General features: G+C 31.5%; 55 protein-coding genes and 1 tRNA gene (2 of these 56 only partly in view). 28 read left to right on the forward strand and 28 right to left on the reverse strand.

Going from position 1 to position 57,671, the window contains the following annotated elements; translation table 11 throughout:
- Both ftsH and rsfS read right to left on the reverse strand, forming a co-directional pair.
- Positions 1-894 carry the 5' end (the start) of an ATP-dependent zinc metalloprotease FtsH gene (ftsH, locus tag BUC09_RS10065; RefSeq protein ID WP_073311150.1) on the reverse strand. The gene continues 1,029 nt to the left of window position 1, outside the view, so only the first 894 of its 1,923 coding nucleotides appear in the window; it begins with the start codon at positions 892-894; its stop codon lies off the left edge, out of view.
- A gap of 10 nt (positions 895-904) precedes the next feature.
- On the reverse strand, positions 905-1,276 hold the full coding sequence (gene rsfS, locus BUC09_RS10070; protein ID WP_073311152.1) for a ribosome silencing factor: 372 nt from the start codon (positions 1,274-1,276) through the stop codon (positions 905-907).
- Between the two features lie 101 nt (positions 1,277-1,377).
- Here rsfS and BUC09_RS10075 point away from each other — a divergent pair, with 101 nt between their 5' ends.
- On the forward strand, positions 1,378-2,109 hold the full coding sequence (locus tag BUC09_RS10075; protein ID WP_073311154.1) for a biotin--[acetyl-CoA-carboxylase] ligase: 732 nt from the start codon (positions 1,378-1,380) through the stop codon (positions 2,107-2,109).
- Between the two features lie 47 nt (positions 2,110-2,156).
- On the opposite strand, the gene BUC09_RS10080 is transcribed toward BUC09_RS10075, so the two are convergent.
- A complete protein-coding gene (locus BUC09_RS10080; RefSeq protein ID WP_073311156.1) occupies positions 2,157-2,549 on the reverse strand; it encodes an orotate phosphoribosyltransferase in 393 nt (130 codons plus the stop codon).
- A 45-nt stretch (positions 2,550-2,594) separates the two neighbouring features.
- The gene (pyrE, locus tag BUC09_RS10085) at positions 2,595-3,242 is read right to left on the reverse strand and encodes an orotate phosphoribosyltransferase (protein WP_073311158.1); all 648 of its coding nucleotides are present in this window, start codon (positions 3,240-3,242) and stop codon (positions 2,595-2,597) included.
- A gap of 7 nt (positions 3,243-3,249) precedes the next feature.
- Between pyrE and BUC09_RS10090 the strand changes: the two genes are divergently transcribed.
- Positions 3,250-3,855: an NUDIX hydrolase gene (locus BUC09_RS10090; RefSeq protein WP_073311160.1), complete on the forward strand. Its 606-nt coding sequence runs from the start codon at positions 3,250-3,252 to the stop codon at positions 3,853-3,855.
- Between the two features lie 9 nt (positions 3,856-3,864).
- On the opposite strand, the gene BUC09_RS10095 is transcribed toward BUC09_RS10090, so the two are convergent.
- Genes BUC09_RS10095 through BUC09_RS10110 form a run of 4 tightly spaced genes read right to left on the reverse strand, consistent with a single transcriptional unit; the run spans position 3,865 to position 7,639 of the window.
- Complete coding sequence (locus BUC09_RS10095) at positions 3,865-5,589, reverse strand: M14 family metallopeptidase (RefSeq protein WP_073311162.1); 1,725 nt, start codon at positions 5,587-5,589, stop codon at positions 3,865-3,867.
- Entirely contained in the window at positions 5,589-6,044 is a 456-nt protein-coding gene (gene coaD, locus BUC09_RS10100; RefSeq protein WP_073311164.1) for a pantetheine-phosphate adenylyltransferase, read from the reverse strand. Before coaD ends, BUC09_RS10095 begins: the two co-directional genes overlap by 1 nt.
- Positions 6,044-6,661 (reverse strand): zinc-ribbon domain-containing protein, encoded by a 618-nt coding sequence (locus BUC09_RS10105; protein WP_073311166.1) that lies wholly within the window; start codon positions 6,659-6,661, stop codon positions 6,044-6,046. The genes coaD and BUC09_RS10105 overlap by 1 nt, the downstream gene beginning before the upstream one ends.
- 6 nt (positions 6,662-6,667) lie before the next feature.
- A complete protein-coding gene (locus tag BUC09_RS10110; protein ID WP_073311168.1) occupies positions 6,668-7,639 on the reverse strand; it encodes a D-alanine--D-alanine ligase in 972 nt (323 codons plus the stop codon).
- Positions 7,640-7,729: 90 nt separating this feature from the next.
- On the opposite strand from BUC09_RS10110, the gene BUC09_RS10115 reads away from it, so the two are divergent.
- The 4 genes from BUC09_RS10115 to BUC09_RS10130 are packed head-to-tail and all read left to right on the forward strand — an operon-like array spanning position 7,730 to position 11,460.
- Positions 7,730-8,335: a PASTA domain-containing protein gene (locus BUC09_RS10115; RefSeq protein WP_073311170.1), complete on the forward strand. Its 606-nt coding sequence runs from the start codon at positions 7,730-7,732 to the stop codon at positions 8,333-8,335.
- Positions 8,335-9,381, forward strand: a complete 1,047-nt coding sequence (locus tag BUC09_RS10120) for an RluA family pseudouridine synthase (protein WP_073311172.1) — start codon at positions 8,335-8,337, stop codon at positions 9,379-9,381. The genes BUC09_RS10115 and BUC09_RS10120 overlap by 1 nt, the downstream gene beginning before the upstream one ends.
- A gap of 6 nt (positions 9,382-9,387) precedes the next feature.
- Positions 9,388-10,341: a DUF3667 domain-containing protein gene (locus BUC09_RS10125; RefSeq protein ID WP_073311174.1), complete on the forward strand. Its 954-nt coding sequence runs from the start codon at positions 9,388-9,390 to the stop codon at positions 10,339-10,341.
- Positions 10,342-10,401: 60 nt separating this feature from the next.
- Positions 10,402-11,460: a M28 family metallopeptidase gene (locus BUC09_RS10130; protein WP_073311176.1), complete on the forward strand. Its 1,059-nt coding sequence runs from the start codon at positions 10,402-10,404 to the stop codon at positions 11,458-11,460.
- A gap of 128 nt (positions 11,461-11,588) precedes the next feature.
- Here BUC09_RS10130 and BUC09_RS10135 read toward each other — a convergent pair.
- The 4 genes from BUC09_RS10135 to BUC09_RS10150 form a co-directional block, all read right to left on the reverse strand.
- Positions 11,589-11,665 (reverse strand) — tRNA-His (locus tag BUC09_RS10135).
- 67 nt (positions 11,666-11,732) lie between these two features.
- Positions 11,733-12,449: a bacillithiol biosynthesis deacetylase BshB1 gene (bshB1, locus tag BUC09_RS10140; RefSeq protein WP_073311178.1), complete on the reverse strand. Its 717-nt coding sequence runs from the start codon at positions 12,447-12,449 to the stop codon at positions 11,733-11,735.
- A gap of 28 nt (positions 12,450-12,477) precedes the next feature.
- Positions 12,478-13,536, reverse strand: a complete 1,059-nt coding sequence (locus BUC09_RS10145; protein ID WP_073311180.1) for an isochorismate synthase — start codon at positions 13,534-13,536, stop codon at positions 12,478-12,480.
- 1 nt (position 13,537) lies between these two features.
- Positions 13,538-13,963, reverse strand: coding sequence for a PaaI family thioesterase (locus BUC09_RS10150; RefSeq protein ID WP_073311181.1), 426 nt, complete (start codon positions 13,961-13,963; stop codon positions 13,538-13,540).
- Between the two features lie 118 nt (positions 13,964-14,081).
- On the opposite strand from BUC09_RS10150, the gene BUC09_RS10155 reads away from it, so the two are divergent.
- A complete protein-coding gene (locus BUC09_RS10155; RefSeq protein WP_073311183.1) occupies positions 14,082-15,626 on the forward strand; it encodes a choice-of-anchor Q domain-containing protein in 1,545 nt (514 codons plus the stop codon).
- A gap of 54 nt (positions 15,627-15,680) precedes the next feature.
- Here the strand turns inward: BUC09_RS10155 and glyA are convergent, their stop codons facing one another.
- Positions 15,681-16,955: a serine hydroxymethyltransferase gene (gene glyA, locus BUC09_RS10160; RefSeq protein ID WP_073311185.1), complete on the reverse strand. Its 1,275-nt coding sequence runs from the start codon at positions 16,953-16,955 to the stop codon at positions 15,681-15,683.
- Between the two features lie 113 nt (positions 16,956-17,068).
- On the opposite strand from glyA, the gene fahA reads away from it, so the two are divergent.
- The 5 genes from fahA (at position 17,069) to BUC09_RS10185 (ending at position 22,677) form a co-directional block, all read left to right on the forward strand.
- Entirely contained in the window at positions 17,069-18,352 is a 1,284-nt protein-coding gene (gene fahA, locus BUC09_RS10165) for a fumarylacetoacetase (protein ID WP_073311349.1), read from the forward strand.
- A gap of 71 nt (positions 18,353-18,423) precedes the next feature.
- Positions 18,424-18,939 carry a hypothetical protein gene (locus BUC09_RS10170; RefSeq protein WP_073311187.1) on the forward strand — a complete coding sequence of 172 codons (516 nt, stop codon included), beginning with the start codon at positions 18,424-18,426 and terminating at the stop codon, positions 18,937-18,939.
- Between the two features lie 133 nt (positions 18,940-19,072).
- Positions 19,073-20,257, forward strand: a complete 1,185-nt coding sequence (locus tag BUC09_RS10175; protein WP_073311188.1) for a hypothetical protein — start codon at positions 19,073-19,075, stop codon at positions 20,255-20,257.
- Positions 20,258-20,355: 98 nt separating this feature from the next.
- The gene (locus BUC09_RS10180; protein WP_073311190.1) at positions 20,356-21,198 is read left to right on the forward strand and encodes a TolB family protein; all 843 of its coding nucleotides are present in this window, start codon (positions 20,356-20,358) and stop codon (positions 21,196-21,198) included.
- Positions 21,199-21,201: 3 nt separating this feature from the next.
- Complete coding sequence (locus tag BUC09_RS10185) at positions 21,202-22,677, forward strand: N-acetylmuramoyl-L-alanine amidase (protein WP_073311192.1); 1,476 nt, start codon at positions 21,202-21,204, stop codon at positions 22,675-22,677.
- Between the two features lie 42 nt (positions 22,678-22,719).
- On the opposite strand, the gene BUC09_RS10190 is transcribed toward BUC09_RS10185, so the two are convergent.
- From BUC09_RS10190 to BUC09_RS10210, 5 genes are all read right to left on the reverse strand, one after another.
- Entirely contained in the window at positions 22,720-23,109 is a 390-nt protein-coding gene (locus BUC09_RS10190) for a DUF1398 domain-containing protein (RefSeq protein WP_073311194.1), read from the reverse strand.
- Positions 23,110-23,175: 66 nt separating this feature from the next.
- Positions 23,176-23,724: a DinB family protein gene (locus BUC09_RS10195; RefSeq protein WP_073311196.1), complete on the reverse strand. Its 549-nt coding sequence runs from the start codon at positions 23,722-23,724 to the stop codon at positions 23,176-23,178.
- Between the two features lie 55 nt (positions 23,725-23,779).
- Positions 23,780-24,319 (reverse strand): Crp/Fnr family transcriptional regulator, encoded by a 540-nt coding sequence (locus tag BUC09_RS10200; protein ID WP_073311198.1) that lies wholly within the window; start codon positions 24,317-24,319, stop codon positions 23,780-23,782.
- A gap of 3 nt (positions 24,320-24,322) precedes the next feature.
- The gene (ytxJ, locus tag BUC09_RS10205) at positions 24,323-24,709 is read right to left on the reverse strand and encodes a bacillithiol system redox-active protein YtxJ (protein WP_073311200.1); all 387 of its coding nucleotides are present in this window, start codon (positions 24,707-24,709) and stop codon (positions 24,323-24,325) included.
- A 1-nt stretch (position 24,710) separates the two neighbouring features.
- Complete coding sequence (locus tag BUC09_RS10210; RefSeq protein WP_073311202.1) at positions 24,711-25,571, reverse strand: archaemetzincin; 861 nt, start codon at positions 25,569-25,571, stop codon at positions 24,711-24,713.
- A gap of 159 nt (positions 25,572-25,730) precedes the next feature.
- On the opposite strand from BUC09_RS10210, the gene clpB reads away from it, so the two are divergent.
- The 3 genes from clpB (at position 25,731) to BUC09_RS10225 (ending at position 31,115) form a co-directional block, all read left to right on the forward strand.
- Positions 25,731-28,328: an ATP-dependent chaperone ClpB gene (clpB, locus tag BUC09_RS10215; RefSeq protein WP_073311204.1), complete on the forward strand. Its 2,598-nt coding sequence runs from the start codon at positions 25,731-25,733 to the stop codon at positions 28,326-28,328.
- A 145-nt stretch (positions 28,329-28,473) separates the two neighbouring features.
- Positions 28,474-29,613, forward strand: coding sequence for an ABC transporter ATP-binding protein (locus BUC09_RS10220; protein ID WP_073311205.1), 1,140 nt, complete (start codon positions 28,474-28,476; stop codon positions 29,611-29,613).
- A gap of 8 nt (positions 29,614-29,621) precedes the next feature.
- Positions 29,622-31,115: a hypothetical protein gene (locus BUC09_RS10225; RefSeq protein WP_073311207.1), complete on the forward strand. Its 1,494-nt coding sequence runs from the start codon at positions 29,622-29,624 to the stop codon at positions 31,113-31,115.
- Between the two features lie 110 nt (positions 31,116-31,225).
- On the opposite strand, the gene BUC09_RS10230 is transcribed toward BUC09_RS10225, so the two are convergent.
- The gene (locus BUC09_RS10230) at positions 31,226-31,747 is read right to left on the reverse strand and encodes a hypothetical protein (RefSeq protein WP_073311351.1); all 522 of its coding nucleotides are present in this window, start codon (positions 31,745-31,747) and stop codon (positions 31,226-31,228) included.
- Between the two features lie 277 nt (positions 31,748-32,024).
- On the opposite strand from BUC09_RS10230, the gene BUC09_RS10235 reads away from it, so the two are divergent.
- From BUC09_RS10235 to BUC09_RS10245, 3 genes are read left to right on the forward strand one after another with little or no spacing between them, the layout of a single operon-like run.
- Positions 32,025-32,873 carry an aldose 1-epimerase family protein gene (locus BUC09_RS10235; protein ID WP_073311209.1) on the forward strand — a complete coding sequence of 283 codons (849 nt, stop codon included), beginning with the start codon at positions 32,025-32,027 and terminating at the stop codon, positions 32,871-32,873.
- A gap of 3 nt (positions 32,874-32,876) precedes the next feature.
- A complete protein-coding gene (locus BUC09_RS10240) occupies positions 32,877-33,428 on the forward strand; it encodes a GNAT family N-acetyltransferase (protein WP_073311211.1) in 552 nt (183 codons plus the stop codon).
- A complete protein-coding gene (locus BUC09_RS10245; RefSeq protein ID WP_073311213.1) occupies positions 33,428-33,985 on the forward strand; it encodes a DUF3575 domain-containing protein in 558 nt (185 codons plus the stop codon). The genes BUC09_RS10240 and BUC09_RS10245 overlap by 1 nt, the downstream gene beginning before the upstream one ends.
- Positions 33,986-34,036: 51 nt before the next feature.
- On the opposite strand, the gene BUC09_RS10250 is transcribed toward BUC09_RS10245, so the two are convergent.
- Complete coding sequence (locus tag BUC09_RS10250; protein ID WP_073311215.1) at positions 34,037-35,545, reverse strand: S8 family peptidase; 1,509 nt, start codon at positions 35,543-35,545, stop codon at positions 34,037-34,039.
- Positions 35,546-35,721: 176 nt separating this feature from the next.
- On the opposite strand from BUC09_RS10250, the gene smpB reads away from it, so the two are divergent.
- On the forward strand, positions 35,722-36,177 hold the full coding sequence (smpB, locus tag BUC09_RS10255) for an SsrA-binding protein SmpB (protein ID WP_073311217.1): 456 nt from the start codon (positions 35,722-35,724) through the stop codon (positions 36,175-36,177).
- 30 nt (positions 36,178-36,207) lie between these two features.
- Here the strand turns inward: smpB and BUC09_RS10260 are convergent, their stop codons facing one another.
- Both BUC09_RS10260 and BUC09_RS10265 read right to left on the reverse strand, forming a co-directional pair.
- Positions 36,208-39,957, reverse strand: a complete 3,750-nt coding sequence (locus BUC09_RS10260) for a transglutaminase domain-containing protein (RefSeq protein ID WP_073311219.1) — start codon at positions 39,955-39,957, stop codon at positions 36,208-36,210.
- Positions 39,958-39,982: 25 nt separating this feature from the next.
- Complete coding sequence (locus BUC09_RS10265; protein ID WP_073311221.1) at positions 39,983-40,624, reverse strand: protein-L-isoaspartate(D-aspartate) O-methyltransferase; 642 nt, start codon at positions 40,622-40,624, stop codon at positions 39,983-39,985.
- A 139-nt stretch (positions 40,625-40,763) separates the two neighbouring features.
- On the opposite strand from BUC09_RS10265, the gene BUC09_RS10270 reads away from it, so the two are divergent.
- The 9 genes from BUC09_RS10270 to BUC09_RS10310 all read left to right on the forward strand — a co-directional run bounded on the left by BUC09_RS10270 (position 40,764) and on the right by BUC09_RS10310 (position 48,610).
- The gene (locus BUC09_RS10270) at positions 40,764-41,729 is read left to right on the forward strand and encodes a Gfo/Idh/MocA family protein (protein WP_073311224.1); all 966 of its coding nucleotides are present in this window, start codon (positions 40,764-40,766) and stop codon (positions 41,727-41,729) included.
- 2 nt (positions 41,730-41,731) lie between these two features.
- On the forward strand, positions 41,732-42,061 hold the full coding sequence (locus BUC09_RS10275) for a toxin-antitoxin system YwqK family antitoxin (protein ID WP_073311226.1): 330 nt from the start codon (positions 41,732-41,734) through the stop codon (positions 42,059-42,061).
- A gap of 6 nt (positions 42,062-42,067) precedes the next feature.
- The gene (locus BUC09_RS10280; RefSeq protein ID WP_073311228.1) at positions 42,068-42,961 is read left to right on the forward strand and encodes a 3-hydroxyacyl-CoA dehydrogenase family protein; all 894 of its coding nucleotides are present in this window, start codon (positions 42,068-42,070) and stop codon (positions 42,959-42,961) included.
- A 67-nt stretch (positions 42,962-43,028) separates the two neighbouring features.
- Entirely contained in the window at positions 43,029-44,252 is a 1,224-nt protein-coding gene (locus BUC09_RS10285; protein WP_073311230.1) for a DUF1015 domain-containing protein, read from the forward strand.
- Positions 44,253-44,312: 60 nt separating this feature from the next.
- The gene (locus BUC09_RS10290) at positions 44,313-44,972 is read left to right on the forward strand and encodes a YggS family pyridoxal phosphate-dependent enzyme (RefSeq protein WP_073311232.1); all 660 of its coding nucleotides are present in this window, start codon (positions 44,313-44,315) and stop codon (positions 44,970-44,972) included.
- Between the two features lie 36 nt (positions 44,973-45,008).
- Positions 45,009-45,377, forward strand: coding sequence for a four helix bundle protein (locus BUC09_RS10295; RefSeq protein ID WP_073311234.1), 369 nt, complete (start codon positions 45,009-45,011; stop codon positions 45,375-45,377).
- A 91-nt stretch (positions 45,378-45,468) separates the two neighbouring features.
- Entirely contained in the window at positions 45,469-46,830 is a 1,362-nt protein-coding gene (locus tag BUC09_RS10300) for an exonuclease domain-containing protein (RefSeq protein ID WP_073311236.1), read from the forward strand.
- 116 nt (positions 46,831-46,946) lie between these two features.
- Entirely contained in the window at positions 46,947-47,873 is a 927-nt protein-coding gene (gene miaA, locus BUC09_RS10305) for a tRNA (adenosine(37)-N6)-dimethylallyltransferase MiaA (RefSeq protein ID WP_073311353.1), read from the forward strand.
- 8 nt (positions 47,874-47,881) lie between these two features.
- Entirely contained in the window at positions 47,882-48,610 is a 729-nt protein-coding gene (locus BUC09_RS10310; protein ID WP_073311238.1) for an acyl-[acyl-carrier-protein] thioesterase, read from the forward strand.
- Between the two features lie 45 nt (positions 48,611-48,655).
- On the opposite strand, the gene BUC09_RS10315 is transcribed toward BUC09_RS10310, so the two are convergent.
- The 6 genes from BUC09_RS10315 to BUC09_RS10340 form a co-directional block, all read right to left on the reverse strand.
- Positions 48,656-49,357 carry a response regulator transcription factor gene (locus BUC09_RS10315; RefSeq protein ID WP_073311239.1) on the reverse strand — a complete coding sequence of 234 codons (702 nt, stop codon included), beginning with the start codon at positions 49,355-49,357 and terminating at the stop codon, positions 48,656-48,658.
- Positions 49,358-49,360: 3 nt separating this feature from the next.
- Positions 49,361-50,941, reverse strand: a complete 1,581-nt coding sequence (locus BUC09_RS10320; protein WP_073311241.1) for a sensor histidine kinase — start codon at positions 50,939-50,941, stop codon at positions 49,361-49,363.
- Positions 50,942-51,009: 68 nt separating this feature from the next.
- Positions 51,010-51,597, reverse strand: a complete 588-nt coding sequence (coaE, locus tag BUC09_RS10325; RefSeq protein WP_073311243.1) for a dephospho-CoA kinase — start codon at positions 51,595-51,597, stop codon at positions 51,010-51,012.
- On the reverse strand, positions 51,598-52,596 hold the full coding sequence (locus tag BUC09_RS10330) for a glycosyltransferase family 2 protein (RefSeq protein ID WP_073311355.1): 999 nt from the start codon (positions 52,594-52,596) through the stop codon (positions 51,598-51,600).
- An 83-nt stretch (positions 52,597-52,679) separates the two neighbouring features.
- Positions 52,680-55,259 carry a GEVED domain-containing protein gene (locus tag BUC09_RS10335; protein ID WP_073311245.1) on the reverse strand — a complete coding sequence of 860 codons (2,580 nt, stop codon included), beginning with the start codon at positions 55,257-55,259 and terminating at the stop codon, positions 52,680-52,682.
- A 134-nt stretch (positions 55,260-55,393) separates the two neighbouring features.
- On the reverse strand, positions 55,394-57,671 hold the 3' portion of the coding sequence (locus BUC09_RS10340; protein ID WP_073311247.1) for a T9SS type A sorting domain-containing protein. It continues 176 nt past the right edge of the window; the window shows 2,278 of its 2,454 coding nt (coding positions 177-2,454); its start codon lies beyond the right edge, outside the window — the gene reads right to left on this strand; it ends in the stop codon at positions 55,394-55,396.

A 57,671-nucleotide genomic window follows, 5' to 3' on the forward strand; every position in this document is an offset into this window, starting at 1 on the left:
AGCACGACCTACCGCATCAATTTCATCAATAAAAATAATTGCAGGAGATTTCTCTTTAGCTTGTTTAAATAAGTCACGTACACGAGATGCACCAACTCCAACGAACATTTCCACAAAATCTGATCCTGAAAGTGAAAAGAATGGAACTTTTGCCTCTCCAGCTACAGCTTTAGCCAATAATGTTTTTCCTGTTCCCGGAGGCCCAACAAGTAATGCTCCTTTAGGAATTTTACCTCCTAAGTCAGTATATTTTTTAGGATTTTTCAAAAACTCAACTATTTCTTGAATTTCTTCTTTTGCTCCCTCAAGACCTGCAACATCTTTAAATGTTGTTTTTACATCATTCTTTTCGTCAAATAATTTAGCTTTAGACTTACCAATGCTAAATATTTGGCCACCGCCACCTCCAGCTCCTCCACCAGACATTCTGCGCATCATAAAAATCCAAAAACCTAATAATAAGATTATTGGCAATAAATTGATCAATAAATCTGTAAAATCACTTGATGTTTTGTAATCGTATGAAGTTAGTTTTTTTGCAGTTTGAGCTTCTTCCAATTTCTTTTGAAAAAGTTCATCATTACCAATTTCTAGAGTATAATGAGGCCCTGTATTTGGATTTCCTAAAATATCTTTTTTAGGTAAATCCTTATGCATTGTTTGCTTAAGAGCTTCAGGCTTCAGAAAAACCTCAGCAGAACTCTTATTATATACAACAACCTTATCGACTTGTCCAAGATTTAAAAACTCATTAAATTTTGATACAGAAGTTTTTGATGGTTCAACCCAACGCGATTGACCAGAAATCCACATGGCAACAAAAATGGCAGCTATAATACCGTAAATCCACCAAGGATTAAACTTAAAATTATTTTGTTTTGTTTCGTTAGACATAGATATTTAATTAATATTTATTTTCAATAGATGTGATTTTTGCGTCACCCCAAAGACTTTCTATGTTGTAGTACTCACGAATGTGTTTTTGAAACACATGAACAACAATGTGAATGTAATCCATTAAAACCCATTCTCCATTGTCTGTACCTTCTACATGCCAAGGTTTGTCTTTAAGTTCTTTTGAAACTACTTTTTGAATTGAATTTACTATTGCATTTACCTGAGTATTCGAATTACCATTACAAATTACAAAATAATCACAAACAGTATTATCCAATTCTCTTAAATCAAGAATATCTATATCGTTACCTTTAACTTCTTCAATTCCTTTAATGATATTTGCTAATAAAATATCGTTACTTACTTCTTTTTTCGTCATTTAAATCTTAAAAATATTTTGCACAAAGTTATTGATTTTTGTCTTTATTTTGAACTTAATATTAAAGTAACTTTTCAGATAGTGTTTCAAATTCTGACATTATGAAATTAATCAAACTCGATGCCATAGATTCTACAAATGATTTTTTAAAGAAAATGGCACAAGATCAAGCATTAGAAAATTTTACAGTTATACTTGCTAAAACTCAAAATAAAGGCAGAGGGCAACAAGGATCAGTGTGGCTATCTGAACCAGGAAAGAATCTAATAACCAGCATTTTAATATCAAAAACTTTAAGTAATATTAAAGATGTTTTTTTGTTAAACATTTCGGTTGCTTTAAGCATTACAAATGTCTTAGAAGAACTAAAAATTTCTTCGATATCAATCAAATGGCCTAACGACATTATGGCAGGAAAGAACAAAATAGCTGGCGTTTTAATAGAAAATCTCATAAAAGAAAATGGAAAAATAGAGTCAATTGTCGGGATAGGACTCAATGTTAATCAAAAAAACTTTGAAGATTTAACAAAAGCTAGTTCATTAAGGTGCATTACTGACAAAGAATTTGACATAGAAGATATCTTAAATAGAATTATTCAGAAACTTAAATTCTATGTTCAAAAAATAATTAATAAAGACGAAACTTTTTTATGGAAAAATTACCATGAAAAACTTTTCAAAAATGGGGTTCCAATGGCATTTGAAAATGAATTAAATGAGCGATTCATGGGAATTATACAAGGAGTAAATCAAGAAGGCAAGCTAGAAGTACTGCTTGAAGATGACACAATCAAAAAATATGGAATAAAAGAAATTAAGATGTTGTATTAAAAAAGCCATTCTAAAAGAATGGCTTTTTTAATTATTTAAATTGAGAATTATAATTTACCCATGTTTCCTGCTAAAGTCTCGATAAATTTTGTGATTGGTCCTTTTATCATCATTGCCATCATAGCATTAAATTCACCTTCAAAAAACAACTGAACACTAGTTGACTCTGCTCCTTCTTCAATCAAATTTGCAGTTAAAGTAAATGGTAATTTACTTGAAGCCGCACCTAAAACAATTTTAGAGTTTGGTGTAGCTTCTTTTTTAAGCAATTTAATTTCTGGCATTCCTTTTAAACCAAATTCGAAACAATTTTCATCAATTACTTCAAACTTAGCAATATTATCTGGCATTAACTTTTCAAAATTCTTAACTTGACTTAATTCATTAAATAAATATTCTGCAGATTTTTGAACAGTTACTTTTGGGCTTTCTAAATTCATTATTTTTAGATTTTTATAAATTAATTTTTCTTTGATTAACAAAAACTATACCTCAACACTCCATTGAGATGGATTTTTACGCCATTCTTTTAAAGTATCCTGTTCTGCTTCTTTTATATATTCTTTAGCAACAGCCAAACTTAACAAACTGTCATAATTACTTAAAGTGTATAAATTGACATTTGCTTGCTTGAAATTATCCTCAGCCACTTGAAAACCATATGAAAAAATAGCTGCCATTCCTTTGACATTTGCTCCTTCATTACGTAATGCTTCAACTGCTAAAAGACTGCTGTTTCCTGTACTAATTAAATCTTCAACCACAACAACATTTTGTCCTTTTTGCAAAAAGCCTTCTACCTGATTCATTCTACCATGTTTTTTGGGCTCTGGTCTTACATAAACAAAAGGCAAACCCATTTCTTGAGCTACCAATACTCCTACTCCAATTGCGCCTGTAGCAACACCTGCAATAACATCTGGTTTACCAAATTGCTTTTCGATGTTCTTCGCAAATTCGTCTCGAACATAATTTCTTATCGCCGGAAAAGATAAAATTACCCTATTATCACAGTAGATTGGAGATTTCCAACCTGAAGCCCATGTAAAAGGATTTTTAGAATTCAATTTAATTGCATTTATTTGTAAAAGCAATTCGGCAGTTTTACTAGCTGTATCTTTATTAAAAATCATAGTACAAATGTATAAAGTTTTTGTAAACGACAAGCCACTTTTCCTGACAAATGAGATCAAAAAAGAGACTGATTTCAAGTTTTTTTTATTGGAAAGTGTCGATATAGAACAACTAATCATTGGTTTTTTTCAAAACAAATTTCAGAAGGTTTATTTGTATCATCCTGACGAAAAAGAAATTATGAAAACCTTAAGGGCTAAAATCCCTGTTTGTAAAGCTGGTGGAGGATTAGTTTACAATGATAAAGGAGAAGTCTTATTCATATTTAGAAATGGAAAATGGGATTTACCTAAAGGAGGAATGGATCGTGGTGAAGAATATGAAGAAACCGCAGTTCGTGAAGTAAAAGAAGAAACTGGTGTAGGCAAACTAAAGATAACCAACAAACTTCAAAAAACATATCACATTTTTAAACGCAACGGTAAATACAAACTTAAAATAACACAATGGTTTGAAATGTATTCCTCTTTTGAAGGTGTACCTGTTGGCCAAATTGAAGAAGGTATCGAAAAAGTAGCTTGGCTAAAACCACATGAAGTAGAAGAGGCGCTTAAAAACTCGTATGAAAATATAAAACTTTTGTTCGCAGAAGAAAAAAAGCTCCATGAATAGGAGCTTTTTTTATTTTATGATTCGGTAAACAGGATATTGCAAATGTGCTTTTTCATAATGAACAGAATTTTTATACACCCAGTCCAATTGAGCTTCGGGTCTTTCTGCAAATGTCTTATCTGAATTTCTTTTTTCTTCAAGTTGCTTTCTTAAATCAGGGTTTTGTTTCATAATTTCATTGGCCAAATCTTCAAAAACATATTCAGAATAACCTTCTTTTTGCTGCAAAATCGTATCAAAGAAATTCCAGTTAAAGAAAGAATCCATCGCTTCTGGTTCTAAAGTTTCCAGTAAGTATTTAAAAGAAGCTTGATTTACTAAAAACAAATAATCTCCTTTACTAAATTTAATTTTCTGAACAGAAGAAGTAACCTTTGTATTACGATGATTATAATGTCCTTCATAAGCCGAAGTTGATGTTTTATAATCTGCAATCTTATAACTTTCAACTTCTATTACAGTATCTTTTTTTAGAATACTATATTGACAATTATTTTGTTTAAGCAAATCAATAACATTCCACCAAGATTTTGGAATAATGTATCCTTTAGGAATAACGACTTCTTTTATTGATTTATAGTTTGGATAAAAATCAATTTCTTTATCAAAAGGTTTAGCTCTGTCATAAAACAACCTGTTTCCTGTGGTTACATCACTTTTTTTATAACTTCCTTCATATCCCAAGAAATTCATTTTTTCAACCTTTGTAGAATCTAGTTTCCATTGCACTGGATATTTACCTCCAACAAAATATTGTTCAGAATTCTTCTTTCTTATCGATTTAAGCTTTTCTGAATTATTATCTACAAATTGCAAAAGCGATTCCATAAAACGATAGGTTGCCTCTACCCTTTTTGAATATTCTTTTAACATATGAGTTTCTACAACATATCCAATCATATTAAATAAAGATGTGTAACCTGTAGTATATCTTGGAGAATCAAAAAACTGAACATAACCTTTATCTGGCGTTCCTCCCCAAACATTTACATATGGAATCGATTCAACACCCTTACCTTTTAGATTTTGCACAATGGAAGGTGTCATTACACTTTTTTGAAAATCACCCAATTCCTTTCCTAACTTGTCTGGTTGAGTTTGTATGTATGTCAATGAATACTGGTAATCGGCACCATTACTCACGTGGTTATCAATAAAAACATCAGGATTGAGTTTGTGCAAAATATCAACAAGTGCTTTTGTGTTTTTTGCATCCGATTTAATCATATCACGATTTAAATCGAAATTTCTTCCGTTTCCGCGAAAACCATATTCCTCAGGACCATTTTGATTAACTCTCGAAGTTGAATTCCTATTTAGTAAACCTTCAATATTATAAACAGGAATGACAGCTACAACTGTATTCTTAGGAATAGTTATTTTCCCGGTAGCTAAATCTCTAAAAAACAGCATTGAGGCATCAATTCCGTCTGGTTCCCCAGCATGAATTCCGTTATTAACTAAAATAATAGATTTCTTCTCGAAAGATTTTTTATCAAATTTTTTATCCGCATTAAAAAAAACAAGATGCAGTGGTTCACCACAATCTGTGAGTCCCATTTCATCCATTTTTATAGTTGCAAAATCTTTATCAAGCTTTTTGTAAAACTCAATTACTTGCTCATAAGTGGCTGATTGATTTCCGTTACCTTTTTCGAAAACAGTCAAATATTTTTCTTGAGAAAATACGATTGATACAAAAAGAAGAAAATAAAATTTTAAGAAACGCTTCATTACTTTACAGTTACTGCATCTGGCACAAGTACTTTATAATTACCTCCGTTTCTAATAACATCACGGACAATACTAGAACTTATGTAAGAGGTATCTGCAGCTGTTAAAAGAAAAATAGTTTCTATTTTGGATAATTTTCGATTCGTGTGTGCGATTGCTTTCTCAAATTCAAAATCTGCAGGGTTGCGCAAACCTCTCAGAATAAAATCGGCTTCATACTTTTTACAAAGTTCTATGGTTAGCCCTTCATAGGTTATTACTGAAACTGTATCTTCATGCTTAAATGTTTCTTCAATAAAACGTTTACGGTCTTCTAGAGAAAACATATATTTTTTTTCGGCATTAACTCCTATAGCGATAATAATCTCATCAAATAAAGGAATACTTCGCTTAATTATATCTAAATGGCCTAAGGTTATAGGATCAAATGATCCTGGAAATATTGCTCTTCTCATTATTTTTTTCTTTCAATTGTATAAATTGTATCTTGTTGATATAAACTGTAGAGTCTTAATGGAGATATATTAATTTTTTGATTGGTGAAGTTTTCAGAGATATTAATTTCATCTACACTAGACATTAAGTCTGTTTCATAATCATTTAAAGTTATATCTAAATTGTCCCTCTGCACTTTATCTATTCTAAATGAACTAAAATGTCCATTAAATAAACGTACATGATATATATCTCCTATTTTGGGATCTTTAATAAGCTTATCTTCTTCATTATCAACTAAAATATCATTTAAATATGAATATCCTATAAGCCCAGCTATTATAATTACTCCGGAAAACATCCAAAATGGGTATCTTGAATTACCATTTTTTTCATTTTCTCTTTTTATTTTTGATTTTATCTCATCTGTAAAAGTATATTTATCGAATGTCTTTTTACAATTTGAACATTCTACAAAAGTCTTTTTTTTATAAGGAAAAAGTGGAATCCAGTAAATATGTGCATATTGTCCATATATGCTATAAATCATAGAAGTATTTGTCTCACATTGAGTACAATTTGTATTTATTATTTGGCCACTTTTTATGTGTGAACCTTTCCAACCGTAAACTATCATTTAATACTATTTTAATCCTAATTCTATGGCGTTAGAAAATAAGTCAGATAATGATATTCCTGCTTCTCGTGCTTGTTGAGGAATCAAACTTTCATTTGTAAGCCCAGGAATCGTGTTCATTTCAAGCATATGTGGTTCGCCATTCACTAAAATATATTCACTGCGTGAAAAACCACTCATTTTTAGCACTTCGTAAGCTTTTTTTGCCACTTCACGAACTCTTGATTCAACATCTGGCGTTAATCTAGCAGGAGTTATTTCTTGAGATTTGCCCAAATATTTTGCCTCATAATCGAAGAAATCATTTTCAGAAACAATTTCTGTAATAGGCAATACTATTATTTCTCCTTTATAATTTATAACTCCAACAGAAACTTCTGTTCCATCAAGAAAACTTTCAATAATGATTTCATTATCTTCTTTGTAAGCGTTTTCTACTGCAGTCAAAAAATCTTCTTTTTTATGCACTTTAGAAATTCCAAAGCTAGAACCTGATTTATTTGGCTTTACAAAACATGGCAAACCTACTTTATCTATGATTTCATCAACATTGATTTCATCTCCATGGTTTAAATAGAAAGAAGTTGCTGTTTTAATTCCGTATGGTTTTAGAACTGATAGCAAATCTCTTTTATTAAAAGTCAGAGCCGCTTGATAATAATCACATGATGTTTGTTTAATTCCTAATAATTCAAAGTAAGCTTGCATTAGCCCGTCTTCCCCTGGAGTACCATGAATGGCATTAAAAACACAATCAAATATAACTTTACTACCATTAACTATAACCGAAAAATCATTTTTATCTACAACATATTCATTATCATTATCATCTACATACACCCATTTTTCTTTGAAAATGTGAATTCGGTATCCTTTATATTTTGTTTGATCTAAATTATTATAAACTACGTTTCCGCTTTTAAGTGAAATTTGGTACTCACTTGAGTAACCTCCCATAATAATGGCGATATTTTTCATAAATTGTATTTGTGTTTAAAACAAAATTATCATTTTTTTTGAAATGAAATCGCTTTAGTATTTTTATATCTTTGCAATAAATGATTTTTTATGAGTTTCAAAAAATTCCTACTTAGCTTTACTTTTTTCAAACAATTAGCAATTGCTTTTCTTATTGTTTGTGCTTCATTATTTTTATTTATGTATTGGATAAGTTTTACTACTAATCATGGACAAGAAATTGCGGTACCTAACTTAAGTAAACTTACTCTTGAAGAAGCTGAAGATAAATTGGATGAACTCGATTTAGACTATGAATTATTAGACACTGTAGATTACAATGCTGCTTTTCCAATTCATTCTATTGTACAGCAGGATCCTTCTCCAGGAGCTAAAGTAAAAGAAAACAGAGTTATTTATGTAAAAATAAATGCTTCAGGATATTCTAAAGTTAGATTACCTGAACTAGTACAAAAAACATATCGTCAAGCCGTACCTACTTTAAAAGCTCTAGGTCTGGAAGTTGGCGATACAACTTACATCCCTAACCTTGCAAAAGATATGGTTCTGGAAATGAAAGTTGCTGGAAAACCAATAAAAGCTGGCCAACAAGTACTTAAAATGACTAAAGTGGATTTAGTTTTAGGAGATGGTAAAATTGGCTTTGAAGAAGCTGATTTAGACGAAATTAATCAAGCAACAGATTCTATAGAATAATGAGTCAAGATATTTTTGAAAACGAAGAATTAGAAGACGAGTTATACGAACATCATAAATTTATTTCTCCAAAAGGTCAGTCTATTTTAAGGGTAGATAAGTTTTTAATGCAACTTATTGAAAACGCTACCAGAAATAAAATTCAACAAGCGGCTGAAAGAGGAAATATTTTTGCCAACGGAGTTCCTGTGAAATCGAATTATAAAGTAAAACCTTTTGATGAAATTAAGGTTATGCTTTCGCATCCTCCTTTTGAAAATCATATTATTCCTGAAAATATACCTTTAAACATTGTTTACGAAGACGATGCTTTACTTGTTATAAATAAACCTGTTGGGTTAGTCGTACATCCTGGACATGGTAATTACACTGGTACACTAGTCAATGCTTTAGCGTACCATTTTGACAACTTACCCATGAATAGTAGTGAGCGTCCTGGATTAGTTCATAGAATTGATAAAAATACTTCTGGTCTCTTAGTTATTGCAAAAACAGAAACTGCAATGACATATTTAGCCAAGCAATTTGAAGATAAAACCACAGAAAGAGAATACATCGCTATCGTTTGGGGTAACATAAAAGAAGACGAGGGAACCATCGAAGGAAACTTAGCTCGTCATGCAACAGACAGAATGCAAATGGCAGTATATGCAGACCCAAACATTGGAAAACCTGCTATAACACATTATAAAGTTATTGAGAGATTTGGCTATGTAACAGTTGTTTCATGCATATTAGAAACAGGAAGAACTCACCAAATTAGAGCTCACATGAAGCATATAGGTCATCCTTTATTTAGTGATGAAAGATATGGTGGTCATTTAATTTTAAAAGGTACAACTTTTACAAAATACAAACAATTTGTAGAAAACTGTTTTAAAATATTACCTCGACAAGCACTTCATGCCAAAACACTTGGCTTTGAGCACCCAGTAACTAAAGAATATATGAGATTTGATACAGAGATCCCTGAAGATATGAAAGAGTGTATCGAAAAGTGGCGAAATTACTCAAAATCACATATATTTGATCAACTAGAAGATTAATTACTAATGGGACACCATGCATTACGTAAGGATATGACTTGTTTAAACTGCAATCATGTAGTTGAAAAAAGATACTGTCCTAATTGCGGTCAAGAAAACACTGAAACTAAAGAATCATTCCATTATCTTTTTACACATACCATTGAAGATTTAGTACATTACGATAGCGGATTCTGGAAAACAATTAAATTTCTATTATTCTATCCTGCTAAACTTACTACTGAATACCTTTCAGGCAAAAGAAAAACTTATGTAGCTCCTGTAAAACTTTATATTTTTATAAGTTTCATCACTTTTTTTATTCTTTCTGTTATTAACTCTTTTGAAGAACATAAAGAAACTCCATTAAAAAATACCAATACTCAAGAAGAAATAATAAAAGAAGATAATATTAGATTATCTGAAAGTAAAGGAAATGTAATAAAATTAGATTCAACAGAAATACAATCAAAATTAGGAAAAGAAAACAATCAAACAGTCAAATGGCTTTTCTCAAAATTTAGAGATTTTGAGAAAAATTCTAAACAAAAAGACTTTAATAAAAAATTCTCCAAAACATTTTTTAGCACCATACCTAAGGCTTTATTTATTTTCATGCCTTTATTTGCTTTCGTATTATGGCTTTTTCACGATAAAAAGAAATGGTATTATTTTGATCATGGCATTTTTACAATACATTACTTCTCTATGATTTTACTTTCTTTTACCATAAATGAAATAATCACTTTGGTTTTAGATTATATGTTTAAAGGCGAAATAGCAGATACAATAAACGGTTTTATAGCTTTGTTCTTAATTCTTTGGTGGATGTTTTACTTTTTTAGATCACATAGCCGTTTTTATGGAGAGAAAAAATGGATTTCTAGAATAAAAGGAACTTTTATTTTAGGGATTAATACTGTTTTTTTAATAATCACAATATTAATATTAGTTACCTATAGTGCACTAAATGTTAATTAATTCTAATAAAATTTGGTAATAATTTAGTATTAGTTAAATTCGTTTAACAATTATTAAATTATGAAAAACCAAATCGCTATTTTATCATTAGCACTCGTAACGTTTACCAGTTGCACGAGTCAAAAATCGACTGTAGCTAAGTTAAGTACAAACCCAACCTCATTAGAATCTAATAGCACTGATGTTGAAAAATACATTAAAACTATCACTGCAGAAGATTTAAAAACACATCTTTATATAGTTGCGTCTGATGAAATGCAAGGAAGAAATACTGGTGAAGAAGGTCAAAAAAAAGCAGGTAAATACCTTATAGATCAATACACTAAAAACGGAGTTCCTTTTCCTAAAGGAGTTAACTCCTATTATCAACCCATTCCTTCTTCATATTTCCAAAAAGCTTTTAGTCCTAAATTAGGGAATTCAGAAAACATTTGGGCATTTGTTGAAGGTTCAGAAAAACCAAACGAAATATTAGTTATTTCGGCACACTACGACCACGTAGGAATGAAAAATGGTGAAATCTACAATGGTGCCGATGATGATGGTTCTGGAACTGTGGCATTATTAGAAATTGCTCAAGCTTTTCAACAAGCTAAAAACGAAGGAAAAGGGCCTAAACGTTCAATATTATTTTTACATGTAACAGGTGAAGAACATGGCTTACACGGTTCTCGTTATTATACCGAAAATCCTTTATTTCCTTTAGCAAAAACTATCACAGACATTAATATCGATATGATTGGGCGTCGTGATAAATTACATGAAGACAGTAACAACTATGTTTACATAATTGGTTCAGATTATCTTTCGTCAGATCTTTATAATATTACAGAAGCAGCAAACAAAAAGTTTGTAAACCTTAATCTAGATTATAAATACAACGACCGTAACGACCCTAATCGTTTTTACTACCGTTCAGACCATTATAACTTTGCAAAACACAATATTCCTGCAGTATTCTTGTTTAACGGAACACACGAAGATTATCATCAACCTACAGATGAACCTAGTAAAATTGAATACGATGCATTGGAAAAAAGAACTCAATTAGCTTTTGCCATTGCTTGGGAATTGGCAAACAGAAAAGACAGACCAGTCGTAGATAAATCTGGGAACTAAAATTAATGGCACATCGGCTGCTTAAGCAGCCGTCGGGCTATTCGCGCTACATGGTAGCTTGCTTCTATCCCTTGTGCAAAAAACATATACAAACAAAAAAGCCCTGAATTACTTCAGGGCTTTTTTTCTGGGGTGAATGATGGGTCTCGAACCCACGACCTTCGGAACCACAATCCGACGCTCTAACCAACTGAGCTACAATCACCATTTATGCGTTTGCGAGTGCAAATATAGAGTAAAACTTGAGTTCTGCAAAAGTTTTTTTCAAAAATTTATCGTAAATCTGTTAAGCTATTGACTGCCAAATACCTTTCTACTGTAAAACCCTCCGCAAAATCTGTTCCAATGAGCCTTCCAAGGTCCTGAGCACGGTATTTTACACTATCTAGAAAGTTTTTAGAAGTAATAGGCGTCTCAGGTTCGTCTGCATCAGGATTATAAAATTGAGAATCATATGCTAAAATTGACTCCATTTTAATATCCATAAAACCAGTAACATCAACCACAAAGTCTGGTTCTATATTTTTCCATTGAATATAATGATAAACTAATTTAGGTCTCCAAGCATCTTGTATACTACCATCAAAACTCGTTTCAATTTTTGGCAAACCAGATAAAAAACAACCATCAGACACTAATTTACTACCTTTACCATGATCAATGTGTCTATCATCAATAGCGTTGCATAAAACTATTTCAGGCTTGTATTTTCGAATCATTCGAATAATTTCCAATTGATGCTTTTCATCATTCTTAAAAAAACCATCTCTGAAATTTAGATTCTCTCTAACAGAAATAGAAAGAATTTTTGCTGCTCTCTCAGCTTCAATATCCCTAATTTCAGCCGAGCCACGAGTTCCAAGCTCTCCCCTAGTCAAGTCAATAATTCCAACTTTTTTACCAAGAGAAATTTCTTTAGCAATTGTGGCTGCACAACCTAGTTCCACATCATCAGGATGAGCGCCAAAAGCCAATATATCAAGTTTCATAATATTGTATTTGAAAATTTAAAGCAAATTACAAAATTCGCTTCATTGTTTTAGTTTTGTTTACTGTTTCTTCCCATTCAGCTTCGGGATTACTGTCTTTTGTGATTCCGCAACCCACATAAATTTGAACTTGTTTTCCTTGAATTTTCATACATCTCAAATTGACATACAAATCCGATTCAATATCATTTGTATTAACATTTAAATTCAATTCACCTAAAAAACCAGTGTAAAACTCTCTTTCATAACCTTCGTTTTCGAGAATAAAATCACGAGCAGATTGCTTTGGCAAACCGCAAACCGCAGGAGTTGGATGCAAAATATCAACCACATTTTTAAGATTTGAATCATCATTTAATGTACCTTCAATATCCGTTCTTATATGAAGTAAATTACCAGCTCTTGTTGTGTAAGGATTTGATAACTGAACATGAGAGGTTTCATTTTTTAGATTTTCTACTATGAAGCTCGTAACAAACTCTTGTTCTTCGCGTTCTTTATTTTTCCAAAAAACAACATCATTTCCTTGAAAAGGTTGAGTTCCAGCTAGCGACATTGTATTGAAACTCTTTTCTTTTGCATGCAATAATTTTTCTGGAGTTGCTCCCATCCACATTCCTACTTTTGGGTGAAACCAACAATAACAAAAAGCTGTAGAATAATGCTGTAACATTCTTTCAAAAACTTTTTCGAGATCAAAATCAGGAACATTAAGAGACTCAACACGTGACAAAACTACTTTACTAAAAGTACCATCATTTATAGCATTAATCCCGCTTTGAACTAATGTAATAAAATCTTCTCTATCTTGTTCATTGGTCACTGACTCCATAAATCTTTCTTCACTAGCTTCAGCCAAATGTGGAGCTGCAAATTTAACCTCAGATTGTTCTAGAGGAAAAACGATAGGTTTATCATCTAAGAAAGAACTAAATAGGAATCCTTCTTCTTTAAAATCTTCAGAAAAATACAAATGATCGTTTACCTGAAAAACACCAATAACTGTTCTCGAATTGGGTTTTCTATAAACAACAAAGGGCAAGTTTTGCTTTAAATGCAATTTTACTTTTTCAAAAATAGGACTCATACTATTTTTTTAATGGCAGTACAATGTTTGTTAATTTACAAAGTGAAATCATTGTGTCGTTTTCATCTACAATTTTAATTTCCCATAAATGAACTAAACGTCCTTTATGAATCATTTTTGCAGTAGCAAACACTTCGCCAGACCTTTTGCTTTTAACATGATTTGCAGAAATTTCAATACCTCTTACCTCTTCATTTTCTCTATCTATAAACATAATCGAAGCAGCACTTCCTACGCTTTCTGCTAATGCAACTGTTGCTCCACCGTGCAATAATCCCATAGGTTGATGTACAGAAGGGTTTACAGGCATTTTGGCTTTTAGAAAATCTGGGCCAACATCAATAAATTCAATTTTAAGGGTTTGCATCAAAGTGTTTTGACACATGAGGTTAAATTGGTTTAAAACCTTTTCTTTATCAAAGGACATAGTAAAAATTTAGTATATCAAATTTACAAAAAATAGTGCAAATAGCTCTTTTTAAAGAATAAAAACATTTTTTACTCGTTAAAACATTTTGCTTATTTTTATCAAAAATTAAACCTAAATGCGTTATTCAATACTACTCTTAGTTGTCACATTTATATCGTTGACCTCTTGCCGAAAAGATTTTGACACTAAACCCAGCAATGGACAGCTTGAGTTTTCTAAAACTACAGTTTATTTAGATACTGTTTTTACTAATACAAGTTCGAGTACTTATACTTTAAAAGTATACAATAGAAGTAATGATGATATACACATCCCTTCTATTGCACTTGGCCAAGGTGATAATTCAAAATATAGAATTATGGTTGATGGAATGTCAGGTAGAGATGGAAAAGGGAAATATTTTGAAAATGTAGAACTTTTGGCAAAAGATAGTATGTATGTTTTTATTGAAGCTACAGCGAGTATTGCAGATGCTAAGCCAACTGATTTATTATACACTGATAAGATATTGTTTGATGGAGGCTCTAACCAACAAAGTGTTGACTTAGTTACACTAATTCAAGATGCTGTTTTTTTATATCCTGAACGTTACCCAGATGGAAACGGAGGTTATACTTATGAGGAATTACAAATAGGTTCTGATCCAAGTAACACGATTCGTGGTTTTTTCTTAGATGATACTGAATTGACTTTTACCAACGAAAAACCTTATGTAATTTATGGTTATGCAGCCGTACCTCCTAATAAGATATTAAACATACAAGCTGGAGCAAGAGTGCATTTTCATGATCAATCAGGGATTATAGTAGCTAACACTGGAAGTATTCAGGTTAATGGAGCTGTTTCTACTAATCCAGATCTTTTAGAAAATGAAGTCATTTTTGAAGGAGACAGACTTGAACCAGGTTTTGCAGAAGTTCCTGGACAATGGGGTACAATATTATTAACTGACGGGAGTACAAACAATAGCTTTAATCATTTAACCATAAAAAATGCTACAGTAGGTCTTTTTATTCAAGGACAAGATGCTACAACCGTTCAAATTAAAAATACTCAAATTTACAATTCCTCAAATGTGGGGATTTTAGCAAGAACAGGAAAAATAAATGGCGAAAACATTGTCATTAATAAGGCTGGACAATATGCTTTAGCTTGTACACTTGGAGGAACTTATGACTTTACGCATTGTACTTTTGCTAATTATTGGACAGGAAGTTCAAGACAATCTCCTGCTGTTTTATTAGACAACACTTACAATGATGGTCAAACTCTTTATTTTGCTGATTTAACTCAAGCTAATATAAGAAATAGCATCATTTTTGGACCAAACAATCTCGAAATTGGTTTAAACAAAAATAATGGTGCAGCTTTTAACTATGACATTGAAAACACATTAATCAAATTTAATGATGTGAGTAATCAATTTGGAAATAATCCTTTATATACTTCCATTAAAGATGCTTCAAACGCAAATGTTATTAGCAACAATCAAGCAGCAAATGACCCAAAATTTAAAAATACTGGAAAAAACAATTTGAGAATACTTTTAGGCTCTGCTGCAATTGCAAAAGGAAACAATACTTTTATAATATCTCAAGATGCAGATGGAGTTACAAGAACATCTCCTCCTGATTTAGGAGCTTATCAGCACTTACCATAAACATAAAAAAATCCCGCTAGAAGCGGGATTTTTATTTTATAAAGAGTTTTATTTTTAGAAAACAAACATCGCTCTTTCGCTCATCATGTCGTTTACTTCATCAGCAACTTGCTCTATAACTTCTTCGTTTGTATGATTCATTAAAACACGATCAATCAAATCCACAACAGTTTCCATATCAGATTCTACTAAACCACGAGTAGTAATTGCAGGAGTTCCTACACGAATACCTGAAGTCACAAATGGAGATTTATCATCAAAAGGAACCATGTTTTTATTTACTGTAATTTCGGCTTTAACCAAAGCATTTTCAGCTTCTTTACCTGAAATGTTTTTGTTACGTAGGTCAATTAACATCATGTGGTTATCAGTACCTCCTGAAATAATGTTATATCCTCTCTTAACAAAAGCCTCTGCCATTGCTTTAGCATTTTTTTGCACCTGAACTGCATAACGGAAAAACTCATCTGATAAACACTCTCCAAAAGCAACCGCCTTTGCAGCTATAACGTGCATTAATGGGCCTCCTTGGTTTCCAGGAAAAACAGACATATCTAACACATGCGACATCATTCTTATTTCTCCTTTAGGAGTAGTTAATCCCCATGGGTTTTCAAAATCTTTACCCATCATAATCATTCCTCCTCTTGGTCCACGTAATGTTTTGTGGGTAGTCGTAGTTACAATATGACAATGAGGAATTGGATCACTCATCAATCCTTTTGCAATTAAACCAGCTGGATGAGAAATATCAGCCAATAATAAAGCACCAACAGAATCTGCAATTTCTCTAAATCGTTTAAAATCCATATCACGAGAATATGCTGAAGCTCCTGCAATAATCATTTTTGGTTGTTCTTTAGAAGCTATTTCTTGGATTTTATCATAGTTTAATACTCCAGTTTCTTGATCAACACCATAAAATACTGGATTGTATAATTTTCCCGAAAAATTAACTGGCGAACCATGTGTTAAGTGCCCTCCATGAGATAAATCGAAGCCTAAAATTTTATCACCAGGCTTTAAGCAAGCTGCAAAAACAGCAGTATTTGCTTGCGAACCTGAATGAGGTTGTACATTTACATATTCTGCACCAAACAATGCTTTTGCTCTATCTATAGCGATTTGCTCTACGATATCAACTACCTCACATCCACCGTAATATCTTTTTCCGGGATATCCTTCAGCATATTTATTAGTTAAACATGAACCTTGTGCTTCCATAACTTGGTCGCTTACAAAGTTTTCAGAAGCAATCAATTCAATTCCATGAATTTGTCTGTCTTGCTCATCTAAGATTAAGTCAAAAATTTGTTCGTCGCGTTGCATTTTAATTATTTTATGTTAAATGGTGGTCAAAAATACGAAAAGTGTTTGGTATAATCCCAATAGAAACTATATTTGAGGTGTTAAAACAATACAATTTCACAAAATTTATTATTATGCCCATAACCGCAAACAATCCAAACAGAAAATCATGGTTAGAAATAGAACCTAACAGTGATTTCCCTATACAAAACATTCCATTTGGAGTATTTTTAACTAAAGAAAATATTGTAACCGTTGGAACTCGTTTGGGTGATTTTGCAATAGATTTAGGTGCTTTACAACAGTTAGGCTATTTTGAAGGAATTGAACTAACAGACGATGTTTTTCTTCAAGATACTTTAAATGATTTCATTTCTGACGGTAAAAAAACATGGAGGTTAGTAAGAAACCGTATTGCGGATATATTTGATGCTGAAAACCCAACTCTCCGTGATAACAAAAAACATAAAGATGTGGTGATTTTTAACATGAAAGATGTCGAAATGCAGCTTCCTGTTTACATAGGTGATTATACTGATTTTTATTCAAGTAAAGAACACGCGACAAACGTTGGAAAAATGTTTCGTGATCCTGAAAATGCATTATTACCAAACTGGCTTCATATACCTGTAGGCTACCACGGAAGAAGTTCTACTATAGTTCCTTCTGGAATTCCAGTACACAGACCAATGGGGCAAACAATGCCTGCTGATGCTACAGCACCTGTTTTTGGACCATCAAGACTGGTTGATTTTGAACTTGAAACTGCTTTTATCACTACGGATGCCAATATCATGGGAGAAAACATTCCTATTAATGAGGCTGAAGAATACATCTTTGGGATGGTACTTTTGAACGATTGGAGTGCGCGTGACATTCAAAAATGGGAATATGTTCCTCTAGGACCATTTTTGGCAAAAAACTTTGCTTCGTCTATTTCTCCTTGGATAGTGACTATGGATGCTCTAGAGCCTTTCCGTTGTGCTCAACCAAAACAAGAACCTACTCCACTACCCTATTTACAACAAAAAGGAGATCATGCTTTTGATATCAACTTACAAGTTGCGATTACTCCTGAAAATGGTGAAGAAACTGTTGTTTGTGATTCGAATATGAAATATATGTACTGGACAATGAGCCAACAATTAGCTCACCATACTATTAACGGTTGTAGAATTAATTCAGGGGATATGATGGGTTCAGGAACTATTTCTGGTCCAACTGAAGATTCTTTTGGTTCAATGCTCGAATTGACTTGGGGTGGTAAAAATCCTTTAAAAATGAAAGATGGAAGCGAAAGAAAATTCATTAATGATGGTGATACTGTTACAATGAGAGGATTTTGTAAAAATGAATCTGTGAGAATTGGTTTTGGAGAAGTTTCTAGTAAATTATTACCTCCCATTCCAACAAAATAATACTTTACATTTTTGTTAACACATAAAAAAGAGCAGTTTAATTAAATTGCTCTTTCATATTTTATATGTTTATGAAAAAAAGTACTTTATTCTTTTTTTTACTTTTCACAATTGTTAGCTTTGCTCAAAAACCATGTGAAAAAGACCCAATCTATAATCAATTTGATTTTTGGATAGGAGAATGGAAAGTTTATGATTTGAAAGGAAATCTAGCTGGTCAAAGTAAGATTACTAAAATCCTAGACAATTGTGTTGTCTTAGAAGAATGGACTTCGGCAAAAGAGCAACAAGGACTTCTTTTTAGTGGAAAAAGTTTTAATTCGTATAATTCAGCAACAAAACAATGGCAACAAAACTGGATTGATAATACTGGTGGAAGTACCGAATATTTAACCGGACACTTTGAAAATGATGCAATGCATTTTATCAGTAGACCATTTAATAATGGAGGAAAAACAACTTCTGTTCGAAAATTAACGTTTTATAAATTAAAAGACGGTAAAGTTCGACAACATGGTGAAATATCAAACAACGAAGGAAAAGACTGGGTAACAGAATATGATTTAGAATACAGACCTGAAAATTAATAATTTAAACTTCGACAAAAATCGGAGTTTTTTTATAGCCCCGATGGAAACGGCATCCTTTTTGTTTACAAAAAGATACAGTGCACAGCGGGAGTAAGCTCCTAAAAATATATATTTGCCAAAATTTGAACATATGAAAAAAATTACCCTTTTAATTATTGTTTATAGTTTTTTTATTGGTTGTGGTGTAAAAAGTACTCAATCGATGCTTAGCAATGGTGATTATGATGGTGCGATTTATCGTGCAGCAGAATCTCTTAAAACCAATAAAGATTCTAAAGGAAAACAAGACTATGTCTATTTAATAGAGGAAGCATTTGCAAAAGCAAAAGACCGTAATTTACGTGAAATTGACATGCTTCAAAAAGATGGAAATCCTGCAAATTTTGAAAAAATATATAACACTTATCTACAACTTAACAACAGACAGGAGAAAATTAGACCTTTACTACCTTTGTATCTAATAAAAGAAGGTAGAAATGCCTACTTTCCTTTTGACGATTATTCTTCTCAAATTGTAAAAAGCAAAGAATCACTTTCTAAATATCTTTATGACAATTCTAAAAACTTAATGAAGCAAAATGATAAAATGTCTTTTAGAAAAGCATATGACGATTTTGCTTATTTAGAAAAAATTAACCCTGGTTATAAGGATATCAAAAAGCTTATGGATGAAGCTTTTTATAAAGGCACCGATTTTGTTAGTGTTTATACGAAAAACGAAACAAACATGGTTATACCAACAAGACTTCAATCTGATTTACTTGATTTTAGCACTTTTGGTTTAGATGATAAATGGACAGTTTACCACAGTAACCGTCAAAAAGGTGTTAATTATGATTATGGCTTGATTGTTAATTTTCGACAAATCAATATTTCTCCAGAACAAATTAAGGAGCGTGAGTTTGTAAAAGAAAAACAAATTGCTGATGGCAAAAAACCATTACTTGATGCTAATGGAAACCAAGTAAAAGACGAAAAAGGCAATGTAGTTATGGTTGACAATATGAAGACAGTTCGTGCAACTATTTATGAATTCAAACAATTTAAAGCGTGTAATGTTACTGCAAAAGTAGATTATATTGATTTTAGAACAAATCAACTTATTGATACTTTTCCTCTATCTAGCGAATTTATTTTTGAATATATTTATGCTAATTATAACGGAGATAGAAATGCTTGCGACAGTGATTATTTACAATATTTTGGAAGAAGAGCCACGCCATTTCCTAGCAATGAACAAATGGTTTATGATTCTGGAGAGGATTTAAAAGCCAAACTAAAAAGTATTATCACTAGAAATAAGTTTAGAAAATAATTTTTCATATTTTTTACATAAACATCTTGTAATCAAGATGTTTTTTTTGTTTTATATGTTTTTAGTAATATTTTTACTACTAACAAAACAAAATAAACATGAAAAAAAACGTATTATTAAGTGCTTTATTGCTTCTAACAATTAAGTTACAAGCACAAGAACTTTCAAAACCCAAAGAAATTCCAGTTAAAGGAATCTTTACAAATCCAGTCGCATCTCCAGACGGAAAACATGCCCTTCTTACGCAAGAACACAATCACGGCGTATTCCTCTTAAACATCCATACACAAGAAGTAACTCCAATTTCTACAATTGGAGGAATTGGATATGGTTATACATGGAATTTAGATAGCCAAACGTTCTACTTTAAGGAAAAAGGAGAAAAAGAATACTTTTCAAATTCTAGAGTAAAATCATATTCAATTAAAGATAAAATTGCCAAAGAAACTGATTTGAATCACAACTTACTCCCTTCATTTAATGGAAAGAACGAAATAGTGGTTCATACTAACCCTTTTACATTACAAATTGAAGCTACTAATCTAAAAACACAAAAAACTTGGGCAGTAACAAATGATGAAGGGCAATACTATAATGCTATTCTTTCTCACGATGGAAAAAAAGTTGCTGTGCATAAAGGTGCTGATATTTGGGTTTACAATGTAGATGGTTCTGATAAAGGAAAACTTATTGGTCAAGGAATTGCTACTTCTTGGTCAACTGATGATAAATATCTTATAGGTTTTTTAGACGAGAGTCTAGATGGACATTCAATTAGCAATTCTGAAATTCTTCTATTTGATGTAGAAAATGGAAAAACAAAAAAACTAACTTCTACAGAAGATCAGTTTGAAATGTTTCCGTCATTATTTGGTGAAAATCAAATTATTTTTTCAGACGAAAAATCAGGAAAAATCTATGTCACAACTCTAAAACTTTAATTCATGAAACAAATTTTATCAATAGTATTCGTAATATTAACTACAATTACTCTTCAAGCACAAGTTGTAGTTATAGATCCTGGTCATGGATATGGAGCCACAACAAGTGATAATCCTGACGGAAGAACCGCAACAGAAATAGAAACCTCTTTAGATGTGGGTTTAAGAACTAGAACTTTAATTCAAAACTCATGCTCTTCTTGGACAGTACATATGACGCGTACAACTAACCTGAACAGTTGGATATCTGTAAATCAACGTGCGACTATGGCTAATAACTGGGGTGCAGATCGCTTACTAAGTATTCACTGTAACGCTGGTGGTGGAACAGGAACTGAAACTTTTTACTGTACTTATGATGATACCACTACAGCTGCTGATATCGCATTTGCGCAAAAAATTCAAAATGACATGTCTACCAACGGTTCATGGAACAATCGTAGATGTGTAGAAGATAATAGTTTCCTTTCTTATCACCTAGGTGTTTTAAGATATTCATCTGCAACTGGTTGTTTAAATGAAATTGGCTTTGTAGATTCATCAGATGCTACAAAATTAACAAATTCGACTTGGAGAGCTACTTTCGCAAATTCTTACTTTAATTCACTTAAATCTAATTTAGGCGTTACTTGCAGTTCATCGCTTCCTGGCTCATTTACATTGACTCTTACTCCAGAATGCAGTGGAACAACTTCGCAAATGCGTCTAAACTGGACAGCATCTGCTGGAGCTACATCCTATGATATTTATAGAAATGGTTCCTTGTATGCTAGTAATATAACGGGAACACAGTTTTTAAATACTTATTTAATTACTCCAGGAACTAGTTATTCTTATTATGTAAAAGCTAAAAATACTGCTGGAGGTACCAATAATTCCAATGGAACTAAAACAGCAACAGCTGTTGCTTGTGTTCCTGGTGCTTTTACTGTTAGCGCAACGGCAACATGCAGTGGTTCAACAAGTGCAATTAATGTAACATGGACAGCTTCTGCCAATGCTACTTCATATGATATTTACAGAAATGGTAATTTATATGCACAAGATGTAACAGGAACATCATTTTTAAACACTTACTTAATTACAGCTGGTACAACATATACCTATTATTTGAAAGCTAAAAACAGTGCTGGAACAACAAATAATTCAAACGGAACAAGGTCTGTAACCGCAACTAGTTGCGCTGCTAAAATTTCGGAAAATAATGATAACTTCATTACTGCAGGTGAGCCTTCATTTAAAGCGTATCCAAACCCTACTTCTGGTTTAATTTCAGTGAACTTAACTAATGTAAATTCTTCAAAAGTATCATTCTCAGTTTTTGATATTACAGGAAAAAAAGTATACAATGCTGAATCTTCAATAAAAGAAAAAGATTTTGTAACAGAAATCAATTTAGATAAACTTCCTAGTGGAACATATATACTTCTTGTTCGATTGGACAACAAAGAATATTCTCAAAAAATAGTTAAACAGTAGATGCAAAAATCCCGAGTCATACTCGGGATCTTTACTTAAATATTATTGTGGAATGATTTCTTGAAGTAATTCATTTCCATTTTTATCAAAATAAGTACAAGTTAGTTTTTGCATAGAAATTACCCATTTCTCGATTCCAGATTTAGCACAATCGTTACAAAAAGTCATATAATCTGTTTTTCCTTGCTGATGAGCTTTTAAATCTGATTTAAATTGCTCAGCATTAACAAAATCTGATACAACTAAATCATCATACTTAGATTCTGTATGTATTTTGTGTTGCTCACTTCCTTCAAAAACGCCATGTCCATCAAAGACAAATGTTTCATAACCAATTACTCCTAAACCAACTAATTCTTTTATGTAGTTAGGAAAATCGGCTCCTGATTTTACTTTAGAATGTGCCTCTTTAATTTGTGCTATTGTAAACATATTTTATTGTTTCATTTATGCCAATTCATTGTCAAGTCTTGACTCACTAAAATTAAGCAATTAAAATTAATTGTTTTGAAGAACTAAAACTTTTTCTGCCTGAAAAATATGCCTTTGATTATGATAAATTACAAAACGAAAAGTATCACCAAGTTTAATACGAATCCATTTAGTGATGCTAATTCCAGTTTTTAGTTTATTCAGACTAACTTTTTCAGATTCCTGAAGTAATTCTAGTAAACTATTTTGTTGAGAAATAAAAGTATCTATGACATTTCTGCTGAGATCACTTCCTATTGGATCAGTTTTTTTAAAGGTTTTCATTTTATTTAGTTTCGCTTTAGGTTTCATACTTTTTGCAAAATAATTGCCTAAAAGTCCCGGACGAAACTCAGATTCAAATGAAGTCTCACTCTTTAATATTGTGGTTTCAATTTCAGGAAGGTAAAAATTTCCATAAATATTTAAATGCTCCAAACATTCTAAAACACTCCAGTTCTTTGAGTTACTCCTCCAGTTAAGTTCCTCATCAGATAAATTATAAAGCTTTTGTGCAAAATCGATATTTTGAAGTGTTATTGCCCGTAATTCTGAAATTAAATCTTTAGTTTTCATTATCGTAATTTTAAACAAATTTCGGAACTACTTAATTATAAAAAATTGATTCAAATCAAGACTTTTTCAATCGTGATAAAGTCTCTGGAGTCATTCGAAGATAATTGGCAATATACTTATGTGGAATTTCTTGAAAAAGCTTTGGACTTCTTTTCAAAACTCTTGAATACCGCTCACTAAAAGACGAAATTAGCAAATCCTTTTCGCGTTCCATTTGTTGCAACACCAAATTTTCAAGAATAGAATTCCATAATTTTAAATTTTCTTCCTTTTTATTAATAAAGTCGAAAAATGTCTTTTTGGAAATAATCTTTATTGAAGTTTTTTTTATGGCTTGAATGTAAAAATCCGAAGATTCGTTAGTCAAAAAAGAATCTAAAGCAACAACCAAATCATTCTGGTAACCAAAACGGATAATTTGCTCTTCTTCCTCTTGAAGAATATATATTCTCAAACAACCTTCTTCAATAAAATAAATATTGGTATCGATAGTTCCAGCAACTTTCAGGAATTCATTTCGCTTAATAACTAACTCATTTTCAAACAAGTCATTTTCTTTGAGTAGCGATAAAATAGCTAAAGATTTAACTGCCATATTTTAAATATAGTTTTTCAAATCTTTTACTTCTATATTATCATGCGATGCATTATAAATTGCTTTGCCATCTTTTACCAAAATTAATTGTGGTGATTGGTGGGTAACATTAAAAAGAGAAGCTATTTCATTAGAAATTGGTCTAAATTCTAATAAATCTAAAAAATAAGGCTTCACTTTACCCTCTAAATCAAATTTTTTCTCAAAATTTTTCAATACAGTTCTACTGATTATACAACGTGTACTGTGTTTAAATATCAATACAGGATTTTCTTTTGATTCAGCTATAATTTCATCCAATTGATTTATCTCGTTTAAAGGAAACCATTCCATTTTTGATTCTTCTTTTTGAGGCTCGTTATTGCCAAAAATATTCTTTAAAAAACTCATATTAATTTTTTATTATTTCTAACTGCTTCCAAATTATTTTTTCGTCTTCTACAAGACTATACTTTTGATAAAATTCTAAAATCTTCTGATAACGATCTTTTAAATTAAAACCAAAATTAAAATCCATTTTCTTCAAACAAACCGAACAAAGAGTATTTGGCTTAGTATCATCTTCACTTAAACTATTAACACCATTCATTACACAAAGAGCATGAGTACAATGTTTCATTTTAAACATATGTCCAATTTCATGAGCTGATGTTTTTATAGTCCTACCTAATCCTAAAGCAAAATCTTTATTATTAGGCTCATATCGGGCTATAGAAGTCACTCCAACACCTTCATTATAAGTTGCCAATCCAAAAACATAATTCCAAGATGGCTTTGGAAATAAATCTCTGCCAGTTATAGCCATAATGACTAAAGCATCCTTAGGTTTATAATTCGAAATAACTTTTTTTATTAAATAATCTGCATTAAGTTGTTCATCACCATTTTCATTCAACCTTCTCATTTCTTTAGGAACAATATCATCTTTAATACCATTCATTTTTACCGTCTCAATATTGTAGAAAAGTCTAAGATAAACAACAGTAGCATTTACAATTGAATCCTCTTGACGAGTAAAACCTCCTATTGGTAAAATGTAAATTTTATTTTTAACATTATTAGGTTTTATTGGTTTTAACTTTTCATACTCTTCAAAGGTTTGACCAGTTTCTTCGTGTTCAGCTAACCATTCACCTGACTTAGGTGTTTCTAATGGAATATCTAAATCTGACAACTTTTCAAAATCATCTTTTGGCTTACATCCAAAAATTGACAATATTAAAATTGTCAAAAAAACATAAAACTTTATCATAATTCAATTAAAATCAGTCATTTTGTCTTGATAATACTTCCAAAACTAATTAAAATCAGTCATTTTGTCTTGATTTTTATGCTTGGAATACAAATTGTCTATTCAAAAACAAAGTTAATCAAATAACAACAACATAATACTAAAGGAAAAATTTCAATTATGAACTTAAACAATTTAACAATAAAATCGCAAGAAGCTTTGCAGCAAGCACAGCAAATTGCACAAGCCAACGGCCAGCAACAGCTGGAAAACGAACACATTTTTAAAGGAATTTTAGAAGTGGACGAAAACGTGGCGCCTTTTATCCTTAAAAAACTGAATGTCAATGTAAACCTATTCAAACAGATTCTAGACAGTACTATTCAGAGTTTCCCGAAAGTATCGGGTGGCGATTTAATGCTTTCCCGCGAAGCTGGTACTACATTAAATGAAGCCAATATCATTGCTAAAAAAATGAACGACGAATACGTTTCGATTGAGCATTTAATTTTAGCCATTTTCAAATCAAAAAGTAAAGTTGCTCAAATCTTAAAAGATCAAGGGGTAACCGAAAAAGGTTTAGAAGCTGCGATTGCAGAAATTCGAAAAGGAGAACGCGTAACTTCCGCTTCGGCTGAAGAAACGTATAACGCCTTAAACAAATACGCGAAGAATTTAAATCAATTAGCTAACGATGGTAAACTCGATCCGGTAATTGGTCGTGATGAGGAAATTCGTCGTGTGCTTCAGATTTTATCGCGTCGAACCAAAAACAATCCGATGTTAATTGGAGAACCTGGTGTGGGTAAAACTGCCATTGCTGAAGGTTTAGCACACCGAATTGTAGCTGGCGACGTTCCAGAAAACCTTAAAGATAAAGTAGTATTTTCTTTGGACATGGGTGCCTTAATTGCTGGAGCAAAATACAAAGGAGAATTCGAAGAACGTTTGAAATCCGTAGTAAAAGAAGTAACTTCAGCTGAAGGTGACATCGTTCTTTTCATTGATGAAATCCACACACTAGTAGGTGCTGGAGGTGGCGAAGGCGCTATGGATGCAGCAAACATCTTAAAACCTGCTTTAGCAAGAGGAGAATTAAGAGCTATCGGAGCAACCACATTAGACGAGTATCAAAAGTATTTCGAAAAAGATAAAGCACTAGAGCGTCGTTTCCAAAAAGTATTGGTGGATGAACCCGATACTGAAAGCGCGATTTCAATCCTACGCGGAATTAAAGAGAAATACGAAACGCACCATAAAGTTAGAATCAAAGACGACGCGATTATCGCCGCAGTAGAATTATCACAGCGTTACATTACCAATCGTTTCTTGCCAGACAAAGCGATCGACTTGATGGACGAAGCAGCTTCGAAATTACGCATGGAAATCAATTCGAAACCGGAAGAATTAGACGTTCTAGATCGTAAAATCATGCAATTAGAAATCGAAATCGAAGCCATCAAACGCGAAAACGATGAGAACAAATTAAAAGTTCTTGGATTAGATTTGGCTAATCTTAAAGAAGAACGCAATGAAATTTATACTCGTTGGAAATCCGAAAAAGATTTAGTTGATACTATTCAATCCATAAAACAAGAAATTGAGGATTTTAAAACTGACGCTGAACGTGCTGAACGCGATGGTGATTACGGAAAGGTAGCCGAAATACGTTACGGAAAAATAAAAGAAGCGCAGGAAAAATTAGATGGTTTACAAATACAATTACAAGAAAATCAATCGGATAAATCCCTGATTAAAGAGGAAGTAACGCACGAAGATATTGCTGAAGTAGTAGCCAAATGGACTGGAATACCAGTAACTAAAATGCTGCAAAGTGAACGCGAAAAACTATTACACCTTGAAGACGAATTGCACCGCAGAGTTGTGGGACAAGAAGAAGCAATCGAGGCGATTAGTGACGCAGTTCGCAGAAGCCGAGCTGGATTGCAAGATGCTAAAAAACCAATCGGCTCTTTCCTATTCTTAGGAACAACTGGTGTAGGTAAAACGGAATTAGCCAAAGCCTTAGCGGAATATTTGTTCGACGATGAAAACGCAATGACAAGAATCGACATGAGTGAATATCAGGAGCGTCATAGTGTGAGCCGTTTGGTAGGTGCACCTCCAGGATATGTAGGTTACGACGAAGGCGGTCAACTTACCGAAGCCGTGAGAAGAAAACCGTATTCAGTTGTATTATTGGATGAAATAGAAAAAGCGCATCCAGACACCTTCAACATTTTGTTACAGGTTTTAGATGAAGGACGTTTAACTGATAACAAAGGGCGTCTAGCTGATTTCAAAAACACGATCATCATTATGACTTCAAATATGGGAAGTCACATTATACAAGAGAAATTCGAGAATTTAAAAGGTGGAATCGAAGCAGCAACGGAAGCTGCCAAAACAGAAGTATTAGGTTTATTGAAACAAACGGTTCGTCCGGAATTCATCAACCGTATAGATGAAATTGTGATGTTCACACCTTTAACAGGTGAAAACATTCGTGAGATAGTAGGGTTGCAACTAAAAAGTGTTATCAAAATGCTGGCTTTACAACATATTACTATGGATGCAACTCCAGAGGCTATCACTTATTTATCCCACAAAGGATATGATCCAACTTTTGGTGCTCGACCAGTAAAACGAGTAATTCAGAAAGAGGTTTTAAATCAACTTTCTAAAGAAATTCTATCAGGAAAAGTAACAACAGATAGTATTATTTTACTAGATAGTTTTGACAACCAATTGGTTTTTAGAAATCAATCAGAAAAGTAATTCGGTTTTTATATTATTTGGTTAGGTTTTGGTTTGCCCGATTGATTTTAAATAATCAATCGGGTATTTTATTTTAAATCATTTGATGATTAAATAAAGGATTTATTCCTACATTCGAATAAAATAAAACTCCTTATTTACATATATGAACTTATTTGAAAAACAATACCACGAAGTCATTGAACTGATTGGTTTTGAAGATTACAACCAAGCTATTAAACGAATAATAGATTTTACTCTCGATACTGAAAATATAGATTTTTACAAAAAAACTAACAGTTTCTTAAACTGGAACGATAGCAATGATGATAAAATTGAAATTAAGCAAAGATTAAGTGAGTTGGCTTCGGAATTACATCAGTATCTCACAAAAAAAGAAATTAAACCTCATCAAACAATCATTTCTCTTAATGAACTTGGAAAAAGATACAATTCAAATTTTGCACTTGGACCTATCAATTTAGATATTAAATCGGGAGAAATTATAGGTTTAGTAGGCGAAAATGGAAATGGTAAAACCACATTATTAAGAAGTATTTGTGGTGAACTACATCCATCATCAGGAAGTATTAAATACCATTTTGAATACGATGACTTATTTGATTTACGAACTAAGTTAGTTTACATTCCTCAAAGAACCGAAACTTGGAGAGGGTCTATGTATGAAAATTTAGAATTTGCAGCTAGCTGTTATGGTTATACTCCTGAAGAAAATAATTTGGTTGTAGATTTAATAATTACACGTTTAGGTCTAAGAAAATTTAGAAACTACAACTGGAACGGCTTATCTTCTGGCTATAAAATGCGTTTCGAATTAGCTAGAATGTTATTGCGAAAGCCCAAAATTTTACTTATTGATGAACCATTAGCTAATCTTGATATATTAGCTCAACAAACTATCTTGGACGATTTTAGAAACATCGCTAATTCTGCATTTAGACCTATTGCAATAGTTTTAAGTTCTCAGCAATTGTATGAAGTCGAAAAAACTTCAAATCAAGTAGTTTTCTTAAAACAAGGGAGTCAACGAAATCTTAAATCTGAAGAATCACAAGAACAACATTTCATTGTTGAATTTGAAACTAATGAATCTTTAAGCACAATTAATGACAAATTAGCAAAACTTCAGTTACTTTCCTTAGAACAAAACGGAGGAACTTTAATTGCAACCTTCCCTATTAATGTTACTATTAATGACTTTATGAAAGTAGTAATAGAAGAAAACATTACAATCAACTATTTAAGAAACATTACTCATTCAACTAGAAGATTCTTCATCAAATAATATCACTCATGTTTAATAAAATTCAAAAAAAACTATTACTAAAATATCCTCTTTTATGGAACACAAAGTTTGTTCCTATGGTTTGTATTGGTTTACTTATTAATCTGCTATATTTTTTCATTGGATATGCAGACGGAGCCATTAATTTCAAGGAACGTTATGACTCTGATATAGATTTTACTTTCTTTAGTTTTTGCTTTCTTATTTCTTTAGTATTACTCATTTTGTGGTTAGTAAATTATTTTAGAAATAATTCCTTAAAATCATTTTATCCAAAGAGTAAATACAGTTTATTTTACGAATGGATTCAAATTTTGGTGATTGTTCTTCTGCTAATAGGATTTTATTTTCCGTTTGAAATTGGAAGAAAACTTCACAAAACAAGTTATTTAACAGAGACTGAAGCTAAAAAAAGATGTGAGATAATATCTAAAGCCGACTTTTTTATTGATGGAAGCTTTGGCGAAGCAGAAGTTGATTCGGTCAATTCAGTCCTAAAAGACACAGTTATCGATGGAGAACCTGTCTATCAAAATATTGTTTACAAAGATTACGTAACAATTTTTGGTAAAAAATATAGCACTACTTCACTTATTAACCGAAACATTAGAGAATTTGCTTTTTTTACAGATGCTGAAGATTCACTTCGAAAAGTTGAAGTTCAAAAAATACTTTTTAAAGACAAAAAAGATGAAGTAAAAAAAATCATGGGCGATTATATGTCAATTATAAAAGAGCATGGTTTATTAACAAATCTTACAAAAGAAAAATGGTTTAAAATAACATACAACCATCCAGAATTTAAAAAATATGAGTTAATAAACTCTTATGCCCCTAATGACAGCACAGATATTTATTCTACTAATTATTATGATGAAACTGTTGTAACTACTTCTGTTGCTGATTATGAAACAAAAAAAGAGTATTCCAAATATTTCATTGAGCAAAATACATTAAGTCACAATTATCAAGTCATTTCAAGAGCCTATACTAGTTCCATTTTTAAAGAAGATTCGCTTTTACCATTTCTATATTTTGGTTTTGGAATATCATTACTTATCTTTTCGTTTAGAGTTACTTCAGGAAAAACTTGGTTGATTGGAATTGTTACTTTAGGTGTGCTAAACTTAGTCACAGGAATTATTTCAGCAATAAGTGGTGAATTTATAACTTATACAATTTTAATTATATTATTTATTCTGGCCATCATAATTTATTACTTATCAATTTTAATATCAAAGAAAAGTCAGAATTTTTCTAAAATCGTACTCAATCTTTTACTATGGTTATTTGGCGCATTGATACCGCTAATTTATTCAACTTATTTTGAGATTTATAAAAAGTCAATTCAGCATCTAGAGTCATACTATTATGATCAACACTATATGTTTTTAAGCGACTTTGTTCCTAATATGCTATCAATTAATCTGATTATAGTTTTTGCAAGCATGTTCTTTTTATGTTCATCTATTAGGAAATGGAAAGGTATTGCTGAAGAATAAAAAAAGAGGGTTTAGTAATTAATATTTCTAAACCCTTTTTAATTGATGATTTTTAAGGTTAAAATTCTTCTAAGAAACATTTTATAAAGAATAAGTTTTTAAAAAAATAGTTATAGGCCTGCGACAATTTCCCCATTAGGGTTTACTACCAGTCTTTTAACATCTCTATCTTTTTTAATTTTTAGATTGTATTGTTTTTTGAGTACATCTCCATCTGCTTGAGTATATAAAAATTTATCTTTCACAATAACCCAACCTGGAAAAGATTTATAAACTGAAAATATAACTGAACGTGGCAATTTAACATTATCATATTTTTCTACTACTCTTACTAATTTACCAGTATCGTTATATGTAGCCATTAATGACGCTTCTTCAGCATCAAAAAATACCAAATACTCATCATGTCCTTCATAATCCTTACCAATATTGTATCCTACAAACTTATCCTGCATCTGTCTAACTTTTGTATCAGGATTTCTATCTGGTAAATAAACCGAAAAATCTTTTCCAGCATTTTTAATAACAACAGCTGGCAATTCATCAGCTATAAAATCTTCATCTTGAATACTCTGTGCGCTTGACACAAAAGCAAAACTTACAAGAGCTATAACACTAAGTATTAATTTCATAATTACATTTTTTTTAATTAAACAATAATAAAATGATTTTGAATTATCAATATAAGGCATACGATTACTTCCCCTTTTTGTTAATGATCTGATAACTCAAAGTGCTAAAAAAAAGTTTTTGGAATAGAAATAATGGAAGATGAGGGTAATTTTAATTGATTAAAGGTAAGTCTATAAATAATTAGCTAATGTTAATCATTTCCATATGCAATGTTAATTATTCAAAGGTGTTTTTAATAGTTTAAATCCTTATTTTTGAATAAATCAAATTTTAATCGTGGTACATCAAATTTCTTATAATACCATTTCTATTGAAGTTAATTCGCAAGGAGCAGAATTAATTCAATTTTCTAAAGGAGACACAAAATATATTTGGAATGTGGACGAAGCTTTTTGGAATAAGACTTCTCCAATACTATTTCCCATAGTGGGACGTCTTAAAAATGATTGTTATAATTTAAACGGAAAAAATTATAATATGGCAAGACATGGTTTTGCTAGAAATTATGATTTTACGTTACTCCATAAAACTAAAAATTCGATAAGCTTTCAACTCAATGATAATGAGGAAACTTTTTCAATTTACCCTTTCAAATTCAAATTGATTTTAACTTACACCATTGAAAGTTATGGTTTAAAAATAGATTATAGTGTTACAAACAAATCTGAAGACACAATGCTGTTCTCAATTGGAGCACATCCTGCAATTAAGATAGATACAGATTTTGAAAACTATTCTATTTTGTTTGAAAAAGATTCTTTACTCAATTGTCATGAACTAGAAAATGAACAATTTTCTGGACAAACAAAGCACATAAAACTTGACAATAATCGACTTAACCTGAACTATAATTTATTCGAAAAGGATGCTATTGTTTTAAAGAAATTTGATTCAAAATATTTAACAATTTATAAGCATAATAACCCATTAATAAAAATTAGCTTTGATAACTTTCCTCATTTAGGAATTTGGACAAAAACAAATGCTCCATTCATATGTATTGAACCTTGGTATGGATATGCAGATAATCAAAATAGCACTGGTGAATTAACAACTAAAGAAGGAATGATTCATTTACCACCAAATGAAAGAAAAGACTTCGCAATACTATTTGAAATACAATAAACTATGAAAACCGTTTCCTTTTTACCTTTTCAAAATTTAGAATCTGAAAGATTACTTTTAAGACAGATTACAAACGACGACATTGATGAAGTATTTGAATTAAGAAGCAATCCCGAAATAATGAAATTTGTTCCTCGCCCACTTGTTACAAAAAAAGAAGAAGCTTTAGAACATATTAAATTGATTCAGTCTAAAATTGAAGAAAATGAAGGAATAAATTGGGCTATTACAATAAAAGGGAATCCAAAACTAATAGGGGTAATTGGCCATTACAAAATTTCATGGGAAAATTTACGATCTGAAATTGGTTATATGATTTTACCAGAATATCATGGTAAAGGAATAACTTCAGAGGCAGTAAAATTGCTAATTGATTATGGGTTTAACACCATGAAAATGCACTCATTAGAAGCTATTATAGATCCTAGAAATGAAGCTTCTGCCAAAGTATTAGAGAAAAATAACTTTGTACTTGAAGCACAATTTAAAGAAGATACCTTATGGCAAGGTGAATGGCTTGACACTAATATATATTCATTATTAAACAAAAATTGATGATAAAAAAGTTAATTTTTCTATCACTAACCATTTTAAGTTTTAACTCGGTTTACACACAAACTAATTTAAAAGTAAATGGGTTAACAGCTTTTGTTTTAATCCCAAACATTGGTATCGAAACTACCTTAAAAAATCACTGGACTTTTCAAGCTGATGTTTCAGCCTCTTTTTGGAAATCAATAAACGGTGGACCGTTACAATTTGTTATTTTAACTCCAGAATTACGCTATCATATAAATAGTAACAATCAAGGTTTCTATTTTGGTGGTCATATAGCTGGAGGTAAATTTAAGCTCCAAAAATGGAATTACTCAGACACGCAATACTATCAAAAAGGATATAACTACATGATGGGAGCTACAATTGGCTATCAAAAAAAAATATCAACTAATTTTTTAATCGACATTTTTGCAGGAGTTGGAAATCAGCAAGCTTTTTATAAAGGATACTATTTAAGTAGCTTAGAAAGATATGAAAAAGCACATGATTATAACAAAAGTGGAGAATGGCTACCTTATAGAGGAGGTATTATGATATGCTATCAGTTTAAATAAGAAAGCCATCTTATTTAGATGGCTTTCTTTTTGATTCAACTTACAATTTGACTATTGTACCGCTAATAAAGCATTAGGCATACCATAACCAAATTCAGAATGTTTATTAGGATATAAATGTGAAGTTTGTCTCATTTTTGTTAAAACTTGATCTCTTGTCCATGATGGGTTTTTTGCCCACACTAAAGCAGCAATTCCAGCAGTTGTAGCCGTGGCTACTGATGATCCACCTACATAATCTCCTTGCCCATCATAATAACTATTCACAGGAATTTTATTTCCAGATGGTCTTTCCATCATAATAGTAAAATCAATTTTACTTCCTGTATGACAAACTGTACATTTTTGATATGTTGAAGCTTCTTTAATTCCAGTTACTGCAACAGTTTCTGGCATCCAAGCAGGGAAAATTACCCCTACAAAAGTTGTAAAACTTGTAGATGTACCACCTGCACAAAATATTAGTTTCCCTTTACTATATGCATACTTAACACCATCTTCTATTTTACCAACAGAAAAAATATGCCCCATAGACATAGAAATTATTTTTACACTTGAATTATTTGCTAGAGCTGTAAAAGCATTTTTAACTCCATTTTGTTCGTGATAACCATCCAAAACAACATTTGAAGCCGCTCTGTACGCAATTAAATTAGAATTATATGCTACACCAACAGGAAATCCCTTATCATTTCTTGGAGCTGTTGCTACAGAAGACATACTTGTTCCATGTCCACATTTATCATTTACTCCATCTGTTCCAGTACTCCATGGCCATATAGAATCTACATACACACCATAACGTTGAACAGTTCTTCCTGAAGAATATCCATTATTAAAGTTAGCGTTTAAAAGAGAATTTACTGTAGAAGCTCCGGTGTCTACAACTCCTATTGTTATACCCTTTCCAGTACTATAATTCCATGCTGCTGGAATATTATGATTATTAAATGCCCAAGGCAATTTTGCATTTGGAGTAATTGTAGTGTAATCTGAAGAAGCGATAGCTTCTGAACCTAATCCGCAACCTGAACTAGATTCTGAATCAGATTTTTGTTCTACCATTCCTTTAGTTTCAAAGTATTTAAAATCTGATGGTTCAACATATCTTATGAAATTGTTTTTACGAAGTGCAATAACTGTTTCTTGTTTCTCGATAATTACATCTATTAAGTTCAAAAATGGATCTGAAGAGATTAAAAAGTCCTTAGATGATTTTCCTTCATATTTTTCAATGATTTGAATAATTGAGTTTTGATAACCTCTACCGTTCATTGATTTACTACGATCAAAATCATTTTTATCATTCCCGAATCCTATTGTACAAATGTTATTTCCATTTTTTATAGCACTCCAAATTTCATAATTAGAAGCATCTTTCCAATTAAATGATCCTTTGGTTTGCAGAGATTCATCAATTTTAGAAACAATTTGTGTTGCAGTTAAGGGATTTTTTTGTTCAGGTGAAACAACTATGTCTTCAAACTTTGAATCGTCTTGGGTACATGATGCAAATGCAATAATCGATACTGCACAAATTCTTAAAAGTGTTTTTTTCATTTGGATAGTTTTTTGGTTTGTTTGTATAAAATAATTATAAGAATCTAAAATACAATCTTTTATCGATAAAATGTAAGAAAAAGTAGATAAAATGCATTTAACTGATTATCAATATCTTAAAAAAAACAATACGATTTTTAATAAAAAAAAGATTTTTCATAGTAAATTTGCCAATCATGCAAAAAACGGTTAACATACTCAATAAAAGGGCTAAATTCGATTACGAAATTATAGATCGTTACACAGCTGGTATTGTATTAACTGGTACAGAAATAAAATCAATCCGTTTAGGAAAAGCTTCTATAGCAGAAAGTTTCTGTGAGTTTAGCGGAAATGAACTATTTGTAATCAACTCACATATTGAGGAATACTTATACGGTACTCACTACAATCACAAAGCAAAAAGTGAGCGAAAACTTCTACTAAACAAAAAAGAATTAAAAGGATTACTAAAAGATGTCCAAAATAAAGGATTGACCATAATTCCATTACGCTTGTTTACTAATGAAAAAGGGTTAGCTAAACTGGATATAGCGCTTTGTAGAGGTAAGAAAAACTTTGACAAGAGAGAAACAATCAAGGATCGAGACAATAAACGAGATCTGGACAGAATTAAAAAATCTTACAAATAAAAAAGCCACTCAAATGAGTGGCTTTTAATTTTATTTGAATCCTACAACTTGTTCTTCAGCTTCTATTACACCTTCAACAAATTTTTTATAATCTAAATATTCATTTGTAGTAATGTTATCCCAGCTTAAATTTGCTTTTCTATTTACTTTCAACGTATGTTTATCAACTAATTGATAAGCTATAGAATAATTATGATTTTTAAAACTGAAAGTCTTACTTTGTGGTAGCTCAGAGAAAACTTTATCTTCAGGAATTTTTAAAATCACTTCAGAATCATATTGATTATTATTTTCATAACTAATATAATTTATATCAAAAGTTCTTGATTCTGTTGCAATTATATCTCGAGTATAAATATTATCAATAAAAGGAATATTAGCTATTTTCAAATTCCCAACCTTTTGAATATTTTCAGAAATAAAAAATTTAGACTCATAAGTTATTTCGTTATCAAAAACTTGATTAGATAATAATTTAATATATTCAAGTGAAATAACTTTCTTAAGTCTACTATTAAAATTTGATTCTAATTCTTTTTTTCTTACATCCTCAGTTGTAGCATTTGAAAAAAGTTCATTATAATATGATTTTCCAGAACCTTGAATAACATGCTTGTTAATAAATGTTTTTCCTTTATCGCTAATTAAAACTTCAGAATATATTTTAGAAATATTAGAAGTTGCATTATCAAAAGGAATATTAATTATTTGGGCTTTTTCGTTTTCAATCTTATCAAAAGAAATTACAAGAGCATTTGCTTTGTATAATGATAAAGGTAAGGCTCTAAAAGGAAGGTATTTATCTGTTAATTCAAGAAAAACATCATTTCCATCAATAACTGTTTTTACGATACAATGATTAAAATCTGTTGTTGGTAACTTCATGTTTTTGTAACCATTGTCGTTAGTTAAAACTAAAACAAGATTAGATTTTAATCCAGCTAGTTCAGACAAGACAACAAAAAGAGTAGACACATCTTTACAATCACCCAATTTTGTCTGAATAGTTTTTGATGGTTTTTGAGGCACATAACCACTTTGTCTAAAATCTAAAGAACTATAATTAATATTAGATTCAATATACTTATATATACTAAATGCTTTTTCTTGTTGTGATAATCCATCTAGACCATTGGGAAAAATTTGTTTAAAGGTATTTAAAGTTATCTTATCAGTCTTTAAATTTTTCTTTACAAGATCTGCATACCAGTTTGATATATCTTTCCATGATTTTATAGTTCCTACTCGCAAATTATTGGTAATGTCGCTAAAAATTGGGGAATAACTTTCTTCATTAGGAATTCCTGGTATATTGTTCTTTTTCCAAATTGTAACTATTTTACCATTAACCTTTGTTGTAGAGGATGGAATTTCTCCATTCGTAAAATGTGACTGATAATTTAAACTAGGAATATGTATAATTCCAAATATTGTTTCAACAGAAGGGTAACTGTTGTTAAAATAACATGAAATATTAAAATCTCTGTAAAAACGTCCAGATCTATTATCAAAGTTTTCATAAGATATGTGAACTACATCACCAATTTGTAAATTAGAGAATACTAAAGTATTATCTCCTTTTTCTGCAGGCACTAAACTTCCATCTTTTTTAATAGCTTCACTTTTTAAAATTGAAAAATCAGAATTTAAACTATATTCTTTTAAATTTTCAATTCCATTTTCATTCACTATTTCATATAAAAAAGTAACTTTTTCTTTTCTCCCACCTTCTGGCAGAACATTAACAATGTACTCATCTAACAAAGTCACTACTCCATAATCAGTCTTAAGACTAGAATTTCTTCTTTTCTTTACTAAATCATAAATATTTTTAGTTGCAACTTGCTCAATTTCATCAGGAGTTTTAGTAATATCGTATAGTTTTTTTCTAAGATTGCTATTTCCAGAGTTATGCTCTAAAGATTGTCTAATATAATTTGCAGCTTCTTTTTCATTTTTTTGCAAACCATAAACAAGTCCTTTGTTTTCAAGTGTTACAAAGGAATATGGAAAATATTCTAAATTTTCATTTAATAGCTTAAGGGCTTCATCATATTTATTTTCTTTAATTAAAAAATCAACATAATTAGTTCTAAAATCATTTAAATGAGGATGATTTAAAATTTGTTCCTTAATAATTTTTTCTACATCTGCTTTTCTATTCAATGCTTTATAATGAGCTGATAATGTATTGCTAACCTCATAGATATCTTTTTCTTTTAATAAATTTTCAAAAGTAGCAATTGCCTTATCAGTATCATTTTTCAATTTATATCTCAAATTAGTAGCAAGGATTAAAATTTTCTCATTGTTATAAGAATCTATTACTAATTGATCTAGTTGAGAAATCATTTCATTAATGTCGCCTTGTCGAGATTTAATAATAAAATCAAACATAAGCTCAACATATCTTTGCTTATATTTTTTTGAAATATCTCTATATCTTTCTAATTCTGAAATCTGAGCTGATTTTAACCATTCACTATCAGTAAGTTTATTTAAAGAATTGACATAATATTCTGGATCATTTGTTTCGAAGTTTTTGTTTATTTCGTCAATTTTTTGTGATTCATCACCTAATAAATTATAATACTTTACAAAGTAATTATTCACAAATGAACTTTTAGGATATTTCTCATTTAATCCCTCCAATGCTTCAAAAGCTTTTACCTTTTTATAATTTGCCTCATAAGCAGAGAACTGAAATATTTTGTATAAAATATTGTTAGGATTATTTTTAACTAAGTCGTCGAAATATTTTTCAAAATATAAAGGGATTTCTTCGATATCATTGTAATCTTTTGTTGCAATATAATATGGTTTATATGTATTACTAAAAGATAAATCTGAAGCTGTTTTACCTTCCAAATCTTTTATTGATGCAGAAAAATAGTCTCCTCCGTTAGAAAGTTCAATTTTAAAAAGTAATCTATTAAAACCTTTTTCTAAAGGTATTCTAATAGTGTAAGCATCTAGATTTGTTCTTTTAATGTCTTGATTATAGTAAACTTCTTTGTCGTTTAAAAAAATCTTAAGTCCTTTATTTGCACCAAAACTTAAAAGATACTTTTTAGCTTCATTAGAATTTATAAATGTTTGTGCGTAAATAATTCCTGCTCCATATTCTGATTCATTTCCAAAAAAATGGTAGGCTTCATTTTGGCTTTTTTTAGGATTATACCATCCAACTTTTCCATTACTATTTGCATCAAAAAGTTTATCATTTTTAGCATACATCTCTGGTTCATAATCAATATCCAATCCGCTACTATTTAAATTTTCAAAGACTCCACAAAATTGCCAACTTTTTATTGTACCTAAATCATCAAATGATTGAATAGATTTCTCTTTTAAGTGTCTAATTCGCTCAAAGATTGCTTTTTTATATTTTACAATAGCTAAGTCTTTAAACTTAGGCGAATTACTTAAAAAGTCTATTTTTTTGTATGTCAAATCATTAAACATGCCTTCTTTAACGTCACTTAAAATGAAACTCCTGTTTATGAATGGTGCAATATAATATTCTGAATTAGGAAGTTTCTCCAAGCTTCTTATTAATTCTTCATCAAAATCAATTCGTCCTGATTCTTCATCAAGAAAAGCATCAAGAAAAAGTAAATCTATATTGGTTGATTTAATTTTTCCAAATTGTTTATCAAATAAAGCTCTCGCTTCATTTCTTTTATTGTTGATCAATAAATTCAAAACATTGTCGTAGTTTACCTGTGCTTTAGCAAACGAAACTACCAGTAATAAAAGTAATAAGTAATTTTTTTTCATTCAATGTAGGTTAATTTATATGTATTTAATTTTTATCTTCTAATAATGGAACAAATCTAAAATCTCCTAATTCATGTTTTTCAAACTGTGTTTCGGTTTTTCTAATCAATAAAGTCATTACTTGAACATCTTCACCAACAGGGATTACTAATCTCCCTCCTATTTTAAGTTGTGCCATTAAAGGTTGTGGGATGAATGGTGCACCAGCTGTAACAATAATACTATCAAATGGAGCATGAGTTGGAAGTCCTTTATAGCCATCTCCAAAAATTAATTGTTTTGCACGAACTCCAAGCTTAGGTAATAATAAAGAAGTCTTCTTAAAAAGTTCATTTTGTCTTTCAATCGAAAAAACCTTAGCTCCCATCATAAATAAAACAGCCGTTTGATATCCAGAACCTGTGCCAATCTCTAAAACTTTATCATCTTTTTTTACTTGCAATAATTCTGTTTGAAAAGCAACTGTGTAAGGTTGAGATATAGTTTGGCCAGCTCCTATTGGGAATGGTTTATCCTGATAAGCAAAATCTTCAAAACTTGAATTTAAAAATAAATGTCTCGGAATTTTTCTAATGGCTTCCAATACATTTTTATCCTTAATTCCTTTAGCTTGTAAAACGCTTACTAACTGATTTCTAAGTCCTTGATGTTTGGCTAAATCTCTCACTACAACTCTAAATTTATTTGGCTAAATTAGACTTTATATTCCCAAAAATCAAATATGAAATTCTAAAAAAACATCTTTAAATAGCATTTAAAAGTTGGGATTTATTATTTTTAATTTACTTTTGTTAAAAATAGTCTTTATGTTAAAAATAGGCGTTTTAGGTGCTGGTCACCTAGGAAAAATACACTTACGATTACTAAATCAATCTGATAAATATGAGTTAGTTGGTTTTTATGATGAAAACCAAGAATATGCAAAAAAAATCGCGGCCGAATTTGGATATACTCATTTCGATACTATAGCTAAATTAATTCATGCTGTTGACGTTATAGATATTGTAACTCCTACCCTTTCTCATTACAAATGTGCTAAAGTTGCTATAAAATCAGGTAAACATGTTTTTATAGAAAAACCAATTTCAACAACTGTGGAAGAAGCAGAAGAAATTATTGCATTAGCAAAAGAATATAACGTTAAAGGTCAAGTTGGTCATGTAGAACGATTTAACCCTGCTTTTAAAGCTGTAAAGGGGAAAATCGAAAACCCAATGTTTATCGAAACGCATCGTTTAGCCGAATTTAATCCACGTGGTACCGATGTTCCTGTGGTTTTAGATTTGATGATTCACGATATCGATGCAATTTTGAGTGTGGTAAATTCAAAAGTAAAAGAGGTTAATGCTAGTGGCGTTTCAGTAATTAGTGATTCTCCAGATATTGCAAATGCTAGAATCGAATTTGAAAACGGATGTGTTGCGAATATCACCTCGAGCCGAATTTCTATGAAAAACATGCGTAAATCAAGGTTTTTTCAACGTGATGCCTACATTTCTGTAGATTTTCTTGATAAAGTGTGTGAAGTAGTAAAAATGAAAGATGCTCCAGAAGTACCAGGAGACTTTGATATGATTTTGCAAAATGCAGAAGGTGTTAAAAAGCAAATTTATTATGATAACCCTTCGGTTGAACCGAATAATGCCATATTAGACGAATTGGAATCTTTCGCTGATGCTATTAACAATAATACCACACCGGTCGTAACACTGGAACAGGCCACTGAAGCATTACGCGTGGCGTATCAGATTATCGATTCGATGAAGAAATAACTATGCTTAAAAGATTACTAATTTTATTTGGTTTCTTTTTCTTGATTTCCTGCTCAGAAAAAAGAATAAAAGATATTGATGAAATTGTTCTAAACGAAAACATCCAAGAGAAAAATGGTTTTTATCATTACGGAGATTGTGAAGAACACATAGGTAATTTATATAATGGTAAAAACTATTATTACCATGAAAATGGGAAAATAAAAGGTAATTTCACTTTAAACAATGGAGTTCCAGAAGGGCATTGGGAGCAATTTAATTCTGATGGTACCAAAAGAATAGATATATATTTCAAAGAAGGAAAAGTTATAAAAAAAATAAAACACAATTAATACAAAATGAAACACATTGCTGTAATCGGGGCCGGAACTATGGGTAACGGAATTGCCCACACATTTGCTCAATCAGGATTTACCGTAAAATTAATCGATATATCTGAAAAATCTTTAGAAAAAGGAATGGCAACCATTGCCGCAAATCTTGACCGTATGGTTACTAAAGGTTCTATCACAGAAGAAGACAAACACAAAACCATAGGAAACATCATCACTTATACTGACATTAAAGATGGCGTTGTAGGTTGTGACTTAGTGGTAGAAGCTGCTACTGAAAACGTTGGTTTAAAACTAAATATCTTCAAGCAATTAAGTGAAATTTGTGATCATAATGTAATACTGGCTACGAATACATCTTCTATTTCAATTACACAAATAGCAGCACAGGTGGTTCATCCAGAAAGAGTAATTGGTATGCATTTTATGAATCCAGTACCAATTATGAAATTGGTTGAAATCATTCGTGGGTATAATACTTCAGATGAAGTTACTAAAATCATAATGGATTTATCTGTTAAATTAGGTAAAATCCCAACTGAAGTTAACGATTACCCTGGTTTTGTGGCAAACCGTATTTTAATGCCAATGATTAACGAAGCTATCGAAACCCTTTACAACGGAGTTGGTGGTGTTTATGAAATTGACACTGTAATGAAGTTAGGAATGGCGCATCCAATGGGGCCATTACAATTAGCAGATTTTATTGGTCTTGACGTATGTTTATCTATCTTAAACGTAATGTATGACGGATTCAAAAACCCTAAATATGCTCCATGCCCATTATTAGTAAATATGGTTATGGCAGGAAAATTAGGAGTGAAATCTGGAGAAGGTTTCTACGACTATTCCGAAAGTAAAAAAGCTGAGAAAGTTTCATCTCAATTTAGTAAAAAATAAAAAGTGATTAGTGAATAGTTTTTAGTCTTATAGCTAATTACTATTCACTATTTACTAATCACTAAAAATGGCAAAAATAATTCCTTTTAAAGCAGTTCGTCCAGCACCTGATAAAGTAGCGCTAGTTACTTGTAGAATGTATGATGATTATACTCCAACCGAATTAGCGGCTTGGCTTAATTTTAATCCGTATTCATTTTTACATGTAATTAATCCTGCTTATACTTTTACCCATGCGCAAAAGATTACGCCGGAGAAACGTTTTAAAGGAGTTACCCATAAATACAATGATTTCAAAAAGGAGAATATACTAATTCAAGAAGACAAGCCAATATTTTACTTGTACGAAATCCAAACCAAAAACAACACATTCACCGGAATTATTGCAGGAACTTCAATTGAAGATTATCAAAACAATGTCATCAAAAAACATGAAGACACGCTGCAATATCGTGTTGAGCTATTTAAAGATTACTTACATCAAACCGGTTTTAATACTGAACCCGTTTTAATTACCTATCCTGACAGTACTGAAATTAATACGTTTATAACTTTACACAAAAGAAATAAACCTATTTATGAGTTCTCTACAACAACAAAAGAAAAACACACGCTTTGGAAAATAGACACTCAAACCGAAATTAACTTATTAGTAGAACATTTCGAAAGTATCCCAAATTTATACATTGCTGATGGTCATCATCGCTCTGCATCGGCAGAAATGTTGTATGAACAAGATAAGTCAACAGGCAATCCAAATTTGAATTACTTTATGAGCTTTTTAATTGCCGAAAGTAATGTGAAAATATATGAATTCAATCGAGTAGTTCGTGATTTAAATGGTCATTCTAAAGATGATTTTATCAAATTAGTTGCTGACAACTTTGTAATTAAAGATAAAAAGCGTGAATTGTGGCAACCTAAACATAAGTATGAGTTTGGAATGTATCTAGACGGACGTTTTTATGCTTTGGAATACAAACACAAAGAAAAGATAAAAGGCGTTCTGGAGAATCTTGATGCTCAAATATTATACGATACCATTCTTCATCCCATTTTAGGTTTAGAAGATTTACGTAATGATGAGCGCATTGATTACATCCCTGGTAAACAAGCCATTTTACACATGAAAGAGATGATAGATGAAGGTGAGTTTGAGGTTGGTTTCATGTTATATCCTTCTGACATTAATGAAATCAAACTTTTAGCAGATAATAACCTTATTATGCCTCCAAAATCTACTTATATAGAACCCAAATTTAGAAGTGGGTTGTTAGTGTATGAGTTGTAAAATTAGTATATACTAATCAGCATCATTTTTTCAGTTAACCTTAAATTTTTCATTCTAAGCATGTCAATAGCTCAAAATCTTAATAATATAAAATCATCTCTTCCAGAACATGTTACACTTGTAGCAGTTTCTAAAACCAAACCCGTTAGTGATTTGATGGAAGCTTATAATGCTGGTCAGCGTATTTTTGGAGAAAACAAAATCCAAGAAATGACTGATAAGTGGCAACAAATGCCTAAAGATATTGAGTGGCATATGATTGGTCATGTTCAAAGTAACAAAGTCAAATACATGGTGCCTTATGTTAAGCTGATTCATGGTGTAGACAGCTTAAAATTGTTGAAAGAAATTAATCGTTTAGCGGTAAAATGGCGCAAACACATCAATGTTTTATTACAAATTTACATTGCGGAGGAAGAAACAAAATTCGGTTTAAATGATCAGGAATTGGATGAAATTCTTAATTCGGAAGAAGTACAACAAATGACTAACATTACCATAACAGGCTTAATGGGAATGGCTAGTTTTACTGATGATAAAACACAAATAAAAAAAGAGTTCCTACATCTTAAATCATTATTCGACAAGTACAAAGCTATAAGTACCAACAATTGTCAAATGAATACCCTCTCGATGGGCATGAGTGGCGATTATGAATTGGCTATCGAATGTGGAAGTACAATGATTCGAGTAGGAAGTAGTATATTTGGGGGACGATAAAAATTCAATATCAATTACAAACTTCAAAAAAATTAAATGGAAGAAAGCAATATTTTTGATGATAAAATATTCAATTTTGAAGACAGATTAGTTCGATTTGCAGGTGAATGTATTTTCTTTACTAGAAATTTAAATAAATCATACGAAAACGAATATTACAAAAATCAATTGATTAGATCATCAGGAAGTTCTTCTTTGAATTTTGGAGAAGCACAAGGAACAAATTCTGATAAAGATTTTATTTTTAAAGTTGGCTTAACAGTTAAAGAATTAAAGGAATCTAGAAATTCATTAAAAATTTTAAATTATATTGAAGAAGGAAATGAAACTACTAGGGCTTTACTTTTAAAAGAAGTTGAAGAATTAATTGCTATAGCTTCAAAAATGATAATTAATAAAAAATAGTTATTCAATAGCAATTACAATATCAAAATTCAAATTTAATTATTGATTTTGAAAGTTGACATTGATATTGTAATTGACATTGACATTGAAAATGTATTGCATTTTAGACATAGAAACTACTGGAGGTCAGTTTAATCAAGAAGGAATCACTGAAATTGCTATCTATAAATTTGATGGACAAGAAATTGTAGATCAATTTATTAGTCTAGTAAATCCTGAAATTCCTATCCAGCCATTTGTTGTTAAACTAACTGGTATCAACAACGCTATGCTACGATCTGCTCCTAAGTTTTTTGAAGTAGCAAAAAGAATCATAGAAATTACAGATGGTTGTGTCATCGTTGCGCATAATGCTTCATTTGACTACCGTATACTTCGAACTGAATTTAAGCGACTAGGCTATAATTTTCAAAAACCGACTCTTTGTACCGTTGAACTTTCAAAAAAACTTATTCCGGGGCAACCTTCCTATAGTTTAGGGAAATTAGTTCGAAATTTAGGAATTCCAGTGGCTGACAGACACAGAGCAAGCGGTGATGCAACTGCTACAGTGAAGCTTTTTAAAATGCTTTTAGCAAAAGATTCGGAAAAAGAAATTTTGAAGAGTTTTATTAAAACCGAAATTAAATCTGGAATGTCTCCTAAACTTTTAGACATTGTAGAATCATTACCTTCTAAAACCGGTATTTATTATATACATAACGAGAAAGGTGATTTGATTTACATTGGCAAAAGCAAAAACATAAAAAAAAGAGTTAACCAACATTTTACTGGCACCTCAAACAAAAGCAAAAAAATGCAACGCGATGCATATGCGGTAACATTTGAGGAAACCGGAAGTGAATTAGTTGCTTTATTAAAAGAAAGTGAAGAAATTAAGGTTAACAAACCAATATACAATCGTTCGCAACGAAAAACAATTTTCCCTTGGGCTTTATATGCTGAAAAAGATGATAAAGGCTATTTAGCTTTGAAAGTTTTAAAAGCTGATGGTCGAAAAAAAGAAATCACTTCTTTTTCAACTTCTCAAGAAGGCAAAAATGCATTGTTTAAAATTACCGAAAAACATCAGTTGTGCCAAAAAGTAAACGGTTTATATGACACAAAAAAAGGATGTTTTCAATATGATTTAAAGCTTTGTAATGGCGCTTGTGTAGGTAAAGAAAATCCTGAAGAGTATAACACTCGTGTTGAGAACTTCATGAATAATCATCAATTCAATAATCAAAATATGGTAATTGTTGATAAAGGAAGAAGTACTAATGAAAGAAGTGCTGTTTTACTCGAAAATGGAATCTACAAAGGCTATTGTTTTTATGATCTAAACCATCAAATAAACAATATCGATATTCTAAAAAACATCATTATCCCTATGCAAAGCAATAGAGATACCCGAAATATAATTCAGAATTATATCAATAAACGTAGAGTATTAAAAATTATAAAGTTTTAGGAGCAATTTCCCGCTATTCGCTGTATCTTTTTACTTGTTCTCGATACTTTTGCTTCGCAAAAACTCGAACTGACGTAAAAAGGATGACGCTACTATCGGGGCTAAAAATAAAAAAATTGAACTATTTAATCACCATCATAGGCCCTACAGCCATTGGCAAAACTGCTCTAAGCATTCAATTGGCTCAGCATTTTGGTTGCGAAATCATTTCGTGTGATAGTCGTCAGTTTTTTAAAGAAATGAATATTGGTACAGCTGTTCCAAACAAAGAAGAATTGGCTGGAGCTCCTCATCATTTCATTCAAAACAAATCTATTTTTGAAAACTATTCTGTTGGCGATTTTGAAACAGAAGCTTTATTAAAATTAGACGAACTATTTGATAAAAATTCCATACAAATCATGGTTGGTGGTTCTGGATTGTATGTTGATGCCGTTTTAAAAGGTTTTGATGAATTTCCTGAAATTAATACCGAAATAAGGGAAGAAATCAATACAAAATATGATGAATTGGGAATTGAATTTCTTCAAGAAAATTTAAAAAAACTTGATCCTGACTATTATACTAAAATAGAAAAAGAGAATCCTCAAACATTGCAAAATCCCCAGCGAATGAAACGCTTTGTTGAAGTATGCATTGGTTCAGGAAAACCGTATTCGAGTTTTATTGGAAAAAGAAAAAATCAACGTAACTTCACTCCTATTGTCATTGGTTTAGAGGCTGATAGAGAAATCATGTATGAACGAATCAACAAACGTGTTGACATCATGATGGCAGATGGTTTACTGGAAGAAGCAAAAAAGCTTTATCCAAACAAAGAGTTAAATGCCTTACAAACTGTTGGCTATCGTGAATTATTTGATTTTTTTGATGACAAAATAACCTTAGCAGAAGCTGTAGAACAAATTAAAACGAATACTCGTCGTTTTGCTAAACGCCAAATGACATGGTTTAAAAGAACCGAAAACACAAACTGGTTTGATTTTAAAACTGATAGCAAAGAAATAATTAATTTTATAGAAGAAACAACTCATAATTCATAATTCATTTAATGCCAATTTCAGAAAACTTCACTTCCATATACTCTCATGAGTGGGAAATCAATTTTACACAATGTGCTCCAAATGGTTTTTTGAAGTATGTTGATTTATGCAATTTGCTTCAGCTTACTGCTGCTGAACATTCGATACTTGGAGGACTTAGCTTTAATGATATGCAAGAATATCATCAGGCTTGGGTTTTGAGTAGAATTAGAGTTGAAGTGTCCAAATTACCCAAATGGCAAGATAAAGTAACCGTTAAAACTTGGATAGAAAGCCTTGAAGGAAACAAATCGATTCGTAACATAGAAATGTATTTGAATGATACCAAAATAGCTGGAGCAACTACGTATTGGGCAGTTTTAAATACTCAACTTCGTAAATCAGAAGCTTTAGCATTACCTCATGAACATTTTGAAAAATTTCCTGATTGGAAAGCAACAGAAAAATCTTTTTCAAGAATCAGCATCAGTGAGGAAACAAATACAATTAGCGAAAGAAAAGTGCTATTATCTGATTTAGATATTGTAAACCACGCTAACAATACAAAATACTTAGAGTGGTGTCTTGATGCAATTGATGCAAAAAAAGTGCTTAAACAGCAAATAAATGCGTTTGAAATGAACTTTCTACGTGAATTGAACTTAAATGATATTGTAAACATCAATTGCAATGAGAATCAAAATCATTTTACAGTAAGCAAAGATCATAAAGTGTGCTTTGCTTTGCTTCTAGAATAAACAAAAAGTCCCAGCTCAATGCTAGGACTTTTTGTTTGTATAAGATTATTTCTTTACTACTAATCTGAAACCTTCTCCGTGAATGTTTAAAATTTCAACATTCTCATCCGATTTAAGATACTTACGAAGTTTAGCGATGTACACATCCATACTTCTTGAAGTAAAGTAGTTATCGTCTCTCCAAATTTTAGTAAGCGCTAATTCTCTTGGCATCAAATCATTTTCATGCAATGCAAGCATTTTCAACAATTCGTTTTCCTTTGGTGACAATTTGATTGGTTCATCTCCAGGGAATGTCAAGAAACGAAGTTTTGAGTTTAATTGGAACTTACCAATTTCAAATTCAAATTTTGCAACATCTGCTTTTACTTCAGATGCTTTTCTTTGAATGATTGCTTTAATCTTCATCAATAAAACTTCTGAATCAAAAGGCTTGTTCAAATAGTCATCTGCTCCAACTTTGTATCCCTTTAAAACATCTTCTTTCATTGTTTTAGCAGTTAAGAAAATAATAGGAACCTCTTTGTTCTTTTCTCTAATTTCTTTTGCCAATGTAAATCCATCCTTATAAGGCATCATTACATCAAGTATACATAAGTCGTAGTTATCTTTTTTAAATTTTTCGAAACCTTCCATACCATTTTTGGCAAGAGTAACTTCGAAATCATTCATAGACAAATAGTCCCGAAGTATCGACCCAAAGTTTGGATCATCTTCTACTAATAATATTTTTTTGCTTGTATCCATAATTTAATAAATTAATGGTAGTTTGATTATAAATGTACTTCCTTTTCCTTTTTCGCTTTCGACCATTACTTCTCCGTGATGATCATCTACTATTCTTTTTACATAAGCTAAACCAAGTCCGTGACCTTTGACATTGTGAATATCTCCAGTATGTTCTCTATAAAACTTATCAAATATTTTCTTTTGTGCAGCTTTACTGATACCTTGTCCTTGATCTTTAACTTTGATAACAATAAAGTTTTTAATATTTTCTGACGTTACATTAATTACCGGTCTTTCGGGAGAATATTTAATAGCATTTTCCAAAATATTAACCAAAACGTTTGTAAAATGAACATCGTTTAATAAAACAGTTGTCTTGACTGCTTTTAAATCAACATTAATTGTTCCTTCTCTATCTTCAACAATTAAGCTCACGTGCTCAACTGCTTCCTCAATAATATCATGCATATTACATGATTCCTTCTTAATATCAAGCTCTTTTCTCTCGAGTTTAGAAATACGCAATACATTTTCAACCTGTGCATGCATACGTTTATTTTCGTCCTTAATCATTTGAAGATAACGATGTACTTTTTCTTTATCATCAATAATTTTAGGATTCTTAATCGCATCAAGAGCTAAATTTATTGTTGCAATTGGAGTCTTAAACTCATGAGTCATATTATTTATGAAGTCTGTTTTGATTTCAGAAATATGACGTTGTTTATTTAACTGGTTTAATGCTGTATAATAGGCAACAATAATAATTGCTGTAAACAAAAACGCTAATGTTGCAATACCTATTAAATCTGATATAAGAAAAGCTTTTTTCTTAGGAAAAGAGACCAATAATTGATATTTGCTAATCCCGTCATTATCCGTAAAAATAGGCGTATCAAACGTAGTCTTTTTATCAAATTTGAATTTTTCAGATTTTACTTTGGTTGCTAAACCATTACTGTAAATCCCAAACTCAAATGGTGTTTTTATACCATATTCTCTCAATTCTTTTTCAAAAAGATTTTTGAGTTGATGAGGAGTTACTCTCTGAGTGATAGATCTAGTTGCAGCAATATCTTTAAAATTAATTTGAAAAGTAGCTTTGTCTAGAATATCTACAACACCAGATTTAGTAATTTTTTCAGACGGAATAACATTATTATTCATATCTGAATTAACTATATTCTGATTGTAAACTTCAGTTACACGTTTTGCAACATAATTTTTAATTCTTGTTGAATCATTATTTTTATCAAAGAACGAAGCTGATACTGAATAATCTTCAGGAATGATACTACTTGAGTAAATAATTGTTTCATTTGTTAATTCGTTTTTTTCGACATAAAAAAACTTCATTAACTCACTACGTTGTGGCGTTTTCCCAATACTATCTTTTAATTGATTGAATCTTCTTAAAAAAGTATAGGTTTCCTGTTCTTCAACATTTTTAGCTACATTAGCTACAACTTGTTTTACTTGATACTTAAATTGTTCTTCCTTATTTTTAAAAGAAGCATTAATCAAATAACCTTGTACAGCAATAATACCCAGTAGGGCAATAGTCATTAAAACAACCACAAAACGAAACAAGGTCTTATTCATTGCTACAAATTTAACATTTTAACATTTGAGTCTTAAAAAGATTAACCAAATATTAACAAAGAGCTTGTTTACTGTTTTTTCTTTAAAATTTTAAGAATTTGTAAAAACTGCTCTTTTGCAAGGTCTAAACTTTCATTGTATATAACAAAATCGCTGCGTTCAATTCTTTCTTGTTCAGAGATTTGATTTTTTATTCTTTGCAAAACTTCTTCTCTTTTTACATTGTCACGCTTTACAACTCTATCGATTCGAGTTTCTTCTGAAGCTGTTACTGTAATTACTTTATCACAATATTTATAACTCCCGCTTTCAAACAAGATTGCAGCTTCTTTTACAACAAAAGGGTGATTTGAATTTTGAGTTACCCAATCATCAAAATGCTTTTTTACTAATGGGTGAACAATAGAATTTAGCCTTTTAAGTTGTTCAGGATTATTAAAAACAATTTCAGATAATGCTTTCCGATCTATCTGATTGTTTTGAATTATTTTATCGCCAAATTCCTTTCTTACTTTTTCTACCGTTATAGGATTAAGCATTATTTTTTTTGCCTCATCATCAGCTATATATACAGGAATTCCTTCGCCTTCAAAAAGTCTTGCAATGGTTGTTTTACCACTTCCTATTCCTCCTGTTAATCCTATAATTTTGGTCATCTAAACTTTGAAGAATAATTCAGGAAAAGCCTCCTGTGGCTTTTTCTTGAGAATATTAATTTTAATGAATGATTCTATAAAACCCAATCCGTATCCAAAAAATTGTCTCCACAATGCTATGATTGATAAAAAACCTACATAAACATTTCTATTTTTAATGCTTGAAGCTAAAAATATGAGAACAGTATAAGCAAAATATAATTTAAGAATCCAATCAAAGGCAAAAATTAAAGAAAGTACTCCTATTATGAATACTATGACGAATAAAGATGGTAAATAAAAAGTAGGTTTTGCATATTCAGGATACCAACTGTTTAAAATTGGTCTAGCTTTACCAAACTTATTAACTTGAATATAGAACTTTTCCCAGTCAATTCTTCTTTTATGGTATACAAATGCTTTAGAAATTAATTTAGTTTTAAAACCAAGTTTCCACAAACGTATACTCAAATCTGGATCTTCTCCTGGATGTATATTAGAAAATCCTTTTGAAGCTTCAAAAGCTTTTCTAGAAATACCCATATTAAAACTTCTTGGTTGAAATTTTTCCAGCTTTTCTGTTCCTCCCCTTACTCCTCCAGTAGTCAAAACAGATGTCATTGTAAAGTTAATCGCCTTTTGCACAGGCGAAAAACTAGGCAACATATTATCAGGACCTCCAAAGCAGTCTACGTACTCTTCAGTAAGACTTTTATCAACTTCTAAAAGATAATTCTCTGGAATAATACAATCTGAGTCTAAAACCAAAAAATAATCCCCTTTTGCATAAGTCATACCAAAGTTTCTAGAATCACCAGGACCAGAATTATATTTTAAATAATAGGTTATAGTAAGTTTATTTTTATACTTATCTATAACACTTTCACAAGGAATCGACGATCCGTCTTCAATAATAACTACTTCAAATGGCTTTGAATAGGTTTGTTTTGTTAAACTCTCAAGTAGTTCATCAATCTCGTCAGGGCGATTAAAAACAGGTATAATAAACGAATAGTTCATTCGATACTTTTTTGGCAAAGTTACATTTTTAACAAAAAAAGTCATCACTAAGGATGACTTTTTTAACATTTATATTCTGAATATTATTCTTTTATAATCTTGATTGTATTTTCTAAACCATCAACAGTTACTTTTACTAGATAAGTACCAGTAGATAATCTTGATAAATCAACTTGAGATTGCATTGCATTTACAGATTTTGACAAAACCTCTTGCCCTAATAAATTATGAACAGAAACTTTGGAAATTTCTTTAGTGTAAGATAAGTTTAGTACATCTTTCACTGGATTTGGATAAGCTTTAAATCCTTCTAAGTTGAATGAAGATGTACTCAATGAAGCATCATATGCAGAAACCGCAAATGTTCCAGTTTCATCATTTCCATATTCCCAAACTCTAAAATACAATACTTCTCCAGGTGTTCTAGCTGTTAATGATATTAAAGGATGGTCTCCCGAAGCACTAGATAAATCATCACAATCTTCAAGAATTAAAGCTCCACAAGAACCACTATAAACTGCCCCACCTGTGTCAGTTAAATTTCCTGCTATTTCATTAACTTCAAAAGTAATAGATCCTGAGGCTGGAACAACTGCACTATACCAAACATCGCCTCCTGAATAACTCGCACATGCAGGATCTGGAATAGATGGATCAGCCACTTCAGAATCTGTAGCAGATTCATTTGTTCCTACAATATCATTTGCAGCAAAATCAGCACCAGGTGTTAAAACAGTCGCTCCTATACAATCATCATTAGCTGGTGGTGGCGGAGCTGCTTGAGTTGTAAAACTATACTCTACACAACCTGTAGCACTACCTCCAGCATTAACTGAAATTACTTGCCAGTAATATGTTGTAGAATAATCTAAACCTGTTATAATTTCAGTAAGATTTGTAGTATTACCTAAAAGAGTTAAAGTACCAGGACTTGTTCCTAAATAAACATCGTATCCATCCGGCATAGAACCTGTAACTGGAGCAGTCCAAGCGAAAGAAGTTCCTGTAGCTGTTAAAGTAACATTTGTAGCGCCGTTTGCTGGAGTAGTCAATGTAGCACATTCTGGAGCAAAAGGTAAAGTTGAAAAAGCGAATGGTCCAGACCAAAGACTTTCTCCATTACCACCACCACATACTGCACGAACATAAAACTCATAATCAGTATCTGCAGTTAAACCTGAATTAACTAAAAAAGAAGTATTATCGTTAACATTTGGATGAGACGGAGCTCCTGAAGGTGCTCCTCCACCAGCAGTAGTTACGTGTAAATCCCAAGCAGTTTCAGCACAACCCACATTCCAACTTAATTCAACAGAACTTGTAGTAGCATTTGCTGCAGATAATCCAGTTGGTTGAGGACAAGCCACAGCAGCAGAAATTGTTATCAAATAATCTTCTACTTCTCCATAACTATTATTTGTACAAGGTGTAACAGCAGAACCATTAGTATTAAACATTGCTCTTACTCTCAAACGATGTTGTCCTAATGGTGGATTACATGATAAAACAATTGGAAAAGTTGCAGAACTACCTAAAACTCCTACTTGTCCACTACCTGTAACCTGACCTACTGAAAAACCAATTCTTTCCGTAACATTATCAAAAACTCCATCATCATTATAATCAATCCAAGCTGCATAACCTTCTGAATATTGTCCTGCATAAACAGTACAACCATAAGAACTACCAGCCTGTAAAGTTGTAGTCAAAGCACCATCAGAAGTATAATCTGAATAACCCGCTGTCCCACTTGGACATCCTGTTCCTGAATCATTATCCAAAGTATTCAAAGTAACTCTAGCGATAACATCACCATCCGTACATCCAAAAGTTGTTGTTGGCGTACAATAATTAACTGTTGCCCCTGTAGTAAATGATTGTATAGCACAACCTGTTGCACTTCCATTTGCATTTTTAGGAACAACTTGCCAATAATAAGTTGTATTTGCCAATAATGGAGCAGCAGGAGTATATGTTAAGCCAGTAGTATTCCCTGCTAAACCTGGAGTAGCAGATGTTCCAAAATAAACATCATAAGAAGTTGGCCCACCTGTAGCTGCGGTCCAGCTTAAAACAGGATTTCTAGCCACTCCTGTTGCAACATCAGCAGGCAATAACCCTGAAGCACAGTTAGGCGGAGTTAAAGCAACTTGAGAAATGACTACACTGTCAATATAAAAATAACAATCACCTCCTGTATGCGTACCATTAAATCTTAATTGAAAATCTGATCCTGCTGGAACGGTACCAGCCGGAATTGAACCCGTCCAAGTAGCACATGCAGTCACAGATGTTGTAGTAACATTTCCAAATGTATTCCAAGTACCACCATTATCTGCAGAATATTGAATATCAACAGAAACACCTACACCATCTCCTGTAGAATATTCTGTTGACTTCCAAACAAAAGACACATCAATTTGTTGTCCATTTGACGCTGCTACATAATTAGGAGTTGTAACAGAACCTGCTGGCCCTGAAGACCAAAAATTTCTTCTCAAAGAAGCTGTTGCAACACACGGTGTTGTTGTTGATCTGGAAAAGCTAACATATGTCCAGCCAGCTGGGGTTGCAGTAGCTTCAAATCCCTCATTTACTGACATTTGTGCTTTTACATCCCATAAACCTAGGAGTAAAAACAACAATAAAGTAATTTTTTTCATAAAATGTTATGTTTGATTATTTTTACTAATTTAATAATTTTTTAATAAAAAAGCATAAAACAAACAATAATATCGGTAAAAAACACAAAAACCATGCTTATGCATGGTTTTTGTTGAATATTTTTAAGAAATACTTAATTCTTAACTATTTTTATTGTTTTAGATTGACCTTCAGAAGTTACTTTAACAAAATAGTTCCCAGAGTTTAGACTAGAGATATTAATTTGCCCTTGAGATGCATTTAAATCTTTAGCTAAAACCTTTTGTCCTAACATATTAAAAACTTCAACAGATGATATCTCTGATGAATGTGATAAATTCAACACATCACTTACTGGATTAGGATATGCTTTGAAATTAACAAAACTAAAAGAATCATTTGCCAATGATGTATCTGTAAGTTTTAAAGTAAATGTTCCTTGTTCTGCTGAACCACTCCAAACTTGAACATAATAAGTTGATCCTGCAACCAGCCCTGTCATAGCTTCGGTTGAAGAAGTAGTAAAATCAGAATTACAAGTGCCTGTAACTGGAGTTAAAGATGAGCAATCAACTCCTTCATAAACATTAAAATTTCCAGAAGTCATAGTTCCATTAGTAACCACACATTCTACAGTTCCTGAAGTTGGTGCAACAAATGAAAACCAAACATCTTGAATTGCACCAAAAAGATCACAAGAAGGCTGAGTTGAAGATACGTCTCCATAAGAGTTATCAGAATTTGTAGTTGAACCATCAACATTAACCGCAAGAGCAGAGGCACAAGTCTGATTTGGAACTGCCGGAGGATTTATTGTAGCACAAGTAACATTCATAATGTAATTTCCAGTACTAGTAGAATTCCAACCTTCTATTGCAATATAATATGTAGTAGTTCCATCAGAATTAAAATTTAATTTAGATCTAGTTCCAGCTCCAGGACAAGCAGTTGTCCCTGCATCATCATTTCCTGCTACTAATGTTAAATTACCTGATGTACCAGTATAAACTAAAACAGATGTATCATAATTAGAACCACACAATTCTAAAGTCACTGTTTGAGCGATGCCTGATCCTGTAAAAGAATACCAAACATTTGGAGCATCCATATCTGCACCAAATCCATCAGGAGCAGAATCTTCGTCTAGAGTTGCATAAGTTGTACTTCCACTGTAAGTATTACCACAAGCTATTGGTTGAGCATTAGCAAAATTATCATTTGCTGGTGGCGATAATGTTGTGCCTGAAGCCTCATTTGTTCCAGTAGAAACATTAAAGTAAAAATCATAAGGCCCTGAACCACATCTTACGTATTCATATACTTTAGCATAATAAGTAGTACCGTTAGTTAATCCTGTAACTGTAACAGAAGTTCCTGTTCCATCATAAACAATTTGTTCTCCACTTCCAGCATAAGCTGCACTAGCTGTTAATGCTGGTCCATTACCATTCATTGGATCTGTAAATGAATTTACTGTATTAAAAATAACAACTCTTCTATTCCCATTTCCGTTTGTCCATGAAAAAGGCAATGAAGTTAAGGTTGCAGTCCCAGATGTCATAACAGTTGCTTGCGTAGCGGGAGCTGATGGCGGATTAATACTTACTGAAGCTGTTTGCGCTGACTGTCCAGAAACTGTACAGGTAACATTCAATCTATAATAAATTGTTGATCCGACAAAAGCCGGCGGTGTATAAGTAGCTGTTGTCGCTCCCGTACCTCCAACAACTGGAGCCCAAGCATCAGTTGCTCCATTATCATCAGATTCCTCCCATTGAAAAGTAATACCTGTTGCTCCAGTAGTGTAACCTGTCGCTACTAAATTTGAAGGTGTTGAACCTATACAAATATTCTGTGTTGCTGGAGTTATAGAACCTGCTACTGGAGTTCCTGCACAAGGCGTTGGAGGAGTGAACCTAAAAATCTGATTAGTTGCTGGCTTAGTATTAATATTTGTTATTGAAGTTGAACTACTAACTGCTGGTGAAGAAACATTAGTCAAATTCAAATAACTACCTGCACCAGAACCCGTTGCTGAGCCTATACCAATTGATGCAGAACCTGAACTAACTGCTGTTGCCTCTTGTCTATAAATAAACTCAATAATATTAGTGGTTTCATACAATTTAACTTGAAAACTTATTACTGGAGTTGATGAAGCATAATTCCATTCCCAATTTTTCCATTCAACGGTAAGTACTCTATTAGGAGCGGTACCAGTTAACTCATAACTCGCTAAAGAAGAAGCTGGAGTTGCTCCATCTAAATCATCCCATAAAGGAGCAATAATAGGTCTTGAATTTGCATTAGCAGTGCTAAAATCATTTCCAGTTAATGATGAAGTTCCAGTCATATTAAAACTAATTAAACCATTGGAACTCATTTTAAATTGTGTATAACTCACTCCTTCATAAACAAATGTAAATCCAATG

The organism is Flavobacterium terrae (assembly GCF_900142035.1).
Classification (GTDB): Bacteria; Bacteroidota; Bacteroidia; order Flavobacteriales; family Flavobacteriaceae; genus Flavobacterium; species Flavobacterium terrae.

What these genes read in the sequence shown, in the direction of transcription:
- rsfS (WP_073311152.1), bottom strand. Translation starts at nt 1,276, where the DNA reads ATGACGAAAAAAGAAGTAAGTAACGATATTTTATTAGCAAATATCATT.
- BUC09_RS10075 (WP_073311154.1), top strand. Translation starts at nt 1,378, where the DNA reads ATGAAATTAATCAAACTCGATGCCATAGATTCTACAAATGATTTTTTA.
- BUC09_RS10080 (WP_073311156.1), bottom strand. Translation starts at nt 2,549, where the DNA reads ATGAATTTAGAAAGCCCAAAAGTAACTGTTCAAAAATCTGCAGAATAT.
- pyrE (WP_073311158.1), bottom strand. Translation starts at nt 3,242, where the DNA reads ATGATTTTTAATAAAGATACAGCTAGTAAAACTGCCGAATTGCTTTTA.
- BUC09_RS10090 (WP_073311160.1), top strand. Translation starts at nt 3,250, where the DNA reads ATGTATAAAGTTTTTGTAAACGACAAGCCACTTTTCCTGACAAATGAG.
- BUC09_RS10095 (WP_073311162.1), bottom strand. Translation starts at nt 5,589, where the DNA reads ATGAAGCGTTTCTTAAAATTTTATTTTCTTCTTTTTGTATCAATCGTA.
- coaD (WP_073311164.1), bottom strand. Translation starts at nt 6,044, where the DNA reads ATGAGAAGAGCAATATTTCCAGGATCATTTGATCCTATAACCTTAGGC.
- BUC09_RS10105 (WP_073311166.1), bottom strand. Translation starts at nt 6,661, where the DNA reads ATGATAGTTTACGGTTGGAAAGGTTCACACATAAAAAGTGGCCAAATA.
- BUC09_RS10110 (WP_073311168.1), bottom strand. Translation starts at nt 7,639, where the DNA reads ATGAAAAATATCGCCATTATTATGGGAGGTTACTCAAGTGAGTACCAA.
- BUC09_RS10115 (WP_073311170.1), top strand. Translation starts at nt 7,730, where the DNA reads ATGAGTTTCAAAAAATTCCTACTTAGCTTTACTTTTTTCAAACAATTA.
- BUC09_RS10120 (WP_073311172.1), top strand. Translation starts at nt 8,335, where the DNA reads ATGAGTCAAGATATTTTTGAAAACGAAGAATTAGAAGACGAGTTATAC.
- BUC09_RS10125 (WP_073311174.1), top strand. Translation starts at nt 9,388, where the DNA reads ATGGGACACCATGCATTACGTAAGGATATGACTTGTTTAAACTGCAAT.
- BUC09_RS10130 (WP_073311176.1), top strand. Translation starts at nt 10,402, where the DNA reads ATGAAAAACCAAATCGCTATTTTATCATTAGCACTCGTAACGTTTACC.
- bshB1 (WP_073311178.1), bottom strand. Translation starts at nt 12,449, where the DNA reads ATGAAACTTGATATATTGGCTTTTGGCGCTCATCCTGATGATGTGGAA.
- BUC09_RS10145 (WP_073311180.1), bottom strand. Translation starts at nt 13,536, where the DNA reads ATGAGTCCTATTTTTGAAAAAGTAAAATTGCATTTAAAGCAAAACTTG.
- BUC09_RS10150 (WP_073311181.1), bottom strand. Translation starts at nt 13,963, where the DNA reads ATGTCCTTTGATAAAGAAAAGGTTTTAAACCAATTTAACCTCATGTGT.
- BUC09_RS10155 (WP_073311183.1), top strand. Translation starts at nt 14,082, where the DNA reads ATGCGTTATTCAATACTACTCTTAGTTGTCACATTTATATCGTTGACC.
- glyA (WP_073311185.1), bottom strand. Translation starts at nt 16,955, where the DNA reads ATGCAACGCGACGAACAAATTTTTGACTTAATCTTAGATGAGCAAGAC.
- fahA (WP_073311349.1), top strand. Translation starts at nt 17,069, where the DNA reads ATGCCCATAACCGCAAACAATCCAAACAGAAAATCATGGTTAGAAATA.
- BUC09_RS10170 (WP_073311187.1), top strand. Translation starts at nt 18,424, where the DNA reads ATGAAAAAAAGTACTTTATTCTTTTTTTTACTTTTCACAATTGTTAGC.
- BUC09_RS10175 (WP_073311188.1), top strand. Translation starts at nt 19,073, where the DNA reads ATGAAAAAAATTACCCTTTTAATTATTGTTTATAGTTTTTTTATTGGT.
- BUC09_RS10180 (WP_073311190.1), top strand. Translation starts at nt 20,356, where the DNA reads ATGAAAAAAAACGTATTATTAAGTGCTTTATTGCTTCTAACAATTAAG.
- BUC09_RS10185 (WP_073311192.1), top strand. Translation starts at nt 21,202, where the DNA reads ATGAAACAAATTTTATCAATAGTATTCGTAATATTAACTACAATTACT.
- BUC09_RS10190 (WP_073311194.1), bottom strand. Translation starts at nt 23,109, where the DNA reads ATGTTTACAATAGCACAAATTAAAGAGGCACATTCTAAAGTAAAATCA.
- BUC09_RS10195 (WP_073311196.1), bottom strand. Translation starts at nt 23,724, where the DNA reads ATGAAAACTAAAGATTTAATTTCAGAATTACGGGCAATAACACTTCAA.
- BUC09_RS10200 (WP_073311198.1), bottom strand. Translation starts at nt 24,319, where the DNA reads ATGGCAGTTAAATCTTTAGCTATTTTATCGCTACTCAAAGAAAATGAC.
- ytxJ (WP_073311200.1), bottom strand. Translation starts at nt 24,709, where the DNA reads ATGAGTTTTTTAAAGAATATTTTTGGCAATAACGAGCCTCAAAAAGAA.
- BUC09_RS10210 (WP_073311202.1), bottom strand. Translation starts at nt 25,571, where the DNA reads ATGATAAAGTTTTATGTTTTTTTGACAATTTTAATATTGTCAATTTTT.
- clpB (WP_073311204.1), top strand. Translation starts at nt 25,731, where the DNA reads ATGAACTTAAACAATTTAACAATAAAATCGCAAGAAGCTTTGCAGCAA.
- BUC09_RS10220 (WP_073311205.1), top strand. Translation starts at nt 28,474, where the DNA reads ATGAACTTATTTGAAAAACAATACCACGAAGTCATTGAACTGATTGGT.
- BUC09_RS10225 (WP_073311207.1), top strand. Translation starts at nt 29,622, where the DNA reads ATGTTTAATAAAATTCAAAAAAAACTATTACTAAAATATCCTCTTTTA.
- BUC09_RS10230 (WP_073311351.1), bottom strand. Translation starts at nt 31,747, where the DNA reads ATGAAATTAATACTTAGTGTTATAGCTCTTGTAAGTTTTGCTTTTGTG.
- BUC09_RS10240 (WP_073311211.1), top strand. Translation starts at nt 32,877, where the DNA reads ATGAAAACCGTTTCCTTTTTACCTTTTCAAAATTTAGAATCTGAAAGA.
- BUC09_RS10245 (WP_073311213.1), top strand. Translation starts at nt 33,428, where the DNA reads ATGATAAAAAAGTTAATTTTTCTATCACTAACCATTTTAAGTTTTAAC.
- BUC09_RS10250 (WP_073311215.1), bottom strand. Translation starts at nt 35,545, where the DNA reads ATGAAAAAAACACTTTTAAGAATTTGTGCAGTATCGATTATTGCATTT.
- smpB (WP_073311217.1), top strand. Translation starts at nt 35,722, where the DNA reads ATGCAAAAAACGGTTAACATACTCAATAAAAGGGCTAAATTCGATTAC.
- BUC09_RS10260 (WP_073311219.1), bottom strand. Translation starts at nt 39,957, where the DNA reads ATGAAAAAAAATTACTTATTACTTTTATTACTGGTAGTTTCGTTTGCT.
- BUC09_RS10270 (WP_073311224.1), top strand. Translation starts at nt 40,764, where the DNA reads ATGTTAAAAATAGGCGTTTTAGGTGCTGGTCACCTAGGAAAAATACAC.
- BUC09_RS10275 (WP_073311226.1), top strand. Translation starts at nt 41,732, where the DNA reads ATGCTTAAAAGATTACTAATTTTATTTGGTTTCTTTTTCTTGATTTCC.
- BUC09_RS10280 (WP_073311228.1), top strand. Translation starts at nt 42,068, where the DNA reads ATGAAACACATTGCTGTAATCGGGGCCGGAACTATGGGTAACGGAATT.
- BUC09_RS10285 (WP_073311230.1), top strand. Translation starts at nt 43,029, where the DNA reads ATGGCAAAAATAATTCCTTTTAAAGCAGTTCGTCCAGCACCTGATAAA.
- BUC09_RS10290 (WP_073311232.1), top strand. Translation starts at nt 44,313, where the DNA reads ATGTCAATAGCTCAAAATCTTAATAATATAAAATCATCTCTTCCAGAA.
- BUC09_RS10295 (WP_073311234.1), top strand. Translation starts at nt 45,009, where the DNA reads ATGGAAGAAAGCAATATTTTTGATGATAAAATATTCAATTTTGAAGAC.
- BUC09_RS10300 (WP_073311236.1), top strand. Translation starts at nt 45,469, where the DNA reads ATGTATTGCATTTTAGACATAGAAACTACTGGAGGTCAGTTTAATCAA.
- BUC09_RS10310 (WP_073311238.1), top strand. Translation starts at nt 47,882, where the DNA reads ATGCCAATTTCAGAAAACTTCACTTCCATATACTCTCATGAGTGGGAA.
- BUC09_RS10315 (WP_073311239.1), bottom strand. Translation starts at nt 49,357, where the DNA reads ATGGATACAAGCAAAAAAATATTATTAGTAGAAGATGATCCAAACTTT.
- BUC09_RS10320 (WP_073311241.1), bottom strand. Translation starts at nt 50,941, where the DNA reads ATGAATAAGACCTTGTTTCGTTTTGTGGTTGTTTTAATGACTATTGCC.
- coaE (WP_073311243.1), bottom strand. Translation starts at nt 51,597, where the DNA reads ATGACCAAAATTATAGGATTAACAGGAGGAATAGGAAGTGGTAAAACA.
- BUC09_RS10330 (WP_073311355.1), bottom strand. Translation starts at nt 52,596, where the DNA reads ATGAACTATTCGTTTATTATACCTGTTTTTAATCGCCCTGACGAGATT.
- BUC09_RS10335 (WP_073311245.1), bottom strand. Translation starts at nt 55,259, where the DNA reads ATGAAAAAAATTACTTTATTGTTGTTTTTACTCCTAGGTTTATGGGAT.